The organism is Streptosporangium sp. NPDC087985, assembly GCF_044741965.1.
GTDB lineage: Bacteria > Actinomycetota > Actinomycetes > Streptosporangiales > Streptosporangiaceae > Streptosporangium.
In genome coordinates this window covers 110,364-165,701 of the sequence record NZ_JBIUTQ010000005.1, presented here as the reverse complement: position 1 = coordinate 165,701, position 55,338 = coordinate 110,364, and the positions used below count along the sequence as shown (strand labels likewise).

The window sequence follows — 55,338 nt, the reverse complement described above, 5'->3', positions numbered from 1 at the left end:
CACCTGATCGGCGTCGAGCTGATGTACCTGGGATACACGTTCGGGCGGCACTTCGACGGGCAGGTGCCCTGGTTCGGCCCTACGGGTCGCCTGGAGGACATGGACTTCACGACCGTGGACCCCACCGAGGAACCCAACGAGGACATGTGGGCCACCGCCGATGAGTCCCGCGAGTACGTCGTCGGGCTGTACCGGCGGGCGTGGGTGCACGCGGACGCCACGATCGAGGCGCTGCGGTTGGACGAGACCGGTCACGTGCCGTGGTGGTCCGAGGGGCAGGACAAGCCGACGCTGCACCGGGTCCTGGTCCACCTGATCGCCGAGATCCAGCGGCACGCCGGGCACGCCGACATCGTCCGGGAGCTCATTGACGGGGCCGCCGGGCTGCGGGAGGACAACGACAACCTGGCACCGGGCGACCGGTCATGGTGGGAGGACTATCGGAACCGGCTGGAGCGCGTGGCGCGGGAGGCCGGCCAGAGCTGAATCCACCGTGCTGCACGCCACGGGGATGCCGAGCTCCGTGGCGTGCAGCACGGACCGGCAGTCGATGTCATCCCTGGTTGTGCTTTCGGCGGAGGCATACCGGGTCACCGGCGTTGTACTGATCGGCTTCGGTCTGCGGGTCGCGACCGCGAGCACCTGACGATCGGCGCCTCATAGGCAGTACGCGGCCGAGTTGGTGGTGTGGCGCCGGTAGTCCTGGGGGGTGAGTCCGTAGGCGGTCTGGAAGACGCGGGTGAAGTGTGTGGCGGCGGTGAAGCCCCACTGGGCTGCGATGGCGTAGATCGGCCGGTGACGGTGAGCGGGGTCGGCCAGGTCACGTCGGCAGCGCTCCAGCCGCTGGCTGCGGATCCATCCGGCCACGGTGGTGTCCTGGGTCTGAAAGAGCCGTTGCAGGTAGCGGAGGGAGACGCCGCAGGCGGTGGCGATCATGGCCGGGGAGAGGCATGGGTCGGCCAGGTGCTGCTGGATGAAGGCGTGGATCCGCAGCAGGAGGGCGTGCTGGTGAGTAGTTGGCGGCACGGCCCGGTCGGCGTCGAGCCGGTGGGCGAGCATGACGGTGAGCAGGTCGATCAGGGTTGTCCCGAGACGGAGGAGATCGGGTATCCCGTACTGGTCGGTGCCGGTGGTCAGACGGGTGAGAAACCCCGAAAGCAGTGCGCCGACCCCTTCGCTACCGGAGAAAGGCGTGGCGGTCAGTCGCTCGACCTTGTCGAGCGGGAGGGGCAGCAGCGAGCCGGGGAAAACCACCATGATTCCATGGGCGTCCTCGTCCGCGCCTGTCCGCACATGGTAGGGGCGCGAGGTGTGATACAGCGTCAGATCCAACGGCCTCATCAGGACGGTCCTGCGATCCTGCGTTATCGCGGTACCGCCGCGCGACTGCAGCACAAGTTGGAACAGCTCGGGATCGGACTGGCGGATCATTCGTGATGTCCGGTGTCCCTCGCACGAGGAGACTCTCTGCGAGGAGATGTGGACAGCGCCGAGATTCATCAGGCGGATCTCCCCTCGAAAATCCGCCGGATCATTACAGGTGACCTTTACCGGCGCCACCATCCGGGATATGCAATCGAGCCAGGAATCGAATCGCTCCGCCACGGGAAGATCTTCGGTGCGAATAACTGTCTCCACTGATCTCTACTTTCCTGTCAGGAAGTTGTCGACAGAGCCGACCGACCACATCTGCCTTGGTCATCCGGTATCGCCGCAGAGCGACCTGCCTGAGAACGAGCTCAGCGTGCCGTGCGGCCTGCCACTGTTCACGTAACTCGTCCGCTGACGGGCGGAGAGGGTCCTGGCCGGTGGAACAGTCACCTGGGTACCTTCCGTACAGATCGATGTGCACGTTTATTGAGTAATATCACTCTTCGCTTTCTTGTCAGTTACAGCATCGTTTCGCCCTCAAGCGGTGATTGATAAAAAAGATAAAAAAAGAGTTGCCGGCGAGCCTCTGATGAATCGGGAGCATCGGTCACGGGTACGGAGCCGGTGACCTCACATGGTCCGGTACCGGCGGTTCCTGCCCCGGTGTCACTGCTTGACGGCCCGTCCGAAGGATGATGAAATCCCGCCTCAGCGTCGCGGTGCACCCGGCAAGGAGACCGCCGTGGGCATGGAGGCGCCGAATCATGGGACAGCCATGGAAATCCCCACCGAACCGGACGGCCGCCTCACGGCGTTCGGCAACCAGTTGATCGAAGTCCACATCTGGCTCCGCGAGGAGCTGACCCTGCTCCGGGAGAACGTCGACTCCTACCTCGACGGTCGCGGCGAGCGGCCACGGGAGCTGCGGGCGCACTGCCTGACGTTCTGCTCGGCGCTGAGCCGGCATCACACCGGCGAGGACAACGGGGTGTTCCCCGCCCTGGCCGGGCATTTCCCCGAACTCCGCCCCGTGCTTCAGGAACTGGAGCGCGACCACCACGTGGTGACCGGGATCCTGCGCAGCCTGGAGGAGCTGCTCGCCGGCCTTGAGACGGATCCGGACCCGGCCGAGGCGCGACGCGTGCGAGCCGAGCTGGATGGTCTGGCCGCCCTGCTGGAGTCGCACTTCGTCTACGAGGAGAAGCAGCTCGTCGCGGCTCTCAACTCGCTGAGCGCTCCGAGCCGGGACGGCTCAGAGCCCGCCTCCCCGTCGGCCGTCGCCGACGCCCTATCCGACCCCGACATCCAGGCCGACGGGAGCACCGGCCGATGACCCCCGGCCACGACTGAACGGGTCGTCCCCAAACAGGTGCGGGCCGCCCCTCAAGGCGGCCCGGTGACTGCGGTCCGTGCGTCGACGAGGCGGACCAGCTCCGGGAGGACCGTGCCCAGCGGGGCGTCGACGGCGAGGGCCGCGTAGGTGTCGCCGCGGGTCGGGCCCTGGTTGACGATCGCCACGGGGATGCCGAGTTTCGCGGCGTGCAGCACGAACCGGCGGCCCGACATCACGGTCAACGACGATCCGAGCACCAGGAGCAGGCGGGCTCTCTCCACGAGGGCGTAGCACTCGCGCACGCGCTCCGCCGGGACGGTCTCCCCGAAGAAGACGACGTCGGGCTTCAGCACGCCTCCCTCGCAGGAGCGGCAGCCGACCATCCGGAACCCGTTGACCTCCTCCTCGCCCAGCTCGACGTCACCGTCGGGGTTGATCGCGGTGGCCCGGGCGCCGAACTGGGGATTCGCCCGGGTCAGGCGCTGGTCCAGCTCCTCCCGCGAGCTGGAGTCGCCGCAGCTCAGGCAGATCACCTGATGCAGGCTGCCGTGCAGTTCGACGACCGTCTGGGCGCCGCCCGCCTGGTGCAGGCCGTCGACGTTCTGCGTCACGATGCCGGCCACCAGGCCCCGCCGCTGGAGGTGTGCGACCGCGTGGTGGCCGCTGTTCGGCACCGCCCGGGTCATCGCCCGCCACCCGACGTAGCTCCGGGCCCAGTAGCGCCGCCTGGCCGCCGGGTCGCCGGTGAACGTCTGGTAGGTCATCGGCGTGTGCCGGGTCAGGGACCCGCTCGGCCCCCGGTAGTCCGGGATCCCCGACTCCGTCGATATCCCGGCCCCGCTCAGCACCATGACGCCGCCCGCGGCCAGTAGCTCCGCCAGCGCGCCCGTCCCCTCGCTCACCCCTCTATGCTGCCTCACCCCGCATGCCGTACGGCCTCAGGCCCCCCACCAGGCCGCGCCGCCATCACCTTGGCGTCGCCGATCCGGGGTCCGTGGCCTGCGTCCGGGGCCTGGGCCGGTGGCCTCCTGAGGCCCGGCTCCTGGCGCCGTCATTTTCTTTTGGGTAGCCTCACCTTCAGGTCGAGAGGCGCTGCAACGGGCCCAGGTCCGCCACGCTCGACCCAGACTGTCAACAAGGGCGCCTCCCAACAACGGGAGGTGGTCTGGTGGATACGTTCTTGAACCACGGCGATGAGCACGGGCACGACCCCGTACGGCAGGCACCCGGCGGTTCCGGGGCGCGCCCGGCGGCGGGGGACAGGACGCAGGCCCTGCGAGAGCTGCTGGACCAGCGGGTCGTGGTGCTCGACGGGGCCTGGGGCACGATGCTGCAGGGCGCCGGGCTCACCCCGGCCGACTACCGCGGGGACCGGTTCGCGGACCACCCGCGCGATGTGACCGGCGATCCGGACCTGCTGAACCTGACGCGGCCGGATGTCATCCTCGACGTGCACCGGCAGTATTTCGCGGCGGGCGCGGACATCACCACGACGAACACGTTCACCGCGACGAGCATCGGCCAGGCCGACTACCTGCTGCAGCCGCTGGTGCGGGAGATGAACCTGCGGGGCGCCCAGCTGGCGCGCCAGGCCGCGGGCGAGGCGGGCGGGCGTTTCGTCGCCGGCTCGATCGGCCCGCTGAACGTCACGCTCTCGCTGTCCCCGCGGGTGGAGGACCCCGCCTACCGGGCGGTGTCCTTCGACGAGGTCCGCGCCGCGTACGCCGAGCAGATCCAGGCGCTGGCCGACGGCGGGGTCGACCTGCTGCTGATCGAGACAATCTTCGACACGCTCAACGCGAAGGCCGCGATCGCCGCCGCCCGCGAGGTGGCCCCGCACCTGCCGCTCTGGATCTCGGTGACGATCGTCGACCTGAGCGGGCGCACGCTGTCGGGGCAGACCGTCGAGGCGTTCTGGGACGCGATCGAGCACGCGGATCCGCTGGTGGTGGGTGTGAACTGCTCGCTGGGCGCGGAGGAGATGCGCCCGCACGTCGCCGAGCTGTCGCGGCTCGCCGGCGTCTACACGGCCTGCCACCCCAACGCCGGTCTGCCGAACGCGTTCGGCGGCTACGACCAGACGCCGGACGAGACGGCACAGCTGCTCGGCGAGTTCGCCGCGTCCGGGATGGTCAACATCGTCGGCGGGTGTTGCGGGACCACCCCGGCGCACATCGAGCGGATCGCGGCCGCGGTGTCCGCTCTGCCGCCGCGCCCGATCCCGGCACCGCCGGCACGCACCCGGTTCAGCGGCCTGGAGCCCTTCGCGATCGGCCCGGACACCGGTTTCGTCATGATCGGGGAGCGGACCAACGTCACCGGCTCGGCGCGCTTCCGGCGCCTGGTCGAGGCGGGTGACCACCAGGGCGCCGTCGACGTCGCGCTGGAGCAGGTGCGGGGCGGGGCCAACCTGCTCGACGTCAACATGGACGCCGACCTGCTCGACAGCGAGCGGGCCATGACCACCTTCCTGAACCTGGTCGCGACCGAGCCGGAGGTCGCCCGTATCCCGATCATGATCGACAGCTCGCGGTGGAGCGTGCTGGAGGCGGGGCTCAAGTGCGTCCAGGGCAAGGGGGTCGTCAACTCGATCAGCCTCAAGGAGGGTGAGGAGCAGTTCCTGGAGCAGGCCCGCCGCATCCGGGACTACGGCGCCGGCGTGGTCGTCATGGCCTTCGACGAGCAGGGGCAGGCCGACACCGTCGAGCGCAAGGTGTCGATCTGCGCCCGCGCCTACGACCTGCTCACCCAGCAGGCCGGGTTCCCCGCCGAGGACATCGTGTTCGACCCCAACGTGCTCGCGGTCGCCACCGGCATCGCCGAGCACAACGGCTACGCGAAGGCGTTCATCGACGCGCTGCCGCTGATCAAGCAGCGGTGCCCGGGGGTGCGGACCAGCGGCGGCATCTCCAACCTGTCGTTCTCCTTCCGCGGTAACGACGTCGTGCGTGAGGCGATGCACTCGGCGTTCCTGCTGCACGCCGTACGGGCCGGGCTGGACATGGGGATCGTCAACGCGGGGCAGCTCGCGGTCTACCAGGACATCCCCGCCGACCTGCTCGAACTCGTCGAAGACGTGATCTTCGACCGGCGCGCCGACGCCACCGACCGGCTGGTCGCGTTCGCCGAGACGGTGAGCGGGGCCGGCACCCGCCGTACGGTGGACCTGTCCTGGCGCGAGGCGCCGGTGGAGAAGCGTCTGGCGTACGCGCTGGTGCACGGCATCGTCGACTTCGTCGAGGCCGACACCGAGGAGGCCCGGCAGCAGGCGGCACGCCCTCTCGACGTGATCGAGGGGCCGCTCATGGACGGGATGAAGACCGTGGGCGACCTGTTCGGCTCGGGGAAGATGTTCCTGCCGCAGGTGGTCAAGAGCGCGCGGGTGATGAAGCGCTCGGTCGCCTATCTTGAGCCCTTCATGGAGGCCGAGAAGGAGCAGGCGCGGCTGGAGGGGCGCGCCGACACCGGTCGCGGCCAGGGGAAGGTGGTGCTCGCGACCGTCAAGGGCGATGTGCACGACATCGGCAAGAACATCGTGGGTGTCGTGCTCGGCTGCAACAACTACGAGGTCGTCGACCTCGGCGTGATGGTCCCCGCCTCCGTCATCCTCGACACCGCGGTCGCCGAGGGCGCCGACGCGGTGGGACTGTCGGGGCTGATCACCCCGTCGCTGGACGAGATGGTCACCGTCGCCGCGGAGATGGAGCGCCGCGGGCTGAAGCTGCCCCTGCTGATCGGCGGCGCCACGACGTCGCGCCAGCACACCGCGGTCCGTATCGCCCCCGCCTACGGCGGCACCACGGTCCATGTGCTCGACGCCTCCCGCGTCGTCGGCGTGGTCGCGGACCTGCTCGACGCCGACCGGGCCGAGAGCCTGGCGGTGAGCAACCGGGCCGAGCAGGAGCGGCTGCGTGAGCAGCACGCGACGAGGGAACGGCTCCCGCTGCTGACTCTCGCGAAGGCCCGGGCGAACCGGGAGCAGGTCCCGTTCGACGACCTGCCGGTCCCCGCCTTCACCGGGATCCGTACCGTCTCCCCGGACCTGACCGTTCTCCGCGGGATGATCGACTGGCAGTTCCTCTTCCTGGCCTGGCAGCTGAAGGGCAAGTATCCGGCGATCCTCGACCAGCCGGTGGCGCGCGAGCTCTACGACGACGCGAACGCCCTGCTCGACCAGATCATCGCGGAAGGTCACTTCCAGGCTCAGGGCGCCTACGCCTTCTGGCCCGCCCACTCCGAGGGCGACGACATCCTGATCGACATCCCGGCGGGCGTCCGGACTGACCTCCCGGCCGACGTCCAGGTCGACACCGGGTCGACGGGCGGCATGCTCCGGCTGCCGATGCTGCGCCAGCAGACGACCAAGCCGGCCGGCCGGCCCAACCGGTGCCTGGCGGACTACGTGGCCCCGGCAGGGGATCACCTCGGCGGGTTCGCCGTGGCCATCCACGGCGCCGAAGAGCTCGCGGCCACCTACGAGGCCCGGCATGACGACTACCGCGCGATCATGGTGAAGGCCCTCGCCGACCGCCTCGCCGAGGCGTTCGCCGAGCACATCCACCTGCAGGCGCGGCGCGACTGGTACGAGCCGGACGCCGACCCGGCGATCGAGGACCTGCACGCCGAGCGTTTCCGGGGCATCCGCCCCGCGCTCGGCTACCCCGCGTGCCCGGATCACAGCCAGAAGCAGGACCTGTTCGACCTGCTCGGAGCCAAGGATCTCGGCATGGGCCTGACCGAGTCTTTCGCGATGACCCCCGCCGCCAGCGTCAGCGGGCTGCTCTTCGCCCACCCGGCGTCGCGGTACTTCACCGTGGGGCGTCTCGGCAGGGACCAGATCGAGGACTACGCCCTGCGGCGCGGCCTCGACCTCACCGAGGTCGAGCGCTGGCTCCGTCCCAACCTCGCCTACGACCCCCGGTAGCCCGGCCTGACCGGGGCCGGGCCCCGGTCAGGCCCACCAGGTCGCCTCGGTGATGGTGTCGAATCCGAGCGAGTCGTAGAGCGGCTTGCCAGCTGTCGCCGAGGTCAGGGTGACGGGACCCGCCAGGTGTTCCAGGACGGTGTGCATGAGTGCCCGTCCGACCCCGCGGGATCGATGCTCGGGCAGGGTGGTCACCCAGTAGGCCCCGCGGACCGTACCGTCGGTGACCGTCATGCAGGTCCCGGCGGGTGCCCCGTCCCGTTTGGCGAGGAAGAAGTCGACCTCCGGGCGTTCGAGCAGGCTCTGGGGGAATGCCTCGCCCGGCTGGTAGGGCTGGAAGCCCGGCACGGGGAATCCGTGGACCGCGATCCGTTCCGCGGTCTCCAGTTGGTCGCCCGGTTCCACCCGGCTGACCTCCACGGCCGGTGACGCGAGGGCCGGACCGGGGGGACGGATCATGACGGGGAGCCGCCGGGAGGTCAGGCCGAGATCGCTCATGTCGACCGAGCTGAACGGGTCCTCGATGAGGATCCTGCCGCCGGACCGGCGCCGGGCCAGTTCCGTCAGTTCGGCGAGATCGTCTGGCTCCGGCTCCGGGGAGAGCAGCAGGATCCGCAGGCCGCTGCGCTCGTTCCCGTCCACGCCGAGGAAACCGGGCCGGCGGAACAGCTCGTGTCCGCGGGTCTGGGCGAGAGCGGTCCAGAGAGCGGCGGCGTTCTGGACAGCCAGGTGAAGCGAGGTCATGCGTTCGGCGGGGATGGCGTGTGCTGGTTCGGCGGTCATGAAAACGACTTTATTGAGGCGACCGTACCTTTGGTCAGGGCCAGTCAAACGCCACCGGACTGGGCTACTCCCGGTCGGCCCGCGATGCCTTCGCCCCCGCGCTGACGGGGTTCTTCACCGCCTGAACCGGCTCGCGCCTGGCGTCGGGCCCCGCGTACCGGCGCCAGGCGCGAGTTCCCCCGGCATCTTCTCTACCCTCAGCAGAGAGTTTCGTACCTATTTGCCATCTCTGTCCATATTTTGGTCATGGAGGAATGCCCGGTGCGGCTTTCCCTCCGCGAGCGCCGGTCCGATCGGTGATCCCCTGTCGGGTGCATCGACTGTCAGGCCGGACGCGCCTGCGGAGAGTTCGTCGGTCCGGACACTGGTGCTGGGGATCAGCGAGGGGCCGGCGATTCTGCCCATGACCCGGGCCGTGGTGTTGCAGTGCGCGCCCATGGGCGGAGGGACGCACCCGAGAACGCCGGAGGCGTGTGCGGCCCTGGAGCCCGTGAACGGCGAGCTGTCCAAGATCGAAAAATCATCGGGGGCGATATGCACGCTGAACTACCAGCCGGTGACGGCGTCGTCGGTTGGTGTATGGGACGACCGATTCATCCTGTCGGCACGCACCTATGGAAATGCGTGCCAAGCACGGGATGAGCTGGGGGCCGTGGGGGCCTTCTGACGTCCCACGCGTGTCCCTATGGAGAGACTCACCGCACAGCCGGTGATCCGGCGGCTGCCCGGCCTCTCGCCGGGCACCGGGAGGGGACGTCGTCACGCCGCCCAGGAAGATCGGAGATTAGGCTGGGACGGTGAGCTTCTCGAGAACCCTTGTGCTGTGGGACATCGATCACACGCTGATCAAGATCGGTGGGTTCACCAGGGACATCTACGCCGACGCGTTCCGCGCGGCCACCGGGCGGCGGCTGGAGCGGATCGCTGATCTGGCCGGCCGTACCGAACGGGCGATCAGTACGGAGATCCTCCGGACGCACGGCATCGAGGTGTCGGATGAGCTCCTGGGCTCCTTCGGCGCCGCCATCGCCGAGGCGTTCGTCACCTACGAGGAGGCCATCAGGGAGCGGGGCCGGGCGCTGCCGGGGGCGCGGGAGGCGCTGGAGGTGCTGGCGGGGCGGGACGACGTGGTCCAGTCGGTGCTCACCGGGAACATGGAGCCTCTCGCGATCGGCAAGCTGAAGGCCTTCGGGCTGGACCACCTCGTGGACTTCGAGGTGGCGGCCTACGGCATGGACCACGAGGACCGGGCCGCGCTGGTGGGCCTGGCGCAGGAGCGCGCCGCCCGGAAGTACGGCGGACCCTTCACCCCGCACAGCACCGTGCTGGTCGGGGACACCCCGAACGATGTCCTGGCCGGCCACCTGGGCGGGGCGAGGGTGATCGCGGTCGCTACGGGCTTCAGTGACGTGGCGGTGCTCCGCGAGGCCGGTGCGGAGCTGGTGCTGGAGGACCTCAGCGACACCGAGCGCGTCGTGCGGGCCGTACTCGGCACGCCTGGCCGGTTGTGAGTCAACAGGTCTCAGTTCCCCGCGGTGAGCCTGCCGTCGGTCATCGTCAGCACGCTGTCCACCATCGCGAGCGTGGTCAGGTCGTGCGTGACCATGACCGTGGCCAGACCGTTCTCCCTGGTCAGGTCGGCCAGCAGGGAGATGATCTGCTTGCCGCGCTGGTGGTCGAGCGCGCTGGTGGGCTCGTCGACCAGCAGCACCTCGGGCTGGTTCATCAGGGCACGGGCGATGTTGACGCGCTGCCGTTCGCCACCGGAGAGCTGGTGCGGTCGCTTGTCCTCCTTGCCCGCCAGGTCCATGGCGACCAGCAGCTCCCGGGCCCTGACCGCCGCCTCGCGGGTGGAACGGCCCGACAGGTCGGCCATGACCAGCAGCTGGTCCAGGGTGGTGAGCGAGGCCAGCAGGTTGGACTGCTGGAAGACGATGCCGATGTGGTCGCGGCGGACGCGGGTCCTGGCCGCCTGGCCGGCGTCCGTCACGTCGTGCCCGGCCACCGAGACCATGCCGGAGACGGGGGTGATGAGGGTGGCGGCGACAGCGAGCAGACTGGACTTGCCGGACCCGGACGGGCCGACGACGGCGGTGAACTCGCCGGGGGCGACGGCGAGGTCGACATGGTCGAGTGCGGTCAGCGTGCGGTCACCGTCGGGATAGGTCAGGACGATGTCGGTGAGCTTGAGGGTCATCGGGAGGCTCCCAGCGCGGTGAGCGGGTCGACAGAAGTGATCTTGCGGATGGCCAGCGCGGCTCCGAGGGCGCCGAGCAGGATCATCACGGTGACGGGCACGACGGTGGTGGTGGCGGACAGGACGAACGGGACGGTGCCCTCGGCCAGCGCGCCGACCCCCGCGCCGATCGCGCCGCCGATTCCGGCGCCGAGCAGCAGCACGACGACGGCCTGGGCGAGCGCGTCGCGCAGCAGGTAGGCGGTGCCGGCTCCGAGTGCCTTCAGCACGGCCACGTCGCCGCGCCGCTGGATGGTCCATACCGTGAAGAAGGCGCCGATGACCAGGGCGGAGATGGCGAACAGGAAGGCGCGCATGAGCTGCAGCGAGCCGTTCTCCGAGGAGAAGGAGCCGATGGCGGCAGGGGCGTCCGCAAGGGTGACGGTGGTGGTGTCCAGGCGCTTGTCGGCACTGGAGAAGTCGGGGTCGGCGGGGGTGCGCAGCGCGAGGACCGTCGCCACGATGTCGGTGCCGCCCCGGCGGCCCATCTCCTCCCAGTCGCCGATGCTGATCCACGCGACAGGCGCGTGGCTGTAGGAGGCTGTGCCGCCGGTGCCGGCGACGGTGAAGTCGCGGCCGGAGATCCGCACCCTGGCCCCGGCCTTCAGCCCGCTGCTCTCGGCGAGGCCGGCGGAGAGCACCACCATGCCGGTGTCGACGCCTCCGCCCGATCCCCTGGCCAGCTCGCCGCCGGGCTGGACGCCGAATATCGCGGCCGCGGCGCTGCTCCCGTCGTCGGGGCCGGAGGTGAGCCGTCCCATCGTGATGCCGAGCCTTTCGGCGGAGGAGATGCCGTCGACGCGCTGCCACTCCCGCCAGGTCCTGTCGGTGATGCGGCTGTCGGCGAAGGAGGGCTTGGCGGGAGCGCCGTCCGGGCCCTTGCCGGTGGAGAAGACGATCCGGTCGGCCGGCAACCGGCTGATGGCCGAGATGTTCTCCTGCGCGAGTCCGGCGGTCAGGCCGGAGAGCATGGTGACCAGGAGTGTGATGAGAAGGACGACGGCGCCCATGAGGGCAAACCGTCCTCTGGCGAAACGCAGGTCTCTGAGCGCCACGAACACGGCGCATCCCCCCGTTGGACATGGGCTGATCTGGACGTTTTCCAGCCTGCGCCAACGGGGCCTGCCCGCACATCGTGAGGAAGCTCCGCCCAGGTTCGCTCCTTCGGTCGGCCCGGAATCCATCTTTTGAACGATGCACCGGAGATGGGCCATCACCTACTCTGGGTGAGAGATGATGAACTTTCCGTTTCCGCCCGCGCTCAGGCTCCTCAGGTGGGCCGTCCACGGCATCTTCGCGGTCCTGCTGGCGATCGCCGTCGCCGGGGTCGCGCACGAGGACCGTCCGGCCATCGCGGTCTGCGGCGGCCTGCTCGGAGTGCTGTACGCGGCGGGGATCGTCGTCGAGGGGCGGCTGCCGCATTTCGGCGGCCCCACCCACCTGCTGCTGGGCCGCGTCTGGCTGGTGGTGGTGACGCTGAGCTGGGCGGGGCTGGCGCTGGCCTCGCCGCAGTTCGTCTGGCTGGCTTTTCCGTTGTTCTTCGCCTACCTGCACCTGCTGCCGCTGCCGGTCGCGCTGCCCGGCGTCGTCGTGCTCACCGCCGCGGCCATCGCCGCGTCCAGCTGGCACGCGGGCGGTCTGACCGCCCCGCAGGCGATCGGGCCGACCATCGGCGCCGCGGCGGCGACCCTCATGGCGCTGGTCTACAAGGCCCTCTACGCCGAGAGCGAGCAGCGCCGCCTGCTCATCGACGATCTGGTCGCCACCCGTGGCAAGCTGGTACGGGTGGAGAGCGAGTCGGCCCGCCTGGCCGAGCGCGAGCGCCTGGCCAGGGAGATCCACGACACCCTCGCCCAGGGCATGTCCAGCATCATCCTGCTGCTGCGCGCTGCCCGCCGCGACCTCGCCGACCAGCCGGATGAGGCCGTGCTGCGCATCGCCGAGGCCGAGCACGCCGCCCAGGAGAACCTGGAGGAGGCGCGCAATTTCGTCCGTGCGCTGGCCCCGCCCGCGCTGCAGCACTTCTCGCTGACCGCCGCGCTGCGAAGGATCAGCGACTCGGCTGTCGCCGGCACCGCCACCCGGGTGCGGTTCGAGGTGTCGGGCACCCCGGTGCCGCTGTCGACCGACTACGACCTCGCGCTGCTGCGTATCGCCCAGGGCGCGCTGGGCAACGTCAGCCGCCACTCGGAGGCCGAGCACGCCGGGTTGACCCTCACCTACCTGGAAGACATGATCGTGCTGGACATCTACGACGATGGCCGCGGCTTCGACCCGGCACAGACCCCCACCCCCACGGTGGGAACCGGGTACGGCCTGCGCGCCATGCGCGACCGGGCGATCGCGCTGGGCGGGAACCTCACCGTCGAATCGGCTCCCGGGGAGGGAACGGCAGTCGCCGCCATGCTCCCCCTGCCGGTCGCCGAGGAGGCCGGGCGATGACAGCGCCGATCAGGATCCTGCTGGTGGACGACCACCCCGTGGTGCGCTCGGGGATCCGTGCGATGCTCGCCGGGCAATCCGGCTTCGAGCTGGTCGGAGAGGCGGCCACCGGTGAGGAGGGTGTCGAGGCGGCGCGCAGGCTCACCCCCGACGTTGTCCTGATGGACCTCCGGCTCGGCGCGGGCATCCACGGCAGCGAGGCGACCAGGCAGATCGTCGCGCTCGGCGGCCCCCGAGTGCTGGTGCTGACCACTTTCGACACCGACGCCGACATCCTGGCCGCCATCGAGGCCGGTGCCACCGGCTACCTGCTCAAGGACGCCCCGTCCGACGACCTGCACGCCGCCATCCGCTCGGCCGCCACCGGCGCCAGCGCGCTGGCGCCCAGCGTCGCCTCCCGGCTACTCGGCCGGGTGCGCAACCCGGACGCCACCCTCAGCCCGCGGGAACTCGAAGTCCTCGGCCACGTCGCCGCCGGCCTGTCCAATCGGCAGATCAGCAAGCGGATATTCCTCAGCGAGACCACCGTCAAGACCCACCTCGTGCACATCTACGCCAAGCTCGGAGTCGACTCCCGGACCGCCGCCGTCGCCGCCGCCACGAGAAAGGGGCTCATCCGCCCCCCGTGATCTCCCCCTCCGATCATCCGCCGGCACGGGCTGGAAGACGCCCGCCCCACCGGCTGGGCGGTTTTGAAATGTTGATCAATGCCTCAGGCGCGACATACGCTCTGTGTATGGTGCAGAGCAACGCGGAAGATGTGGACGGCTACCTCGCCGAGGTGCCCGACGAGCGCAGGGAGGCCCTGACCGGCCTGCGTGAGCTGTGCCGTACGGAGCTCAAGGGCTTCACGGAGGTTATGGCGTACGGGATGCCCTCGTACCAGCGAGACGGCATCGTTGAGATCGCCTTCGCAAGCCAGAAGCAGTACATCTCCTTCTATCTCGTGCGCAGTGATGTCCGCGCGGCCTTCGAAGAGCGCCTGGCCGGGCAGGACATGGGCAAGGGCTGCCTGCGCTTCCGTAAGCCGGAGAAGGTGGATTTCGACCTCGTGCGGGATCTGCTGGCGGCCACCGCGGCCGGGCCGGGAAAGATCTGCTGACGGCGGAGATCCGCCGTATACGGTCCGCGCCGTTACCGCCGTCGCCGTTACCGCCACGGAGGCGGTCCTTACGTACGGGCCGGGCCCGCGCCGGACAGCGGCGCGGGCCCGGTGGATCAAACCCCGGTCAGCAGGTCTCGGGGCGTAGGGCGAAGTCGGCGGTCACCGTCTTGCCTCCCGTGAGGGTCGCTTTCTGGGTCTGCGGTATCCAACCCTCCCGGGCCGCGATCACCTGGAGCGGGTTGGCGCCCTGCGGCGCCCAGATCGCGTACCGGCCGCTCGGGTCGGTCTTCAGCGTGACCGTCCAGTCCTTCTTGCCGTTGACCTGGACGGTCGCCCCGCGCAAGGCGGCGCTGTGACCCTGGCAGTCGACCCCGGTGACGACCCCCGCCAGCTTGCCCCAGTTGCTGGGCGCCTGCACGGTCATCGTCACGTCGATCGGTGCCACCGGGTACGGGGTGTTGGACTTGACGCCCAGCTGGGCGGTGTAGGCGCCGGGCTGGGACACACCCACCGCCGAGGTGGCGTCGAGCTTGACGGTCACCGTGACGCTCTGCCCGGGCTGCAGTGTCGCCGTGGTCGGCGACGCGGACAGCCACGGTACGTCGGTGACGGTGGCGCACTGGTCGAAGCCGGGCAGCAATTCGCTTTCCGTCGTCGGGGCGAACCCGCCGGTCGACCCACCGACCTTCACGAATCCGCACGCCGCCCCGGCCCGGTAGCGGGCGTGGTTGGCGTTGGGCAGTGCCGACCAGGAGTTGGCCGCCGGGTCGTACGCCCAGCCCTGGTTGGTCACCGTGGTGGAGTTGTTGATGACACCGGTGGAGAGCAGCAGCAGCCCGTTGGCGGTGTCCGCGCCGGCGCCCCAGAAGTCGACCGGCAGGTCGGCCATCTGGGTCCAGGAGTTGCTGCCCGGACTGTAGGCGTAGGTGCTCTTCAGCGTCGTCGGTCCGTTACCGCCGGCACAGTACACCGTGCCGTTGATCCCGCCGCAGCCCTGCCAGGCCACCGCGACCGGGTACGGCGCGACCGTGGTGAACGTGTCGCTGCCCGGGTTGTACCGGACGACCACGTTGGACTTGGCGCAGTTGCCGTCCGTGCAGCCGCCGACCAGGTAGATCTGGCCGTCGGCCACGGCCACGCCGGGCGCGGCACGCGGTGCGGGGTTGACCGCGGCCCGGGTCTGCCACGCGTTGGTCGCCGGGTCGTAGACATGGACCTTGCTCGACGGGTTACCGGCCGAGTCCCAGCCGCCGAAGACGTACAGCTTCCCGTCGACAAAGGCCGCCGCCGGCTTCTCCAGGGCCGCGGGCAGATCGGCGATCCGTGTCCAGGTGTTCGCCGCCGGGTCGTACACATAGCTGTTGGCGAGGTTGGCGGTGGCGGAGGAACCGCCGACCGAGTACACCTTGCCGTCGAACGCCGCCGCGGCGTTGTCCATGACCGCCGTCGGGTAGTTGGCCGTGTTGATCCACGGCGGCGCGTACGGCGACGGCTCGAACGGGTCACCGGGCTGGCCTTCGCCCCGCCAGGCAGGAGAGGCGCCACCCTTGATCATGTTGCGCTGGAGCGGTGCCCCACGTGGCCCGAGGACCTCGAATCCGCCGCGCCGCTCGGACAGCTCCACCGTGGCCGGTGCGTTGCCGTCGTTGCGGATCGTCGTCTTCACCGTCTTGCTCTGGTCCAGCGTCAGGCTGCTGTTCACCGAGGGCGGAGTGATGGTCAGCCGGCCCGCCTTGAGGCTGAAGTTCGCCCGGGTGGCCCGGTCGGCCGCCACGTTCACCGTGGAGGTGACGGACCCGTAGCCGGCGCTCGCCCCGGTGAACGGGTGGTTCCCGGTCAGGGAGGAGAACAGCCAGTAGAACCCGTCGCCGAGATTGCCGTCGTCGGGCGTCGGTACCGTGGTGGCCTGCTCGGCCGGCTTGTCGACACTGGTCACGGTCGCGTTGTTGAGCCCGGTGCCGGTGTTGCTGTCGAGCGCCTGGCCGACGAGGAGACCGCCGGGGATCGGGTCGCACGACCGGTTGACGAGGGAGACGTTGTCCACCTCCCACCACCAGGCCCAGGTGGCCTGATGACGGAACCGGATCCGTACGTCGGACTTACCGCCGGCGCTCGGGATCGGCAGCTCCTCCAGGACCGGCCCGCGTCGGCTGGCGGTGGTCCAGTTCGACACGATGGTCCAGGTGGTGCCGCCGTCGAGGCTCACCTCGACGTTGGCGAACCCGTTGAGGGCCCGGTAGTCGCTGTTGAACCGCAGCACGGGCTCGGGTACGGCCGACAGATCCAGGGCCGGGGTGATCAGGTCGCTGTCGACGGGCTTGCCCGATCCGGCCGCGTCAGTGTCCACGATCGCGTACTTGCCGGTGCCGCCGGTGAGGTTGCCCCGGCTCTTCGGGTCGGTGAACGTCCAGCCGCCGTTGGCGGTGCGGTTCACCACGTTCCAGCCCTCCGGGACCGTCCCGGACTCGAACTCCTCCGTGAACAGCGGAGTGCTGTAGTTCAACCGGTATCCGGCGGCGAGACAGGTGTTCTCCACGGCCAGGCCGACGTCCTTCACCTGGTCGCCGTCACCGACCTGGAGCTGCGCGGTGGACTGCTGGTACGACGGGTACATCGCCTTCACGGTGAGGCCGTACTCACCGCTCGGCAGGTCGATGCTGTACGCGCCGGTGGTCGGGTCGGTGAACACCGGCCCGCCGGGCATGCCGGCCACGTCGATCCGCGCGTACAGCGGCCAGCCGTGTCCGGAGCCGTCCTTCACCACGCCGGAGACCCGGTGCTTGGACACGGCGGCGAGCGTGAAGTTGGCCGTCACCGCGCCGCCGTCGGGCACGGTCACCGTCGCGGACTTCGACACGTACCCGAAGGCCGAGGCGGTCAGCTCGTGCTCGCCGGCCGGCAGGGTCAGCTTGTACCCGCCCTGCGAGTCGGTGGTGCTGCCGCTGCCCCCGACCCGTACCGAGGCGCCGGCGATCGGCGCGCCCGACTGCGAAGTGATCTTGCCGGTCACCTCACCACGCGGACCGGCTACGCAGTTCGGGAACTTCATCGCGCCGATCCGGGTCTGCCAGTTGGCGGAGCTGGTCGTGCTCAGGTATTCGGAGGTGAACCAGAACGTACAGCCGTCGGTCGGGTCCACCGACATCGAGGTGTAGTCGCCCCAGCGGGCCGCCGAGTGGGTCTGTGCCCCGGTGCCGGCGATCAGCGTCCGCTCGCTCTGCCCTAGCTGGCCCAGCGGGTCGCCGGCGAGCCTGCCCGCCATCCGGATCGACGGGAACGAGGTGCTTCCCGAGGCCGAGTACCCGAGCGCGATGTTGCCGGAGACGTCCATCGCCCCGCTGGCCATCCAGCGGTGGTCGGCGTCCGGCGCGTACGTGCCCTGCTGGTGAATGGCCCAGTTGCTGGGGTTGGTGCTCCGCAACTCGTACCAGCGCACGCCCGCGTGGTCGGTGCCGTCGGCGTCAACCGTGTGGTTGAGCACGATCGAGGCGTGGTCGCCGAAGTTGCGGTACGCGGCCCGGTACATCAGCCGGTCGGAGATCGCATCCAACTTGGCAGAGGTGCCCTGCTGCGGGACGCAGCCGCGGGCGTAGTTGCACATGTTCGAGTCGAACGGTGCGGTCTCCAGGTACCGGTTCGGTGCCAGGTTGTTGCCGAACGTGGAGTTCGCCGGGTTGCTCCAGTCGACCTTGAAGTCCCACATCAGCAACCGGTCGGTGGGCGAGACACCCCAGGCGTCGTCGTCGAACATCACGAACGGGTTCGGCGCCCCGGTGGGCGGGGCCAGGCCCTCCGCGTCGGAGGGCAGGATACCGCCGAAGTCCGGTCCGAGGTGGAAGTACACCATCCGGGCCGGCTGACCGGCGAGCATCTTCTCCCGCTCGAACGCCACCGCACCGGCGCCGACGAACGACGGGGCGAACTCGTTGGCGGTCATGTAGTAGGCGTCCGGCCAGATCCCGTACTTCGGATAGTCGTTCATCCGGGTCTGGTGGTAGAAGAAGTCGTACCGGTAGTACGCCCCGGTCGGGTCCGGGGTCTGCGAGATCGCCATGCACTGGTGGTAGCCGGCGGATCCGCCGGGCACGGCGAACTGGGTGACCATCCACCGGTCGGCGGCCTCGTCGTAGAGCACGACCGGGTCACCGTCGTTCCTGGTCTCGCACGGCCCGCCGAAGCCGGCGAACAGCGCGTTGCCCGGCAGCGGACCGAGCAGCAGGCTGCCGCTCTTGTTGTAGACCGCGTACGAGAGGTTCACCATCTGTACGTAGTGGTTGGGGCCCACATCGCCGTTGATGTCCGGTGGCAGCACTCCGTCGACGTTGCCGACGCCCTCGAAGTTGGCGACGAACTCGGGTACCTGATTGGCGGTCAGCTCTCGTTGCACCACATCGCTGCCGGTCTTGGCCTCCGGGGCCGCCAGCTCACGCGGCAGCTGCCGATTCACGTGCTCCTCGGGCTTGGCCCCCTGGTCCCGGGTGGTCTTCGGGTGGAGATCGCGCAGCTTACGAGAGACGTCGTTCTTGACGGCCTTCCGTACCTCCGCCTTGGCGGGTGCGGCGGGCGCGGGTGCGGCGGACTCCAGGGCTGAGGACTGGGCGACGGCCGGCAAGCCGGTAAGAGCTAAGAGCAGGGTGGCGAAGCAGGCCACCAATGGCCCTGCTCGTAACATTTTTCGTCGTGCTTGTCGCATGGAAGGGGGAACCTCCTTGTGGGCGGCGGACAAGGGGTGGGTCGGCCGCCGGAAGATGCGGGATGAGGGGAATGCCGCTTGGCTTGCGGGGCAAGGGGATGTCTCGGCCCGCAGGGAGGAGTGGGACGAGGACGCCGCTTGGTTGACGGCGATCCGCGGCCATCGTCACCCGCCTCTGATCTCACTTCAAGATCAGAAGGTGGGCGGTGGTGGGGCAAAATCGGCTCAAAGCGAGTCATTTTGCCCTGACTGGTGCCGAGCGAGGGAGCAAAGGTGGATATTGACTACGATTGGTGCTGTTGATTTCCTTAGCCCATGAGTGTTAGCCCGGTGGAGGATTTCGACGAACAACCGGTTATCTTGTGTGTGTCATCCAGTCGTAGCAAGCGGGTGCAGATGGCCCGGTTGATGAGCGACTGCGGAACCTTGTTGATGTTTCCCGACCTGGAATCAGTCCGTAGGGTGCTGTTCAGCGAAACGGAGGTAGCCGCTCCCGCCCCGGTGGAGAAAGTAGTGGCGCTGGGCCGTCTGGTCGTCGACCCTGACCGGCAACAGGTCAGCTGGGCCGGTAAGACCCTTCCGCTGACCCGCATCGAACGGGAGACGCTCGCCGCACTCGCCAGCCCGCCACTGCGGGTCTGGAGCTACCAGCAGCTCTACCAACAGGCCTGGGGCGCCGACTATCTGGGCGACGCGTCCGCGGTCCGCTCGACGGTCAAGCGGCTGCGCGCCAAGCTCCGCGACGCCAACGCGACCGTCGTCGTGGAGTCGATGCGGGGGGTGGGATTCTCCTTGGTCGACACCTGATGGTGAGACATTCGCGGCGGCGGCGCGGATGCGTCCTCCTTTGTGGAAAATCCGCGCCGTCACCGCGAGTGGAGCGAATTCTCGCGGTGACGCGTTTCGAGACGCCTTCGTTATCAAAGTTAGGTGGAATTTCCTTAAGTAATCGCTGTAGACACCGATTTCCGGAGCCACGGTGTGTATGGGAGAACGGGGAAGCCCGGCCTGCGTGTTCTGCGCCATCGACTGTGGTGATGCCGCTGTCGCAAGCGGAACCGCCGGCTCTGGCACGATCTCTTGATTTCGAGGGTCTCGTTTACAGCCCCTCGCCGACCTGGTCGACGGAGCCGAGGCGCCGGTTCATCGCGATCGCGGACGCGTTGCGCGGGTGGTGGACCGTCGCGAGCCACCGGTAGCCCGACGACCTGACGGAGCGGATCGCCAGCAGTTTCGTCGCGCTCCGGGCGGATGTCGCCCGAGGAAGATGACCTTGCGTTGGTTCTCCACGCAGAGAAGACAGCGACATCCGGCTGTGATCGGCAGGACAACGCCTAACCCTCCCGGGTATTTGACGCACGCCACGTACGCTCTCCCGGCCAGATCTTCCCGTCGCCGCCGTAGCCGACCGGGCCGGGCACAGGATGTCGGGTCCGGCGGGGCGGGCCCCGCCTAGCGTGGTGATCGGAAAAGGGAAGGAGGGGCGGGAATGCTGGAGCGGCTGAACCAGGCCATGGAGCACATCGAGCAGCACCTCGATCAGCGGATCGAGGTGGCCGAGCTCGCGCGGATCGCCGTCACGTCGGAGTACCACTTCCGGCGGCTGTTCTCCGCGCTGGCCGGCATCCCGCTGTCGGAGTACATCCGCCGCAGGCGGCTCACCGTCGCGGGCGCCCAGGTGCTCGCCGGGGAGAAGACGCTGCTCGAGGTCGCGGTCCGTTACGGCTACAGCTCGGGCGAGGCGTTCGCGCGGGCGTTCCGCGCCGTGCACGGCGTCGGCCCCGGCGAGGCCAGGCGGACCGGTGCGGCTCTGTACTCCCAGCCCCGGATGTCCTTCCGCCTCGTCATCGAAGGGAGCAGCAGCATGCGGTATCGGGTCGTGGAGAAGGAAGAGTTCCGGTTGGTGGGAAAGAAGGCGCGCGTCCCCCTCGTCCACGAGGGGATGAACCCCGCGATCGTCGCCTTCGTCCGGAGCATCGATCAGGAGACCCTGCGGCGCATGGAGGAGTTGTCCGACCAGGAGCCGCAAGGGATCGTCAACGTCAGCGACAATCTCGCCGGCAGCCGTGCGGAGGGCACCGAACTTGACTACTACCACGCCGTGGTGACCGGCGCCGTCGCGCCCGAGGACATGGACACCCTCACCGTCCCGGCGGGGACGTGGGCGGTTTTCGAGAGTTCGGGCGCGTTCCCGCAGGCGTTGCAGTACCTGTGGCGGGACGTGTTCACCCAGTGGTTTCCCTCCAACCCCTACCGGAGCAGGCCGGGTCCCGAGATCTCGCGCACGCGGCTGTCGCAGGACGCGACTGAAGCGGACGCCGAGCTGTGGATCCCCGTGGAGCGGACCGCGGACTGATTAGCGGCGTCGCGCTGGCGGCCCGGGACCGGTTTGGGCTCGGACCGCCAGTGCGCGCTGGAGAATTAGACGACATCGATCCCGCTGGTGAACGGTCAGGCGCGGGTCCACTTCTGGTTGGATGCGCCGGTGCAGTCCCAGAGTTGGAGTCGTGCACCGTTGGCAGTGTTGCGGTCCGCTATGTCCACGCATCGGTTGGAGGTCGTGTTAACCAGGTCGCCGGCTGCGGTGAGCGTGAAGCGCTGGGCGCCGGTGCCGTTGCACGTGTAGAGCTGGATCGGCGTGCCGTTGGCGGTGCCGGCCGCTGCGGCGTCCATGCACTTGCCCATCGCGCGGATCGTGCCGTCGCTGTTGATGGACCATTGCTGGGCGGCGGTGCCGTTGCAGTCGTACATCTGCAGCCGGGCGGCGTCGACGGGGTTGGCGCCGGGGATGTCGATGCAGCGACCGTTCAGGTTCGACTTCAGCGCGTTGCCGGTCCCGGATCCGTCGTTGGTCCATGCGGAGACGCGGATGTAGTCGATCAGCATCGTCTGCGGGAACGTGGTGCTGGAGTTCGGGTTGCCCGGCCAGTTACCGCCGACCGCCAAGTTCAGGATCATGAAGAACGGGTGATCGAAAACCCACTGGTTGCCGCGGATGTTGGCCGGCGTGACGCGGAAGTACTCTGAGCCGTCCAAGTACCAGACGATGAGGTTGGGAGACCAGTCGATCCGGTAGCTGTGGAAGGTGTCGCTGAGTGGTGCGCCGATCGTGCGACTGCCGCCGACGCCGCTGCCGCCGGAGTAGCCGGGGCCGTGCACGGTGCCGTAGACGGTGTTCGGCGTGCTGCCGACGTTCTCCATGATGTCGATCTCGCCGGTGTTCGGCCAGTTGCCGCCGCCGAGCATCCAGAACGCCGGCCAGATGCCCTGACCCTTGGGGATCTTGATGCTGGCCTCGAAGCGGCCGTACGCCTGGCTGAACCTGTCCGCGGTCAGGATGCGGCCGGAGGTGTACTGGCAGGTGCCGTAGTGGCATTGGAAGTTGGACGGGTTTTCCTGGCGGGCGGTGATGGCGAGGTGGCCCTGCCCGTCGTGGTACACGTTGCGGGTCGAGTTGGTGTAGTACTGCAGCTCGTTGTTGCCCCAGCCGCTGCCACCGGTGTCGAATTTCCATTTGGAACCGTCGATGGACGTTCCTGCGGCGCCGTTGAACTCGTCAGACCAGGTGACAGGGCCGATGGCGGCTTCGGCCCGATCATTGCTTGTGGCGGTGACCAGGCCGCTGGTCAGGGTGACGACCAGGGCTGCGGCCATGAGGAGGAGCCGGGGTTTGCGCATGGAGACCTCCGGTCTGTGGTCCTTGCCAGGCAAGGGCTTCCGGCCCACGTCGTCACCGTGTGCGGAGGCGCACGCCGACGTGTCCAGTGCTGCCGGAAGTACTTTTACTACCTAAATTAAGAGGATGTAACACCCGCGTCATAACTGTTGTCAATAGGAAGGTTTACTTATTATTTGGGCAAGTCATCACCTCGGAACGGGCACGCTGTCGATCCAGGCTCAGTCCTCTCGGCAAGTTGCTCAGCCTCGCGCCCGCCGTCGAGCATGCCGATCTGGTCGTCCAAGGCGAGTAACGCCGGCGGAGCTTTTCCGAGTCGCGGTGTGGTAACTTCAACACTTGCGCAGATGATGAACTGTCGGCGTGTCCTGATCTTTTAGATGCCCCCTGCCGTCCATCCACGCCGTTGGCACCGACGTGATGGCACAGGCCGGTCCCTGAAGGGTCGGCGGAGGGTCGCACCGAAGTCGGCTGACCGAGCGGGTCGTGGCCCGGTGGACACCCGCGCGGTGTGGGAAGGGGCGTTGGGAAATGCGGACGATGCACCGCCGTGGTGCGGGATGAGTCGGACGTATGTGGCCAGGAGCAGAGATGCCCGGCCGCCGACGCGGCCGAGAAGGCCGGGAACGGCCCAAGAGTGGCCGGGGCTGACCGGTCTGACCGCTGTTCTGGTCCTGACCGGAGTCACGGCGGTCGGCGCGGTGATCGAGGGGCTGGCAGGTGGCGGCTCCGGGCTGGTTCTGGATATCAGCGTGGTTGTGGGCGCGGTCATGGCCACAGTGGCGATCAGCTCCGGGCTCGTGTGGTTGCTGATTCCGATGCCGCCTCTGGTGTTCGTGGTCATGACGGTCGTCGCGAGTGTGATCGGCGGCGGTGACGCGACCGGGTCGGTCACTCGATTGGTGGCTGACGTAAGTGTGCGGGTGGTCAAAGGGTTCCCGGCGATGGTGGCGGCGTCGCTTCTGGTCATCGCCATCGTCGTGGTTCGAATGCTGATGAATCGTAGGCGCCGAGGCCGTATGCGTTTGGGGCGTACCTGAGCTGGGAGGATCCGTGGACTACGACCACGACTCGACAGAGCCGCGGCCTCGGCCTCGGCCTGGAGCGCACTGGACGGCTCCGGGAGCCGGAGCTGCCGGGCGGGGGACCCGTGTGCCAGTCGCCGATGCGCCCTCGCGGATGCGGCGGACTCGGCCGTCTCGCGGTCGCCAGGTGGCCGGACGAGTTGTCTATGGGCTGGCCTGTGCCGTTTCGACGGTGATGCTGGCGGTCAGTGGGGCCGCCTACTTCGTCTACAGCGACATCAAGAGCATCGGGTCCTCGAACGCGATCGAGGAGAGTGCCCCCAAGTCGAAGCAGGGCGCGGTCAACATCCTGTTGATCGGTCTGGACAGCAGGAGGGATCAGAACGGCGACATGCTGCCCAACTCGATCCTGAAGCAGCTGCACGCGGGGAGCCGGCGGGGGATCGAAAACGGGGTGGGAGGTTACAACACCAACACGCTGATCCTCCTGCATGTGCCCGGCGACGGTAGGAAGGCGACGGCGTTGTCGATTCCTCGAGACGACTACGTGGATTACGTGGACGCGATTGGGCCGCAACAGCGCGGAAAGATCAAGGAGGCCTACGGGGTGACCAAGGCCTTCAAAGAACAGGCGTTGGTGAACTCCGGCATCCGCGACCGCAGGACCCTGGAACGCCGAGGGCGGGAGGCGGCCCGTAAGGCCACAATTTCGACGGTGCGCGCGCTTCTCGGCGTACCGATCGATCATTTCGCCGAGGTGAACCTGGCCGGTTTCTATGATCTGGCCACCGCGCTGGGCGGGGTGGAGGTCTGCTTGAAGAAGCCGGTGCAGGACCGCTACTCCGGCGCGAACTTCCCCGCGGGCAGGCAGCACCTCAAAGGTGCCCAGGCACTGGCGTTCGTACGGCAGCGCCACGGACTGCCCAACGGCGACCTGGACCGGACGCGTCGCCAGCAGGCGTTCCTGGCCTCGGTGACACACAAGCTCAATCACGAGGGGGTCTTCAGTGATCTGGGCAAGATGCGGAGTCTGTTGGAGGTCGCCAAGAAGGACGTCGTGATGGACAAAGGCTGGGACGTGCTGAGCTTCGCGCAGCAGGCGGGCAATCTGACCAGCGGAAACGTGACCTTCCATACCCTTCCGATCAAGGGCTACGCGATGATCAACGGGCAGTCGGTCAACCTCATAGACCCGGCCGCCATCAAGACCATCGTGCGGGACGCGATCGGGCCGAAGAAGCAGGAATCCGAAAAGGCCGGCGCGTCGGCCGGCGGGTCGAGAGGTGCGCCGAGTGCCTCGCCCGCGACTGTGGACGTGATGAACGGAACCGGCCAGGCGGGCCTGGCGGCCAAGGTCGCCGCCTCCCTGTCCGGCGCGGGCTACGTCACCGGCGCCATCGGCAACACCACGTCGCGGGCGACGACGGCCGTGCGGTACGGAGCTGGAGCCGGCGCCGACGCCAAGAAGATCGCTGGCGTGTTCGGCGTTACCGCGACCCCCGACCCCGTGGTGAGCTCCGGTCACGTGGAGATCGATCTTGGTCAGGACGCGAGGGTTGTGCCCCAGGTGCCGAGCCGCACGTCCACCCAGGCGGCCACCCGGACGCCCACGCCACAGCCCAGCACGGTGGTCAATGGTGGTGGCATCCCCTGCGTCGACTGACGGTCGGGCGGCACCGGGCACATGCTGCGGCACTGATGCGCCGATCTCCACCACCAGCCCGGCTCACCGCCTGCTGATCGTCGTCCGAACGGGCATGCTCGCCGCGAAGAGAGCTACGGCCATTCGACGCGGATGAGGTAGACCTCGCGCTGCTGTTCCAGGACGACATGCGCGGACATGTGAAATGCGACGTCCGATATCAGCTGAAATTGCTAGTCCGAATCATGCCAGCCCTCGTCACGCGACCGTTCGTAACGTATTTCGCGACCAGTCCATCCGCTTTTCGGATGGAAATTACAACGAGGGAAGACAGGCCGTCTGGTCGAGCCACAGGAGATCGCCGACGTGGTCGCCCTGCTCGCCTCACCCCGCTCGGCCAGTACGACCGGCGCCGACTTCGCCGTCGACGGCGGGTTCCTCAAGCAGATCTGACCACCGATCGACGCGCCGGCCCACATCATCCGGACTCATCGGACGATGTGGGCCTTCAAAGTCGGAGCGGGTGACGGGAAACTGACCCGCGCCGTCAGCTCGAGAATCGTATGGATCATGTCTGGTAGCGGGGCTGACCTGGACTTCCGTCGTGTCCCTGTCATCGCCGTTTCCCCCTTAAGGCGATGCCTCTACGTTACGAGGGGAAGCCCGCCTATCAGCTGGTGATTGGGTCCTCAAGGACGTGCATGAGTACCCGGTTCTGGGCGCCTTCGGGGTCGGGGCTGGACAGGTCGGCCATGGTTACGAGCGCTTTCCACAGTGCCCACCCGCGTGCTCGTCGCCAGGTGTCACCGGGAAGGCCAACGGCCTCCCGGAAGACCTTCCGCTCGTCACCGACGAAGTAGGTCCAGGCCATGACGAGGTCACAGGCGGGGTCGCCGATGCCACAGGTCCCGAAGTCGATGACCGCGGACAGCTGTCCGCCGGTGGTGAGCAGATTGCCGACGGCGACGTCACCGTGGAACCACGTCGGTGGGAACGGCCAGGCCGAGGCCAGCGCGCTCGCCCAGATGGCCTGGCAGGCAGCGACATCGACGAGGTGCCCCAGCTTGTCGAGGGCGTACTCGACGTCATCGCTGTAGACGCTCGGGTGGCAGCCTCGGAAGCAGGAATGACGGCCGCAGGCCGGTCCCTGCTCCGTGGGGATGCCCCGGAGCGCGGTCAGAAAGCTTCCGAGGTCGCGCGCCAACTCCGTCCGATCGACGTCCGTGGCGCTCTCGAGGGTGTCTCCGGGGATCCAGCGACGTACCGACCAGGGGAACGGGTAGCCGGCGGCCGGGCGTCCCGTCGCAACCGGTGCCGGTACGGGCAATGGCAGATGCTCGGCCAGGATGGGCAGACAACGGTCTTCCTTCTCGATGCCGGCTACGTAGCCTTTGGCGCTGGGCAGGCGTACGGCCAACTGATCACCGAGCCTGAAGGTCCGGTTGTCCCAGCCTTGGCGGGCCACGGGCTTGACCGGGAGGTCGCTCCACTCGGGGAACTGTTCGGAGACCAAGGTCCGGACGAGATCAGCGGTGATGTCGATCACGGGTCCAATTCTGCGTGCTCCTGTGAGAGTTATCCACCACGGCGAGAACCGATCCCGTACGACCGGCTGAGACATCCGATGGGCGGGGTGCTCAAGTCGATCCGGAGTGACCGCTGCCGCGAACGGCGGGTTCACGCTCCCACTTGTGAAAAGCGGGACTGATGGACGATCATGAACGCCGTGACGAAAAAGATCCTTTCCAGTGTCGCCGGAATCGTTCTCGGGGCCGCCGCCCTCGTCGGCAGCACCGCCTCCCCCGCGGCTGCAGTGGGCAGCTGCTCCAAGACCGCGAGCACCGACCACTCCGTGAGCGTCAAGTGCAACAGCGGGCTTGAGACCTACTTCCGGGTCTACGGCTACTTCTGCTCCACCTCGTCCTGCTCCTACGTGGGGGGTACCCTGGTCGGCCTGGGCGGCACGAGCAAGGTGACCAGCAGTGGCTACTACAGCGGCCAGTGGTACGTGAAGGGCTGCTACGTGACCAACGGCTGCTGAGTCGCCCAGGCCCGGACCTCTCCTCGAGGTCCGGGCCCCCGCGTACCGGTGGTCTGTTAAACCCGGATGTAGAGGTTGAGGGCATGTCCGGCTCCGACGGTGGCGAGTAGAGGCTGGAGCTCAGAGGGCGCGCTCGTCCCCGTGGGCTGATCGCACGCTAATGACAGGCCGACGAGCGGGACCATTCAAGCTCAGGCGGGCGATTTGTCGGCCAGGACGCGTTCCAGGGTGCGTTGGCCCATCCGGCTCATGGCCGGGTTGGTTTCGAGGTAGTACCAGACGAGTCCCATCGCCTGTACGAAGGCCCACGCTCTGCCTCGCTCCCATTCGAGGTCGTCGCACTCGAGGTCCAGGCGGAGCATCTGCCGCGGCCCGGCATCGAGCAGATGCCAGGCACTCACGAGATCTAGAGCAGGGTCAGCCGGTCCGAAGCCGCCGACGTCGAGAATCCCGGCCAGCCGACCAGCGGACACGAGCACGTTGCCGGGAATGAGATCACCGTGGGTCATCACGTCGGCTGCTTTGCGCGGCAGGCTTCGAAGGTTTTTCCACACCTGGCGAAGCCGGCGAACGTCCAGGAGTTGTTCGCTGTGTTTGAAACAGGTTTCCATCCACGCGTCGTGGGATTGAAGGTCGCCTCCCCGGCCTTTGCCGGCAAACGTGCGGCCACGCGTGTCGAGTGCGCGCATCTCATTGATGAGATCGGCCAGGTCATGGGCGAATGCGACCGAGTCGCCCGGGTCCTCGTCGGTGGCCACGACGCCGGGCAGCCAAGTCTGCACCGACCATGGAAGCGGGTATCCCGCGCCGGGTTCACCGAGCGCGACCGGCTCGGGCGTGGGAAACCGCGTGCGACCTGCCAGCTCGCGGGCTGCTTCCGCTTCGGACTCCAACCAGCGCCGCGTCGAGTCGACGTCCCCGGCCTGTAGAGGGAACCGAGCTGTGAAGCGGTCGCCGATGCGGAAGATGGTGTTGACCGTCCCATGGGCGGCGATGCCCGTGATGGGCAGGCTCCGCCACTCAGGGAACTGCTCGTCCACCAATGCGCGCACTGTCTCCGGTGACACCGTCAGCTGGTTGGCGTGCATCTTCACGCCGGGAGCATCCCGCGTCTCAGCCTTCTCCTGCAACGTGTTTTCGACCCCGTAAGGCGACTTCGGGCTGTGCTGCCAAGATCGAACAGGCTCGGAAGCGATCAGGACCCGGGTTGGGATCGTGTCCCTGTGGGGAGCGGCGTAGCCCGGCACGGCTACGTCTCCTCGGGCAGCGCCCGCTTGCCCGCTCCCATGAATGCCGACTACAACGCGGCCAAGGGTGCCATGCGCTTGGACCGGACGGGCGGTCGCATTCGAACTTTCTTCAGTCGCAAGGCCCGTCATGTTTTCCAGGGCATCCGTCAAGGATGTGGCGGGACAGAACTGTCAATTCGTGCAGGCCGCCGCGGCCTTCACCGAGCATCAGCATCACCAGCGTGAGGCGTTTAGTTGGCGCCGGTGGAGCTATGAGGCTCCACCGGCGCCGAGCTGTGATGCGCCCATCTACCAGCTAAGCGGTCGCCGCTCCCGTTGAAAGCGCGACAGGTACGGCATCCGCCGTCAGCTGATGGTGTGTCGGTAGGTGTGGGAGTAGGAGTCCCCGGCCTTAGGCGTCACGACGAGGGTGAACGTGGTCTGGCTTCTGCCGTCCGAGGGCACTCCGGCGGCGTCGACACCCACCTGCACCGTACAGGTGACTTCGTTCGTCTGCCCGGCGCGAAGGTGCACGTTATCGCACCCCTTCACGTGGCCGTACTGAGGCGTGACATTCGCGACAGCGCCGGCGAACTCGGTGCTGACCCATACGGTGAATGTCGCGGTATGAGGCTTGCCACGCTGAAGGGCGTCGGACAGCCCGTCGGAGTCGCCGAACTCGATGCCGAATCCGGTTCCGCTGACCGCCACGCTGGTTGGGCTGTTCGAGGCGCTGCTGTCGACGACCAGGTTGCCGGTGAAGCTCGTGCTGGCGGTCGGCTCGAACGCCACGGACACGCTGCAGGTTGCGGCGGAGGCCAACTGCCGGCCCTTGCACGTGTCGTCCGAGACGACGAAGCCCGAGGGCGCCTCGACCGAGTTGATCGTGATCGCGGACTGGCTGGTGTTGGTGAACTGCACCGTCTTGGAGTCGCTTCGCTCCCCGGTCCGCTGCTGTCCGAAGCCGAGTTCCGTGGAGTCGGCGGTCAGGGTGGGGACCGTATCCAGGACCAGGACAGGCTGGCCCTGGTACACCAGACGCCAGTCGGTGCGTGCGAATTCGGCCGGGTCGATGGTCTTGCGCTCCAGGACCCAGTCGATGATCTCGTCCCTCACCTCGGTCAGGGGGTTGAAGACGATCGGAGCGGTGGCGATGTGGGGCGCGTCGCCGCCGCCGTTCTGACGGTAGTTGTTGGTCGCCACCACGAACTCCTGAGCGGGGTCCAGGGGTTTCCCGGCGTAGGAGAGGTTGACGATCCGCTGCCCGGCGGGCTTCGAGATTTCGATGTCGTAGGACAGGCCCCGAACGACGTCGTAGTTGTAGGCAGGGCCGTTACCGGTCACGGTCCCCGGCTTGTAGGGGCCGGGCGTCGACACCTGCTTCATGAACTTCGCCGACCACTCCAGGAAGTCCTTCATCTGGGCGCCGTTCATCTTCACGCCGATCAGCGTGTTGTCGTAGACGTAGGCTCCCGCCATGTCACGGATTGTGACGTTCCCCTTGGGGATGACGGCCTTGGCGTCGAAAGGCGCGGCCAGAGACAGGACCGGGAGGTTCGCTTCGGGCGTGCCCGCCAGCCCCTTCTTCACGACCTCAGCCTGGACGTAGTTGATGAAGTCGAGCGCGGGCACGTCCTTGTAGTGGGCCTCCCGCATCGGCATCGTCTCAAGGGATTGCCCGATGACGCTGTTGACGTGGTCGATCACCTTCTGATGCGCCGCGCTCGCCAAGGCGACGATCTTCGGGTCGTCGGCCACGGTGCTCGACTGCAGCAGCTTGGACGACTTCGAGGCCACGCTCCACTGACCATTGACCTTCGTGAGATTGATGTCGATCTGACCGAGAACCTTGCCCCAGGAGCCCGCCTGGGTGAGGAGCACCTGCTTGCCCGTGGCCTTGTTGGTGACCAACTGCTGCGGGATCTCGCTGTGAGAATGCCCGGCGATGATCACATCGATACCGGGGACCTCCTGGGCGAGCAGCGTGGAGGCATTCTCGGGGAACGGGATCTGGTTGCCGTACGACGAACCCGTGCTGGTGCCGGAGTGGACCGAGGCGACGAGGATGTCCACGCCCTGATCGCGGATGATCGGGACGTACTTCTTCGCCTCTTCGACGATCCCGTTGAACCGGAGCCGCCCTTCGACGCTGGACTTGTCCCAGATGGCGGAGCCAGGTGTGGTCAGACCGAGGATGCCGACGCGGATCGGATCGTGCCCCTCGATCGACATCGTCTTGATGACGTAGGGGGTGAAAGCCGGCTCGCCGGTGTTCCAATCGTGGACGTTGGCGCCGAGCACCGGGAAGCTGACCTGCTTCTCGAACGCTCGCAGCGTCTCGATCCCGTAGTTGAACTCGTGGTTGCCCAGGGTCATGACGTCGTAGCCGATCGCGTTCATCGCCTGGGCCATCGGGTGAACCGTGCCCTTGGTGATCGGATCGGTCCTGGCGTAGTAGGTGCCCAGCGGCGTGCCCTGGAGCGTGTCGCCGTTGTCGAGCAGCAGCGTGTGGTCTCGCCCCTTCTCGGCCCTGACCTTTTCGATGAGGCTGGAGACCCTGGTCAGGCCACGCCCCGTGTCCACTTTATCCGCGTAGTAGTCCCAGTTGAAGAGGTGGGTATGTAGGTCGGTCGTGTTCATGACCGTGACTGAGACGCTGTCGTCGGCGGCCGGCTCGGCATGTGCGGCCGACAGTCCTACCGCGAGGAAGCCCGCTATCGCGAGGGTGACGATGCCTGCTCGTCCGCGAGAGCCAATCGAGATTCTTGGCACGCTGGACAGTCCTTCCTTTTCGGTTGACCCAAACTGCTCGCCAGCATAGGACCTATCTCGAACTCCGCGGTGAACATGAAATTACGCACAGCCCTCGGCGACCTGACCGCTTTAACGGCCCGGTCAAGGATTTTTATTTGACTTGTCGGAGTTACAAAATCGGACAGCGTGAAATAGTTTTCTGGAGATGCTCACTTGCTTGCCTCCTGCGTTTCGGTGCGAGCCGGCCGCTCAAGGATTCGGAAGGCAGGGTGGCGAGGGGCGATCTGGCGGAATTTCGCCAGCGGTGCCGTCGGCTCAAGCCCGAGATGCGGTCTCGCGCCGGGCGCGACGGCGAGGTAGCGACGCAGAATCTCAGCGCGACGCTCGGGTGGGACTTCCTCCAGCATGACCGGAATCTCGCGACCTTGACGCCAGAGAGCAGCCTTGCCGCCCGCGGTTTGGACGTTCCGTACCCAGTTCGCGTCCGGCCCGAGCATCGACACGAGGAACTCGGCACCTCGGTGCTCCGTGACCGCGACCGCGACCGAAGTGACGTTCCCGCTGCGGCGCCCTACCACCTTGAGAACGGCGGCATGGCGCGGTGACAGCAACCGGGACCTGTACACCAGGACGTCGAGACGGTTCACGAGCCGCATGAACGCGTTGGGCCGCCCGCCTCGATACATCGAGCGCTTGAGCGCCGCGACCCCGCGTATGACGGCGCGGCCGATGTTCCGAGGCCCCATACGCCTGGCGGTCATCGCGCCCTTCTCCACAACAGCACGACTGCTGCGAGACCGGGGACGCAAGGAAGGACCTGAAGCCAGCCCAGCAGCGGCGCAAGACCGACTTCACCGTTGTTGTCCTGGACAGTCACAGCCGCGATCGCGAGGCAGACCGCAGTCGCGAACATGCCGGTTGCCAACCAGCGGGCCCAGCCTTTGCCGGTGCGGACCGCCCAGACGGTGCCGAGCCAGCCGAGGAGTCCCAGCACCCCTACCGTGGACAGGATCACCGTGTACGCGGTGACGGCGGCGTTGATCTCCCCCGGCCCGTAAGCCGGGTAACCCTCCCGGACGTGGCCTGCCAGGACAGTCGTAGTGGCCTGGTCGATGAACGGGGAGAGGGTAGCGATCACCGTGAGCACGGCGCCGGCGTACATCACTGCGAGGGCTACCTGGTTGCCCGGTTTGCTTGCCAGCTTTGTCATGGCATGAGTCCTTCCATGCGAGACGGGTTGGTAACGGACGTGGAGGTATCAGGGCGCCGTCAGGCCCCGCGAGTGCCCGCAACAGCCGGGTCGAGATTGTCCGCTTGCCACACGTCGCTTTAGAGACAGTCACTATCAGTTGCAAGTGACCCTAGATCGCCTCTTATGGATAGTCAATGCCATCTGAGAGTGACTATCTGTAGCGTGTGACCTCCTGGTACTCTTGTTGCATGACCGGGCTTCGTGAGCGCTGGCGGCTCAAAGCCATGCGCACCATCCAGGAACGCGCTCTCGATCTGTTCGACGAGCGAGGGTTCGGCGCCGTCACGATCGAGGAGATCGCAGCCGCGGCCGAGGTCTCGCCGTCATCGGTGTACCGCTACTTCGGCACCAAGGAAGGACTCATCGTCGCTGATGAGTTCGACAACATGAGCCGAGAGATGCTCGAAGAAATCCTGGATCCCGGGGATCCGGTCGGCAGCTTGCTCCGGGCTGTCCGCGCGTACGAATCCGCACCGGAACCGGCACTCCGCTCCGAGGACGTGGAACGAGACTCGCGGGCCGCGAGAAGCCCGTGGCGCAGGGTCCGTTACTTCTTCACCGAACCATCGGTGCGTATGGCTGCCTGCGCCGCGCTCGACCGAGCAGGCCAACGGATCGCTCCGCTGATCGCGGCGACCGGAGAGCTGAGCGAAACGCAGGCGCGCGTGACCGCGAACGCCCTCGTTTTCGGCTACTTCGCCGCACTCGAGCAGTGGTACCTCGACGGCGGCGACCGTCCTATCGCCGACTACGTCGAGGAAGGCATGCGGCCGTTACGCAGGATCTGGTCGCCGTCCGACCGCGCACATCTCGCATGACAACTGCACGCACTCCGTGGAGATCCTGGGCGACGCGGCGTCAGGCGGTGCGCGCGACGGCGGGGATGCGACCGTGCGTGGCGAAACAGGTGGCCGGATCGATCAGGAATCGAGAAGCGCGGGTCACGGAGCCGCACCTAGCCTGGTCGTCATGGACATCACCATTCACACGAGCTTCCTCCCGCATGACGACCCGGACGCCTCCCTGGCTTTCTACCGCGACACCCTCGGCTTCGAGGTCCGCAGCGACGTCGGACAGGGCAAGATGCGCTGGATCACGGTCGGCCCCGTCGGCCAGCCCGGCACGTCCATTCTCCTGGCGCCGCCGGCCGCCGACCCTGGGGTCACCGAGGACGAGCGCCGCACCATCGCCGAGATGATGGCCAAGGGCACCTACGGCTGGATCCTGCTGGCCACCCGGGACCTCGATGGCACCTTCGAGAAGGTGCAGGCCGGCGACACCGAGGTCGTCCAGGAGCCGACCGAGCAGCCGTACGGCATCCGCGACTGCGCCTTCCGCGATCCCGCGGGCAACCTGGTCCGCATCCAGGAGCTTCGCTGAGCCGTTCGGTAATCGATGATGAAAGGAGTTCTCTCATGTGTCATCCCTCGTGGGGGCGCGCACGCGCCGAGGCGCAGCGCCTGAGCGACCTCGCGCGGCTGCGCCGCGTCCGCGACCGGATCGACCGGGAGTACGCGCAGCCACTGAACGTCGAGGCGCTCGCCCGCGGCGTGCACATGTCAGCCGGGCACCTCAGCCGCCAGTTCCGGCTGGCCTACGGCGAGTCGCCGTACTCGTACCTGATGACGCGGCGCATCGAGCGCGCGATGGCACTGCTGCGTGGTGGCGACCTCAGTGTCACCGAGGTCTGCTTCGCGGTCGGCTGCTCGTCGCTGGGCACCTTCAGCACCCGCTTCACCGAACTGGTCGGCATGCCGCCCAGCGCCTACCAGCGCCGGGCGGCGGGCGCTGCGTCGGGGATGCCGTCGTGTGTGACGAAACAGGTGACCAGACCGGTCAGGAATCGAGAAGCGCCGGTCGCCGAGCGGCAACCAGCGTGATGACGGGCGCGCCGCCACGTGGACTTGAGGAGAGGCTGCGGGACACTCGCGCGAGACTGGAGAGCGACGTCGATCTCTGGGTCGCGACGTCGGGCTCCTCGGGCGGCGTCCACCTCATCCCGCTCTCGTACCTCTGGGACGGGACCGCGTTCCTCATCTCGACGCCGCGTGCCTCGGTCACCGGCCGCAACCTGCTGGCGGACGGCCGGGTGCGACTCGGCCTCGGGCCGACGCGCGACGTCGTCGTCGTCGAGGGCACCGCCGAGCCGGTGGGCCTCGCCGACCTCGCCCCGGAGACGGGTGACGCGTTCGCGACCAAGACCGGTTTCGACCCGCGCGAGCTCGACGAGCCCTACCAGTACTTCCTGATCCGGCCGCGACGCATCCAGGCCTGGCGGGAGGCGAACGAGCTGCGGGGACGCGACCTCATGCGCGACGGCCGCTGGCTCGGCTGACCGCCACACGGGAACACACCCGCCCCACCCGGCGAGGCGCGGACAAGACGATCACCGGCGTGATCGACAGGCTGATTGAGAAGCGGGACGACAATGAGGACGGCTCAGCCGGGGTACTCGCCCCCGTCGGCTAATTGCACGGAAGATCAGGAACGCTCTAGGCGCGATCAGGGCCCGGGTCGGGAAACCATCCTGACCTGGGTCTTCATGATGAGAGCGGGTGACGGGAATCGAACCCGCGCTGTGTGCTTCCCCGCGGTGCGGTGGTCTCAGAGTTTGTACAGCTTGTTGAATGGTGTCGTGATTCGTTCCTGCCGCGATCCGAAATCGATGACCACGGCGACCTCGTCTTCCACACCGATGACGACGCCAAGGCCGTACCGATCGTGGGTCACCTGGTCGTTCACGCTGAAACGCTCGGCAGGCGGGGCGGGGGGCGGGGGTTTGAAGGGACTGGTGGACAGGTGACGGCGGGGCCCGCCGTTAGCTGGCTTCATCTCCTCCAGTATGTGCCGCCTTTGAGAACGCTCGCGACACAAGCTCGCCAAAATGATCAAGGCCCGGGCGAGGATTCGACTCGTCACCCTGTCTAATTGCACGCCAATTGCACGACGATCAGTCCGTGCCCTGGCCCTGGTCTGCTCGGCTTGTCCCGGGTCGATGGCGACGGGATGATCAGCTTCTACCTCAGCCCCCTACGGTCTTCAGCAGTTGGTCGTCGTGGCCAACTGGGTGTCCTCGCATTTGATTCGGGGGGAGGTCCGGTGGCTGTCCTCGGTCGCGCTGGCCCAGTCCTCGGCCTCGGCTAGCGCAACGTCCTGTCACTCTGACGAGAGCACGTCGAGAAGCGCGCGTGGCAAGATCGGGATAACGTGGCGCCCTCTGGAGGAGATCGACAATGTCGATGGACCCAGGCACCACCTTCAACCATCGCGCTGGCGTGGAAACGTTCTGCGAGAAGGAGGACGCGTGACAGTGGCACGAGTACTGGTGGTCGGTCTCGATCCCGCCAAGATCCAGGGCTGGGACCCGGACCCGGTCCAGGCGGCGATAGCACGCGGTCAGGCCCGTTTCGACGATCATGGTATCGAGGCCGACTGGTGCCTGGTGGCACTCGACGAGAACCCGGAAGGAGCGATCGTGGAGGCGCTGACCCGCAAAGACTACGTCTGCGTGGTGATCGGGGGCGGCCTCCGCAAGCACGAGCCGTTGCTCGAATTTTTCGAGAAGGTGATCAACCTGGTCCGGCAGCACGCGCCCGACGCAGCCATCGCCTTCAACAGCAGCCCCGAGGACTGCGCCGACGCAGCTCTGCGGTGGCTGCGCTAGCCCAGCAGGGCAGGTGCCTTGGCCAAGGCTTTCAAGGCTGGCCGACGAACGCGCTGGACGAACCCGCACGTGCGATGGCGGGCTCAGTGCCCTCTCGGCACGAGTAATTTCCTCGTTGAACCTGGCTCTTGGCCTGAAGCGCGTATCGCAACCTCGGTCGGCATTCCGCAAGCCATCGTTCCGGCGCTCCAGGAACACATCGCCACCTACGTCCAGGACGAGCCCGGCGCGCTGATGTTCCCCGGCGCGAAGGGCGGCCCTCTCCGGCGTAGCGGTTTCAACACGCGCACGCGGTGGGTCGACGTCGTCAAGGAGATGGGTCTCCCAGGTCTGCGCCTGTCGAGTCGGTCCGGGGCGCGGTTTTGGTGTTGCCACCAGCCCGTTTCCCCGGACCGCTCGCCGAACCCGCCGTACCGATCTCTCGGTAACGGGCTCTCCACGGTGTCTGCCGTCAGGCGGGGTTCGTGGTGGGCCATGGGATGAGATCTTGTTGCCCCGGTAGGTGTAACGGGAGACCGTCACCTTCTCGATCCGGAAGCACTCGATCCCGCCCGCTGCGATGCGCCACCGCCCGGCAGCGGCCGCGCTGACCACGGCGAGCGCCGCTCCCGCCCACATCACCGCGGAGATCGACACGCTGTCCACGACCCGGCCGCCGGCGAACGAGCCGAGCGCGATGGAGACGTTGAAGGCGCCGACAAAGAGCGCCGTGCCCATTTCGCCGCCGCCTGACCGCATGATCCAGAGCTGCAGGGTCACCCCCACGCCGCCGTAGCCCAAGCCCCACACCATGAGCACGATCAAGTCCAGAATGGTCCTTCCGCGGAGCTCCCCGAATCATCGACGCAACCGGGCTTCCGCTGACGGTTCTTGTCGTCAGTCGTGTTTGCGTGCTGTGAGGAGGAGGTATTCCCATTCCATCACCGCTTTTTCCTCACCTTGTAGATGGCCGCGGGCCAGTTCGGTGAGAGCGTGGTCCAGGGCGGAGACCCGGTCGGGGTCCCCGGCTATCCCTCGGTAGACGGCGATGGTCGGGCCGTAGTTGGCCTTGAAGTAGTCAAGGAACGCGCTGGGGTAAGCGAACCGGTCGATCGTGACCGTCTGCCGGCGCGCGATGACATCGGTGACCGCGTCCCCAAGCAGTGCACGGACGTGGCCCTCGCTGCCCCATAGCGGAGGGGGTTGCGCGCCGGGGGGAGGTGGGGACGCATACGGTTTCATCGCCGCGAGCATCTGACCGATGAACCCCTCCGGCGTCCAGTTGAGCAGGCCGATCGTGCCGCCCGGGCGGCAGACCCGGATCAGCTCGTTGGCGCCGGCCTGGTGGTTGGGAGAGAACATGACCCCGATACAGGACAAGACCGTGTCGAACTCGCCGTCGGCGTACGGCAGGGCCTCTGCGTCGGCCTGCCGCCACTCGACCTCTGCGCCGCGCTGCGCGGCCAAGGCCCGTCCGGCCTCCAGCAGTTCCGGGGTCAGGTCGCTGGCCACCACGCTCGCCCCGGCCAGCGCTGCGGGAATGGCGGCATTCCCGGACCCGGCGGCCACGTCCAACACCCGGTCCCCGCGTCCCACCCCGCAGGCCTCGACCAGGATCGCGCCCAGATTGGGGATGATCTCGGCGGCGACTGCGGGATAGTCACCCAGCGCCCACATGCCGCGATGCTTGGCCTTCAGGGCACGGTCGGCCTCTAGCGGGTCGCTCTGTAGGGTCATCGTACTGCTCCCTCATCGTGATCTGCGGTGGACTGGGATCGACGGTAAGGAAGGACGGATTCGCTATCTAGTACACGATCTGTACCGGCATCCGGCCGAGACCCGGTCGGCCATCGCTGGCGTTCATGGCGGCTGAATCTAGACTGCGGGCATGGGCTCCTCGTATCACCAGTTCTGTCCGGTCGCCAAGGCCGTTGAACTGCTCGACGAACGCTGGACGCTGCTCGTCATCCGGGAACTGGTGTGCGGGACCGAGCGTTTCAACGAGCTGCGTCGCGGTCTGCCGCGTATGTCCCCCACGCTGCTGTCCCGACGGCTGCACCAGCTCACACATGCCGGCATCGTGGAGAGGCACGCCAAGGACAACGATGTGCGATACGTTCTGACCCAGGCTGGCCACGAGCTGCGACCAGTGGTCGAGGCACTCGCCGCCTGGGGCATCCGCTGGATCGGAGAGCTGGGCGACGAGGACCTGGACCCGAAGCTGCTGCTGTGGGATATGCACCGCAACGTCGACCAGACCGCCGTTCCGGACGGGCGGACGGTCATCGAGTTTCGGTTCCCGGATGTGCCACCCAACAGTCGCCGCTGGTGGCTCGTGATCACATGTGACGAGGTAGACGTCTGCGACAAAGACCCTGGCCACGCCGTGACCGTGACGGTGACCGCCGGTGTGCGCAGCATGGTCGAGGTCTGGCGCGGCAACCTGAGCTGGTCGGATGCGCTGCGCCTCCACGCGGTCGAGGTGCAGGGTCCCGAAGCGCTACGCCGCGCCGTGCCCCGGTGGTTCACACTCCCCGAATGGGCCTCCGTGCCCCGGCCTGCCTAGTACGCGGGCGTCCGGCCTGTCAGGCCGCTTTCCTATCGTTAGGCTTCTGCCACGAGAGCCCTCGTCAGGGTCACACCATCGGCCCGTCCGCAGCAACCAAATCAGGCGGGATGGGAGCCGGAGGCCACGCACGGTCGAGTCCTGCAGGGCTGTGGGGTGCCGAAGCCGGAACGGCAGACTGAGCAGCAGTAGAAACGATCAGGGCCCGGGTCGGGAAACCATCCTGACCTGGGTCTTCATGATGAGAGCGGGTGACGGGAATCGAACCCGCGCTGTCAGCTTGGGAATCATCTACTGACCTTGCCGCCCTGAGCTGTGAAACCGGGGGTGCAGGTCAGGGCGGGTCGAGTCCCCGTGAGCCCCCCTGAGTCACCGTGGTTCCCCGCCTGTTCTGGCACGCATCTGGCACGCGATCAAGCTTCGGATCATGCGCGGACGCGCACGCTTCCCCGCCGGAGGCTGTCTTTTGTCGGTCCTGCCGTTAGGAGGTCGGGCGGTGCCATGGGTGGTCCTTGTAGCGGAGGACGTCGATCAGGTGCCGGCTGTACCCGCTGGCCTCCACAACCTCGTCGATCTTCTCTGTGCGGGAGTGGTGGGGTAGGAGCTGCTGCACGAGACTCGCGATCTCGGCGCGGATTTCTCGAAGTTCAAGAGCGATATACCGCTCTTCTTCGCCGAGTCTGCGGAGTTCGGCGTAGCGACCGTCTGGGGGTGGGGTGCTCTCGGCCATGTCGCCACTGTAGGCGGCGTATGCCGATGGCAATTGATGAGGGCGCGAGCCGGCGGCGGGCCGGTGGTCGGCGAGTGGGTTAGGTACGGCGGCGCGGCGCGCCGCCGCTTGATACCCATAAGGTCGCGGTCATGGACGCGGACCCGGCTGTCAAGCCCGGACAGAAGACCGTTGCGGTCAAGATCCTCGCTCCGGTCCAGCCCGTGCCCCCGGCCCCGATGCCGGGTCTGCCCTTCACGCCGGTCGAGTTCGACCAGGTCACCGTCACGCCGTACGTCAACGGCACCGGACGCCTCGCCTACTCGATCAAGGTCCGCGCGATGCGCGCTCCTCGCACCGGTACGGCTCCCGCCAAGAACACCGTCACCCCCGCAAAGGACGTCGCCTGATGGCACGCCGCAGAACCCACCGCATCAGCACCATCAGTCTGAACACCGGTCGCGGTGCCCGCGCGACCAATCACCCCTATCCGGCCCGTACGCCGGTCCTGGCGCTCGATTTCGGGGCCGTCTCGGTCCTGGTCACCACCTCGGCCGGCGACCTGGTGACCGCCGCCGACGTCGAGTTCGCCCGCCAGCTCGCCCACGAGGCCCATCAGTTCGCCCGGTCGGTCGAACGTTCCTTCCACGGCCTGGCCGACGGCAAGGGCATCGCGGCCTGACATGCAGCGGGGCCGCTGGAACTGGTACTTCCGGCGGCCCCTCATCTCCCCGGATGCATATCAAGAGAGGGCTCAAGCCTAATGTTCAAAAAACTGCCCGGCGACGAGGCCCGTAACCTCGTCTCCACCATGCGGCCCGGTGGCTGCCGGTCCAAGGCTCACAAGCCCGAACACCTCGGCTACGCGGGCCGTCGCGTCCTGGTCTCCCGAAAGTGGTCCGGCAAGACCCTCCGCGAACACAAACAGGATCGGCGGGCCTGGGTGATGGAAGCCCTCGGCCTCACCAACGAGCAGCCCGTCGACCGGTACGCCTGGCGGCCGGTGCTGGCCGGTGATCCCGACCTATTATCCCGTGCTCGTCACCTGCTCAACCAGATCGTCGAACGCCAGCGATGGCGCATGGCCATGCAGCAGGTAGAGGCGAGAGCGACGGGACAACGCCTACCGGCTGCGCTTCCAGCGGCATGGCGAGATGCGCACGCATCCCGAGATCTTCATCAGCCGCGCCGATGTCGAACGGGCGCTGTGGAAGATGGGTATGGGGGGCGGGCCGACTGCTCGCATGACCGGTGTTTCCGCGCCCTGGTGCTCCTGGCAACCTTCGCCAGTCTGCGATGGGGTGAGGTGAGTGCGCTACGCCGTACGGACGTCGACCTCGACGCGGGAACGGTGCGTACCCGGGCGGCCTATGTCGAGCGCTCGGCCGGCGGTCTGGTCCTCAGTCCGCCCAAGTCCAAGGCGGGCCAGCGCGTGGTCGGCATTCCCAAGAGCATTGTTTCGGCACTGTGCGAGCACATCGCCACCTATGTTCAGGACGAACCGGGCGCGTTGCTGTTTCCTGGGGCGAAGGGCGGCCCACTCCGGCGTAGCGGCTTCAACATGCGCACGCGGTGGGTCAACGTGGTCGGGGAGATGGGTCTCCCGGGTCTCCACTTCCATGATCTTCGGCACACGGGCAACATGCTCGCCGCCGAGTCCGGCGCGGGGCTCAAGGACCTGATGGCCCGGATGGGGCATGACAACGTGCGCGCCGCGATGATCTATCAGCACGCCGTACGGGGTGCCGACCGAGCGATCATGGACGCGATCGATCGGAAACTCGAAGAACATGAAGATCATGAGGATGGCGGCTCGACCGGAGCGGTGGTGCCTGCGGGATGACCAAGGTATCGAGAGCCGACCGCTCCTCTGGCTGGGTCATGAACGCAGCCAACGCCCATCCTTGTAGTCGGCAGGAATCTCGTCCCCCCATGGGTCGATCCCACGTTGCTCCAGCTCCTCGAACCAGCGATCACGCTGGGAAGCGGGCAGGCGGCTTCCGCACCAGGGACAGAAGGCGATGAGGGCGGCCGAAGTCCCGCCGTCGTGGATGATCAGGCCGTACTCCTGGAACCTGGCGTCGAACCCTACGAGAGCGTCCGGACAGTCGAAGGGATCCTCATGATCGTCGCAGTGCCACATCACCTGACTGGTCATCAACTCACAGCAGTGCTCGCTCATGAGGTAAGACTCTCGTGGAGAAGATCGGCGCGGTACTCGATTAAATCCTGAGGCGGTCCGTCATCAGGAGACGGGACTCCGGCAGAGGGTTGATGCGCTGGGTGACTGTCCTGGACGAGAGCCAATGGCCCGCTAATGGCCCGTGAAGATCAACCATCCCAGAAAACAATCAAGGCCCGAGTCGGGAATCCATCCCTGACCTGGGCCTTTGAAATGGAGCGGGTGACGGGAATCGAACCCGCGCTGTCAGCTTGGGAATCATCTACTGACCTTGCCGCCCTGAGCTGGGAAACCGGGGTGCAGGTCAAGGCTGGTCGAGTGACCGTGAGTCCCCGTAATTCACCGCTGATCGCCGTTCGTTCTGGCACAGATCTGGCACGTGACCCGGGTTCGGAAGTGTAAGACCGATCTTCCTGCGGCGCTCTACTGGCCTGCTCCCTGGGCTCCGCGCGACGCTGCCCTCGTCGCTTCCTAGGGGACAGGCGCCGAGTTCTGCTCCTGCCGGGCGAATGGTGGTTCGACGATAAGACTGGCAGTGGGGACTACGCCACCGCGAACGACATCGACCTGATCGGCACCCGAGCGGCGCCCAGATCACCGTCGCCGTGCTCACTCGCCGACCGCCCCGATGCCACCGCGAATCCGCGCCTGATGACCGAAGTTGCCGACCTAGGGGGCCAGCGGCTTCGATGAAACCCGTGTCCCGTCTATTCTCTGCGCCCGCATGCCGACATCGGCCGGTCCGTCGAGCGCTGGCCACCATCTTGGTGATCATGTTCCTCGGTCCGCTCGCGCTGACGGGCTGCACCCGATCGGACGAGCCGCCGTCGCTGCCGCCCGTCGGCGTCTACGAGCACGACGCAGCGGGCGAGAACTCGCAGGCCGAGCCGGCCCCGACCGACGGTACGGCAGGAGCTCTCACTCGGCCGTTGAGGGAGGCCGGTTGGTTCTGTGCGCAGGTCCGAGCCAATGCGGACGGCCGCGCCCTGTGGTGCCGGATCGGTCAGCGCGACGAGGCGGACACGGTCTATCCGCAGGTGGCGCAGTTCCTGCTCGACCGCGACGACCGGCTCGCCTGGGCGTGGTTCTGGTCCACCCAGGCGAAACATGAGGACGATCAGGTTGGCGCGGCCGCGGCACAGGCGCTGACCGCGAGCTGGCCTGACACCGGTGATCGCGTGCGGCAGGAGATCGACGACTTCCATCGCGATCTCCAGGCCCGTACGACGCGGCGGAGCGACGATATCCGCCGGGCGGGGTGGCGAGACACGCACGCGGACTACAGCTACGACAGGCTCAACGGACTGGTCGTCACCGCCCGGGACACCTCCGTGCGGCGCTGGCCGTTCGGCTCCGAGCACTACGCGACCACGATGAGCTCCGCTGTTGAGGATCTTCTGGCCGGTGGTTACAACTGCTTCTATCCACCCCAGCAGGACTGCAACCGCCCCCAGTCGAACGGCTACTTCCGTGTCCACCTCCGTGGTGATCAGATCGTCTCGGCCCAGTTCGGCATCGGCAGCCTGATCGAGTCGGGGCGGCAACGACACCTGCTCAGCCAGGAGTTCCCGCACGGCCTCACCTTTCTCACCGAGGCGGTCCGCCGTCCGGTCACGGAGCGTATCGAACAGTCCCGGCGATCCGGCACCGGCTTCGCCGGCATCGTGGCCGGAACGGTCGTGATCATCGACGCGCGTCGGGGCGCTGTCAACGAAGATGATCTGGTGGCGTACTTCGACATCCAGATCGGCGCACCGCTGGCCGCGACCTGGTGAAGACCGTGGAGATGATCAAGGCCTGCCTCAGGGTGATGGTTTTCTGGGAGTCGTGTTACTACGTTTTCGAGCTCGCAGCGCTTGATCACGCCTTCTTCGAGGCCGCTACCTGAGGAATCATCTCTCCTGGAGATCGTGTGTGCCCACGAGCTGCGGAACGCGGGAGGGGGGACTCGAACCAAATGCACATGCCTTCACGATGACCAAGAAGTTCCTCCTGGGCCAGGGGTGACCCAACGATGGCCACCCCACAGCCGCATGCGGATATGTGCATCCGGCGCACCACAACCATCAGCGTCTTCCTGGTCGCCGCAATCGCGGCGGTCGTCTCCTATCGGCACATGTACAACCTCGAGTGCGCACATGGTGAGACTTCCTGGACAGCCGCACTCCTGCCTCTCTCGGTAGACGGCATGATCGTCACGTCATCGATGTCGCTCTTGCAGGCAAGTCGAAATGGGTCACGGGGAGTCTGGCTCTCCTGGACCCTGCTGGCCGTGTGGCGCGAAAGCTCTGCTGGACGGCCGCAGCCCCACAGCCTTCGGCTGTCGTCGTCTGAGGCGGGTCTGTGTCCCCCGTTACCAAGGTCGACCAGGTTCGCCCGCAACACGCTGATTCGATTAACGGATCGGTGTCTGCCGAAACATGCGCTTCACACTGTGGACCTCGGGCCATAGGTTCGCAATATTCCCGCTGGCGGAAGATCGTTCGGGAACTCCGCAGGACTGTCGCATGAATGGCGTCAAGAACATTTGAGGAGGCCTCATGCCTATCGCCGTGTGCCAAAGGTGGCATGTCGGGTGACCGCGATCACGGTGAGCGGGCTGTCGAAATCGTTCGGCGGTGTCGTAGCGGTGGATGGCGTCTCGTTCACGGTCCCGAGCGGCGAGGTCGTTGCTCTGGCCGGGGAAAACGGCGCTGGAAAGTCCACGATCAAGAATATCATCGGCGGAACTCTGCGGCCTGACTCCGGTCTCGTCGATTTCGGTGACGCGGGAAACGTGGCCACGGTGCATCAGGAGACCAGCCTTTTTCCGGACTTGACGGTCGCCGAGAACATTCTCATTAGCCATCTCAGGTCGTCCCGTGTGGGCACGGTCCGGCCCGCGGCCTTGCGGCGCATCGCTTCCCCCCTGCTGCAGCGGGTCGGTGCCGGATTCGGGCCTGATGCCCTCGTGCGCGAACTCTCCGCTGGGCAGCGTCAGCTGGTGGAGATCGCCAAGGCCCTAGCCACCGAGCCCCGGGCCATCGTGTTCGACGAACCGACCGCCTCGCTCAATCTCGACGAACGCGAGATGATCATGCGAATTGTCGAGCAGCTGCGTGACGACGGGGTGGCCGTCCTCTACATCACCCACTATCTCGAGGAGATCTTCAGGCTCAGTCAGCGGATCGTGGTCATGCGGGACGGGCGGCTGGTGGCCGACCGGCCTACCGGCGATCTCGACCGCTCCACGCTCGAGGCGCTCATGGTGGGGCGCGAGCTCGCCCAGGGATACCCCGAGACCGCGAAGCCGCGGCAGGAGATCGCGCTGTCGGTTCGTGACCTGGGCGACGGTGCTCGGGTCGAGGGGGTCTCGTTCGACGTCGCCGAGGGCGAGATCTTCGGTCTGGCCGGGCTGATGGGGTCGGGCCGTACCGAGGTGGCCCGGGCGATCTTCGGGCTCGCGGGCAAGATCGGGCGGATCGAGGTGGCCGGACGGCTGCTGCGGCGCGGCGACGTCCGCGCTTCGATCGCCGCGGGAATCGCCTTCGTCACCGAGGACCGGCGGAACGAGGGCCTGTTCCTGGAACGGCCGATCCGCGAGAGCCTCTCGATCGTCGGCCTCGGCTCGGTATGCCGGCCGTTCGGACGGCTCGACCATGCAGCCGAACGCCGTCTCACCAAGGACCTTGCGACTGCGGTGGCTCTGACGGCCCGCAGCGGGCTGGAGGCGGACGGCGGATCACTGAGCGGCGGCAACCAGCAGAAGGTCGTGCTGGCCAAATGGCTCAGCGGACAACCCCGACTGATCATCCTGGACGACCCCACTCGCGGCATCGACGTCGGCGCCAAGGCCGAGATTTACCGGCTCCTGGCCGATCTCGCGCGCGCTGGAACGGCTGTCCTGCTGATCAGTTCCGAGATGGAGGAAGTGCTCGGACTGGCTCATCGCGTCGGCGTCATGCACGACGGCCAGCTGGCCGGAATCCTCGACCGGCGGAGCGCGACCCAGGAGGCCGTCATCCGCCTGGCGACGGGAGGCACTCGATGAGATCCGCCTACCAATGGTGTGCACGTGCTCTGCGCCGGCAGCCGCTTCTCCTTGTGTGGCTGGTCCTCGTGCTCGCCCTGTCCGGCCTCTACGACGAGTTCGGCACAGTGGCGAACTTCCGCAACATCGCCATCCAGGCGAGCCCCTTGATCATCGCCGCCGTCGGGGCGACCTTCGTGATCATGACCGGGGGGATCGACCTGTCCGTCGGGTCGATGCTGTTCCTGGCGGCCGCGATCGAGTCCAGCCGGGCGCTCGCCTCGGCGCCCGCCGGCGTGGTGTTCGCCGCCATCGCCGCGACCGGGCTGCTGATGGGCCTGGTCAACGGGATGGCGATCGCGCTGACCAGGGTTCCCGCCCTCATCGTCACCCTCGCCTCGATGCAGGTCTTCCGGGGAGCTGGCGGCCACATCACCGGTCAGCAGAACATCGATCTCCCCGCGCACCTGCGGGGCATCGGCACCGGCAGCCTCCTCGGCGTTCCCGCTCCGGTCCTGCTCGCCGCCGTGACGGCGTTGGGCGGAGTGCTGGTGTTCGGCCGGACCGTGTTCGGCCGGTACCTCCAGGCAGTCGGCTCCAACCGGGCTGCGGCCCTCAACGCCGGGCTGCCCGTCCGGGCGGTGACGATCGGCGCATACGCGCTCGCGGGCGTGCTGGCGGCGCTCGCCTCGCTCACCCAGACCGCGCGGCTGGGAGCCGTCCAGCCGTCCATCGGTGATGGCTACGAGCTCACCGTGATCACAGCGGTGGTGCTCGGCGGAACCAGTCTGTTCGGCGGACGGGGCAGCATCACCGGCACCGTCCTGGGCGCCCTCGTCCTCACCACCGCCCAGACCGGGCTGGTGTTCTCCGGGGCCTCGCCCTACGTCTTCGACATCGTCCGCGGCGGCGTCCTGCTCGTCGCGGTCATCGCCGCCGCAATCCGGTGGCGGACCCTGGCTCAAGCCTTGCGGCCGGCCGCTGCGTCATAAGGAAGGACACCCCCCAATGCAAGTCCCCACCCTCATCCGATACACGGCCGCCCTCGCGGCGTCGGCTCTGGTGCTCGCCGGTTGTGGTTCGCCTCAGAAGGAGTCCGGCTCGGACGGCTCCGGCGAGAAGGTCACGATCGGCGTGAGTTTCGATCTGCTCAACAGCATCCGCCAAGCCGAGAAATCGGCGATCGAGAAGGCGGCCACCGAGGCCGGATACGAGGTCGTCTTCAACGTCGCCGACAAGGACCCGCAGAAGCAGGCCTCCCAGATCCAGGACCTGATCCAGACACGCAAGGTCAACGCGCTGATCGTGATCGCCCAGGATGGCCAGCAGATCGCCTCCTCCGTCAGCCTGGCCAAGGCCCGCAACGTCCCGTTCATCGCCATCGATCGGGCCGTTGCCGACCAGCAGAACATCACGTTCCAGATCACCGGCGACCCGGTCGCCGACGGCAAGCTGGCTGCCTCCGAGTTCGTCGACGCGGGCAAGACCAAGCCGCTGAAGGTACTGGAGCTGGTGGGCGCGCTCACCGACCAGAACGCGATCGGCCGCAGGGACGGGTTCAATGAGGCCCTGAAGGGCGACCCCAACGTCACCGTCGTCAGCCAGGTCCCCACCAACTGGGATCCGGCCCAGGCCCTCGACGGCACCTCCAACGCGCTCCAGAAGAACCCTGACATCAACGCGATCTTCGTTCCGTCGGACTTCCTGCTGCCGTCCGTTCAGTCCGCGCTGGAGGCGGCCGGGCGCCTGGCCCCGATCGAGGATCCTAAGCACGTGTTCCTGGTGACCATCGACGGCGACCAGAACGGCTGCAAGGCCATGAAGGACAAGATCCTCGACGCCGATATCGCCACTCCGGTCGACGACTTCGGCAAGCAGGCCACCTCGGCGATCACCACCACGCTGGGAGGCCAGAGCGTCAGCCCCAAATCGGTCCAGACGAAGGGCCTCAGCCTCGACCAGGCCAACTTCGCCGCGACCAGCTCGCAGGTGTGGGGCTGTGTCGTCGCCTGAATCCGTCTGCGGCGAGGGCGCCGCCAAGGCGTCCTCCGCCGCGTCCTCCGCCGCGTCCTCCGCCGCGCCCCCCGCCCGGTCCACCAAGCCCGCGTCGTGGCTGCGCGATCCGGCCTGCCGTCCCGGCTGGCTCACCGACCTGTCGATGCTGCCCGCGCTGGTCGTCCTCGTCGCGGTCTTGAGTGTCCTCACCGACGGGATGCTGACCCCCTCCAACATCATCAATGTGTGCAGCCAGTCTGCGGTCGTCGCGATCGCGGCGATCGGCGCGACGTTCGTCATCCTGACGGGCGGCATCGACCTGTCCACCGGCAGCGTGATCGGCGCCAGCGGGGTCTCCGCGGCCTGGATGATCACCAGCACCGGCAGCGTCCCGGCGGGCGTCGCGGCGGGCCTGCTCACCGGGACCGTGATCGGCCTGGTCATCGGGACTGTCGTGGTCAAGATGCCCGTCGTCCCGTTCGCTGTGACCCTCGCCGCGCTCTACGTTGTGAGCGGAGCCACCACGCTCCTCAGCCACGGCAGGACGATCGCTCCGGTCCCCGCCGGATTCATCGAGTTCAGCATCGACGGCCCCGGCGGCGTCCCGTACTCGGTGTGGCTGGCCGTCGTGCTGTACGCCGTCGCGCAGACCGTCCTGACACGCACCGCGTGGGGGCGGCGCGTCCTGCACGTCGGGGCCAACGTCGAGGTCGCGCGGATCAGCGGCGTCCATGTCGCCCGGACCAAGGCGAGCGTCTACGCGGTGGCGGGGCTGTTCTCGGCGATCGCCGGAATCGTCCTGACGTCCGGGCTCGCGGGGGCGGGCGCCAGCATGGGCGGCCCGCTGCTGCTGAACATCGTGGGCGCCGTCGTCCTTGGTGGCACCAGCCTGTTCGGCGGACGCGGCAGCCTGCTGCGCACAGCTGTCGGAGTACTCTTCCTCGGATTTCTCTCCAACGGAATGAGCCTGCTCGGGCTGGCCTCTTTCGACCAGCAGATTGTCACCGGAGCCGTCATCTTCATCGCTGCGTCCGCCGACGGACTCGGCCGGTGGCTGAGACGTAGATCCTGAAACTTCAGCGGCAATTCGTTCAACGGATCGGCGAGTCCCGAAAATCGCGATCGACGCGTCTGGGAAGCGCCGATACGTTCATTTCCAACCGATTAATGGCGCGCTACGGGCCAATGAAAAAAGCGTCCGCAATTTGCGCGCCAGAGCGGAAAGGAATTCCATGCCGCGCCCCCACGCCACCCCACCCAACCTCTTCCGCCGCGCGCTGGCCTGGCTGCTGGCCGCACTGATCTCCCTGCTGCTGGCGCCGCTCATGGCGGTGTCCGGCGCGTCGCCGGCCGCCGCCGACCCGGTCCTGGACCCCAGCCAGTTCAAGGGCGTGCACTGGTCGCGCCTGGGTGACAACTTCACCTTCGACCGGCTCGTCCTGCAGGGCCTGTCGGCCAGCGACGACTATAACGCCACCCGGAGCAAGGCCGACGCCATGTTCGCCGCGTTCCAGAGCGCCCTGGGCGCCAACACCGTCCGGCTGCCGATCAATCCCGCCACCACTGCCTGGAACACATACAACGGCGTCATCGACGCCGCGACGGCCAGGGGCTTCAAGGTCATCCTCAGCTACTGGGTGGAGGACGGCAGCAACAAGGTCGTCAACAGCTACCTGAACACCTGGAACCAGATGTGGGACACCCTCACCGCCAGGTATCGGGGCAATCCCCTGATCTACTTCGACCCGATCAACGAGCCCATCGGCTTCACCACTCCCCAGTGGCTGGACTTCGCGGCTAACTGGATCGCCCGCCAGACCGCGAACGGCTTCCCCAGGGAGCGAATGTTCATCGAGGGCGCCCAGGCTGACGGCGGCGGCTGGGGAACCGACCTGCGGCCGCTGTGCAACGATTCCCGCTTCAACGGCGTCTACCTCGCGATGCACCGGTATGCCTTCCCCTACCCGGCGCGGACCTACACCGAGTGGGTCAACGACATCAAGACCTACATGGGCAACTGCTCGTCCCGCACTGTCATCGAGGAGTTCGGCGCCGACGCCGACAACGGCATCGACTACTCCGCCACCCCCAGCGCGACGACCCCCAAGGAGGTCGCCTTCCTGCGAGCCATCACCGACGTCATCCGCGAGTACCGCCTGGGCGCGATCTGGTGCCACGGCATCGGCGGCCGGACCACCAGCCCCGACCACGACTCGCTGAACATCCTGCGGCTCTACAGCGCGTTCGCCGGTGGCGCCCAGAACCTGCCGCTGTGGATGCCTAACCACACAGCCGTCGACCGGCTGAAATACGCCTGGGGCGGATCCGGCTCCAGCACGAGCCAGCTGCGCACTCCCTGGTACAACAAGTGCCTCGACATCCCGGGCATCTCGCACAACAACGACGTACAGCTTCAGGTGTGGGACTGTTGGAACGGCGACAACCAGCGGTGGACCAGGACTGCCGGCAACACGCTCACGGTCTACAACGGAACGAAATGCCTGGACGCCTACGGCTTCGGCAAGACCAACGGCACCAAGGTGGTCATCCATGACTGCCTGGGCAACGCTAACCAGAAGTGGCTGTTCTTCTCTGACGGGACGATCCGCGGTGTCGACTCCAAACTCTGCTTGGACGCCGACCTGTACAGCACCACGAACGTCCAGCTGTGGTCGTGCGGTAATGGGACCAACCAGAAGTGGCAGCAGGTCCTCTGACGAGGAGTGATGCCCGGGCCGGTCGCGGACTTCGCGACCGGCCCTTCGCGTTCAGTACGCGGCTTTGAAGTTCTGGCGCTGGCGTCCCAGGCCGTCGATTTCCAGCTCGACGACGTCGCCGGCGCGCAGATAGGGCAGGCCGGGGCTGCCGAGCGCGACGCCCGCGGGGGTGCCGGTGTTGATGACGTCGCCGGGGTTGAGGACCATGAACTGGCTGAGGTACCAGACCAGGTATGCCACATCGAAGATCATGTCGGCGGTGGTGCCGTCCTGGCGCAACCGTCCGTTGACCCGCAGCCGCAGGTCCAGCTTCTGCGGGTCGGGGACCTCGTCGGCGGTGAGGATCCACGGGCCGAGCGGATTGAAGGTCTCGCAGTTCTTGCCTTTGTCCCACTGGCCGCCCCGCTCCAACTGGAACTCGCGCTCGCTGACGTCGTTGCTGATCGTGTAACCGGCGACGCACGCCAGGGCCGACTCGGGGCCGTCCAGGTAGCGGGCCTTCGCCCCGATGACGACGGCGAGCTCCACCTCCCAGTCGGTCTTGCGCGAGCCGCGCGGGATCAGCACGTCGTCGTCCGGGCCGACCACGGTGTCGGGGGCCTTGAGAAAGACGATCGGCTCGGCAGGCGGAGCCGCCCCGGTCTCCTCGGCATGGTCCCGGTAGTTCAGCCCGATGCAGACAATCTTTCCCACGCCCGCCAGCGGCGGCCCGAACCGCTCCAGGCGGGTGACGACCGGCAGCGAGTCCAGGCCGAGCCCAGACTCCGGCCGCGTCAGCACATCCGGCGTCATGTCCCCGGCGACCGGAGTGAGGTCGCGCCAGCGTCCGTCGGCGCCGCACACGATTGGTTTTTCCGCGCCGGGACTGCCGTGCCGTGCGAATTTCATGCTCTTGCCTTTCTCGGGCCGGGATGGTTTCGCCACACTAGCTGCAGAAATTCGTTCCCCGTCGACTTTTATTCGGCGGCACCATTCGGACTCTGCCTCTGGCCTGCGACTATTTGCAGGACGGATGGCGCCGTTTCGTTACTCGCGCTTCATCCGGAACTACTGTCCGATCTAGGGTGGTGTGCATGACCACCTCTGAATCCCTATCGAGCCTATTTAAGATTGACTTGCTCAGTGCGCTGGACCGTGCATGACCGCACAACCGCCCCCCGACATCGCCGTCCCTTTGGTTCCGCTAGAGGGCGTGGATGACGTAGGGCTCGTCCGCAAGCACCTCAGCGCCGGGACGCCCGTCCGGGTCGACGGGGGCATCGTCGCCGCGATCGACGACGTCCCGGCGGGCCACAAGGTCGCGGTGCGCGCCATCGCCGAGGGCGCGCTCGTGCGCAAGTACGGCGAGGCCATCGGCATCGCGCTGCGCGACATCGCGCCCGGCTCCCACGTGCACCTGCACAACCTCGGGGTCGGGCCGCAGAGCCTCGGTCTGGCCACGGCACCTGCCGAGCCACCCATCTGGACTTCTCCGGCCGCACCGACCCGCGACCACTTCCTCGGCTACCGCAGACCCGATGGCCGGGCCGCGACCCGCAACTACCTCGCGGTCCTTCCGACGGTGAACTGCTCCTCGACGGTCGCTCGGATGATCGCGCAGGCCGCCAACGCTCAGATCAATGTGGAGGGTCTGGACGGCGTCATCGCCCTCCCTCACGACCAGGGCTGCGGCATGGCCGAAGGCACCGCGGGAGACGACATCCTGCGCCGCACCTTGCGCGGCTACGCCGGGCACGCAAACCTCGCTGGCGCGGTGATGGTCAGCCTGGGCTGCGAGATCAACCAGCCGGAGCACGTCCTGAGCGACGGCCCGGCCGTCGAGACGCTCTCCATCCAGGACCTCGGCGGGACGGCCGCCACCGTCAACGCCGCGCTGGCCGCCCTCCAGGCGATGGCGTCGCGCCTGGCCGGCCTGCGGCGCGAACCCATCCCGGTCAGTGAACTGACCCTGGGGCTGCAGTGCGGCGGCAGCGACGCCTACTCGGGCCTAACCGCCAACCCGACCCTGGGCGTCGCGGCCGACCTGCTGGTGGCCGCGGGCGGCAAGGTCATCCTCGGTGAGACCCCCGAGATCTACGGTGCCGAGCACGTGCTGCGCGCGCGGGCCGCCACACCAGCGGTCGGCCAGCGGATCGACGACCTCATCGCCTGGTGGCAGGCCTACACGGCGAGCAACAACGCGGAACTGGACAACAACCCGTCCAAGGGTAACCGCGACGGCGGCATCACGACCATCTGGGAGAAGTCGCTGGGCGCCGTGCTGAAGGGCGGCACGAGCCCGCTCAACGCCGTCGTCGCCTACGCCGATCCGGTCACCGCCGCGGGACTGACGTTCATGGACACCCCGGGATACGACCCGGTCTCGGCGACAGGCATGGTCGCCGGCGGCGCCAACCTGCTGGCGTTCACCACCGGGCGGGGATCGGTCTTCGGGTCGCGCCCCACCCCCTGCCTCAAGATCAGCACCACCACCCGGCTGTTCGAGCATATGCGCGCCGACATGGACTTCGACGCCGGCCCGGCGATGTCCCGGGACGATCAGGTCCGCCATGGAATCCTGCTGTTCGAGGCGCTGGTGGACATGGCGTCGGGCACCCCGAGCAAGTCCGAGGCGATCGGATTCGGAACCGAGGAGATCGTGCCGTGGCGGATGGGGGCCGTCATATGACGTCAGTGTTCTGGGATGGCCGTGCCACGCTGGGCGAGGGGCCGCTGTGGGACGCGCGGACCGGCACCCTCTACTGGGTGGACATCGTCGAGGGAACGGTCTTCGCCCAAGCCGTCGACGCCGCGCAGCCGGCCCGGATCGACGTCCAGGCCCAGATCGGCTGCCTCGGCCTCACCGACGATCCGCACGTGCTCATCGCCGGCATGCGCACCGGGTGGCATCTCCTGGATCTGCGGACCGGGGGCCGCACCTTCCTAGCCGACCCCGAGGCGGACCGTCCGGCCTGCCGTTTCAACGACGGATCGGTCGACCCCGCCGGGCGGTTCTGGACCGGGTCGCTGGAGGATGGCGAGACCCGACCGGAGGGCCGGCTCTATCGGCTGGACGGCGACGGCACCCACACGACGGTCGATGAGGGCTTCTACTGCTCCAACGGCATCGACTGGTCGCCGGACGGCCGGTGGATGTACTTCGTGGACTCCCGAGCTGACCTCATCTACCGGTACGCCTTCGACGCGGAGACCGGGGAGACCACCGCCCGCCAAATCTTCGCCGACACCTCCTCACTGCCCGGCATTCCCGACGGCCTGCGCGTGGACTCCCGAGGCGACGTCTGGTGCGCCTTCTGGGACGGAGCACACGTGACCCGCTTCACGTCCGACGGCGCCGCGGTCGAGCGGGTGCCGGTCCCGGTCCTGCGCCCGACGAGTGTCGCCTTCGGCGGGCCTGGGCTCCAGACGATGTACATCACCTCGGCCTACCTCGGCCTCACCCCCTCCCAGCTGGAGGAGTGGCCGCTGTCGGGCGCGGTGCTGGAGCGCGACGCCCAGACGCCCGGACGACCCACCACCCCCTTCCGCCTTACCCGAGAGGCCACCGCATGAGATTCAGCGACAAGGTCGCCGTCGTCACTGGCGCCGACTCCGGCATCGGCCGCGCGACAGCGGTCCGGCTGCTGAGCGAGGGCGCCACCGTCGTGGCGGTCGACATCAATCACACCCAGCCTTGGGCGGAGGCGGGAGACAAGCGGCTCCACCAGCTCGCCCTGGACGTCGCCGAACCGGACGCCGCCGAGCGGCTGGAGGAGTACCTGCGCGGGGAGTTCGAACGGGTCGACGTGCTGGCCAACGTCGCCGGGATCCTGCACATCGCCCCCTTCCTCCAGGTCACCCGGGCCCACTGGGACCGCGTCCTCGCAGTGAACCTGACCGGAGTGTTCTTCCTCAGCCAGGCCGTCGCCCGCATCATGGTCGACAACGCCACGCCCGGCCGCATCGTCAACGTATCTTCCGTCCACGCGGTGGTTTCCGAACCGAACGCCGCGCCCTACACCGCGACCAAGGGCGGCCTGGAGGCCATGACCCGCACGATGGCCTCGGAACTGGCCCCCCACGGCATCACCGTTAACTGCGTGCGGCCGGGCGCCACCCGCACGGCGATGAGCGAGTCGATCTACACCCCCGAGATCGTCAGCTCCCTGAAGGCGAAGATCCCTCTAGGAAAGATCGCGCCGCCCGAATGGGTGGCGTCCGCCATCGCCTACCTCGCCTCCGAGGAGGCGTGCTACACCACCGGCGCCTGCCTGGACGTCGACGGCGGATACGCCATGGACGGCTCGCTGCCTGGGACGGCGTACTCATGAGCGCCGTCGCCGTGGTGACCGGCGCCGCCTCCGGCATCGGCCGCGCCACAGCCCTGCGCCTGGCCCGCGAGGGCTACGAGATCGCGATGATGGACCTCGACGACACCTGCCTCGCCGAGACCGCCGCCCTGATCGGGGAAGCTGGCGGCCTGGCCCGCCCCTTCACTGTCGACCTGTGCGATCCGCTGGCCGTCGGGGCGGTCACCAGGGAGATCGCGGTCACCGTCGGCGCCCCGGAGGTACTGGTGAACGTCGCCGGGATCGGGCTGGCCGCGACAGTCCTGGAGACGAGCGACGCGGACTGGAACCGCGTCATGGCGGTCAACCTGACCGGGCCGTTCCTCACCATCCGGGCGATCCTTCCGCTGATGCTCGACCGCGGCAGCGGCGTCATCGTCAACATCGCCTCTGTGGGCGGCCAGGTCGGGCTCGCCAGCCGGGCCGCCTACTGCGCGTCCAAGGCCGGGCTGGTCGGCCTCACGCGCGCGGTCGCCGTCGACCACGCCCGCGAGGGGATCCGCTGCGTGGCGGTCTGCCCCGGGACCGTGGAGACCGAATGGATCAGCAAGATCCTCTCCAACGCCCCCGATCCGGCGGCGGCCCGCGCGGCGATGGCGGCACGGCAGCTGGACGGGCGCATGGGATCGCCCGAGGAGGTCGCGGCCATGATCGCCTTCCTCGCCGGACCCGAGGGCAGGTTC

Annotated in this window: 53 protein-coding genes and 1 riboswitch (2 of these 54 running past the window's edge); of the genes, 35 read left to right on the top strand and 18 right to left on the bottom strand. The window is 67.6% G+C overall.

The annotated features are described in order from the left end of the window. A protein-coding gene (locus ACIN94_RS13875; protein WP_400704573.1) for a DinB family protein crosses the window boundary here: on the top strand, positions 1-486 show its 3' portion. The gene continues 147 nt to the left of window position 1, outside the view; 486 of the gene's 633 nt are visible here — the last part of the coding sequence; the start codon falls outside the window, past its left edge; its stop codon occupies positions 484-486. 171 nt (positions 487-657) lie between these two features. Here ACIN94_RS13875 and ACIN94_RS13870 read toward each other — a convergent pair whose 3' ends face one another. Then, complete coding sequence (locus ACIN94_RS13870) at positions 658-1,605, bottom strand: helix-turn-helix domain-containing protein (protein ID WP_400704570.1); 948 nt, start codon at positions 1,603-1,605, stop codon at positions 658-660. A gap of 541 nt (positions 1,606-2,146) precedes the next feature. On the opposite strand from ACIN94_RS13870, the gene ACIN94_RS13865 reads away from it, so the two are divergent. After that, the gene (locus ACIN94_RS13865; protein ID WP_400704568.1) at positions 2,147-2,704 is read left to right on the top strand and encodes a hemerythrin domain-containing protein; all 558 of its coding nucleotides are present in this window, start codon (positions 2,147-2,149) and stop codon (positions 2,702-2,704) included. Between the two features lie 50 nt (positions 2,705-2,754). Here the strand turns inward: ACIN94_RS13865 and ACIN94_RS13860 are convergent, their stop codons facing one another. After that, complete coding sequence (locus tag ACIN94_RS13860; protein ID WP_400704565.1) at positions 2,755-3,606, bottom strand: NAD-dependent protein deacetylase; 852 nt, start codon at positions 3,604-3,606, stop codon at positions 2,755-2,757. 176 nt (positions 3,607-3,782) lie between these two features. Then, a riboswitch (S-adenosyl-L-homocysteine riboswitch) is annotated at positions 3,783-3,857 on the top strand. A 15-nt stretch (positions 3,858-3,872) separates the two neighbouring features. Here ACIN94_RS13860 and metH point away from each other — a divergent pair. Beyond that, on the top strand, positions 3,873-7,628 hold the full coding sequence (metH, locus tag ACIN94_RS13855) for a methionine synthase (RefSeq protein ID WP_400704562.1): 3,756 nt from the start codon (positions 3,873-3,875) through the stop codon (positions 7,626-7,628). Positions 7,629-7,655: 27 nt separating this feature from the next. Here the strand turns inward: metH and ACIN94_RS13850 are convergent, their stop codons facing one another. Then, positions 7,656-8,411, bottom strand: a complete 756-nt coding sequence (locus ACIN94_RS13850; RefSeq protein WP_400704559.1) for a GNAT family N-acetyltransferase — start codon at positions 8,409-8,411, stop codon at positions 7,656-7,658. On the opposite strand from ACIN94_RS13850, the gene ACIN94_RS13845 reads away from it, so the two are divergent. Further along, a complete protein-coding gene (locus ACIN94_RS13845; protein ID WP_400704556.1) occupies positions 8,371-9,078 on the top strand; it encodes an SSI family serine proteinase inhibitor in 708 nt (235 codons plus the stop codon). The genes ACIN94_RS13850 and ACIN94_RS13845 overlap by 41 nt on opposite strands. Positions 9,079-9,208: 130 nt before the next feature. Further along, positions 9,209-9,922 (top strand): HAD family hydrolase, encoded by a 714-nt coding sequence (locus ACIN94_RS13840; protein WP_400704553.1) that lies wholly within the window; start codon positions 9,209-9,211, stop codon positions 9,920-9,922. Between the two features lie 11 nt (positions 9,923-9,933). On the opposite strand, the gene ACIN94_RS13835 is transcribed toward ACIN94_RS13840, so the two are convergent. After that, positions 9,934-10,608 (bottom strand): ABC transporter ATP-binding protein, encoded by a 675-nt coding sequence (locus ACIN94_RS13835; protein WP_400704550.1) that lies wholly within the window; start codon positions 10,606-10,608, stop codon positions 9,934-9,936. After that, on the bottom strand, positions 10,605-11,708 hold the full coding sequence (locus tag ACIN94_RS13830) for an FtsX-like permease family protein (protein WP_400704547.1): 1,104 nt from the start codon (positions 11,706-11,708) through the stop codon (positions 10,605-10,607). Before ACIN94_RS13830 ends, ACIN94_RS13835 begins: the two co-directional genes overlap by 4 nt. Positions 11,709-11,883: 175 nt before the next feature. Here ACIN94_RS13830 and ACIN94_RS13825 point away from each other — a divergent pair, with 175 nt between their 5' ends. The 3 genes from ACIN94_RS13825 to ACIN94_RS13815 all read left to right on the top strand — a co-directional run bounded on the left by ACIN94_RS13825 (position 11,884) and on the right by ACIN94_RS13815 (position 14,191). After that, positions 11,884-13,089, top strand: coding sequence for a sensor histidine kinase (locus ACIN94_RS13825; RefSeq protein ID WP_400704544.1), 1,206 nt, complete (start codon positions 11,884-11,886; stop codon positions 13,087-13,089). Further along, positions 13,086-13,718: a response regulator gene (locus ACIN94_RS13820; protein WP_400704541.1), complete on the top strand. Its 633-nt coding sequence runs from the start codon at positions 13,086-13,088 to the stop codon at positions 13,716-13,718. The genes ACIN94_RS13825 and ACIN94_RS13820 overlap by 4 nt, the downstream gene beginning before the upstream one ends. Before the next feature lie 107 nt (positions 13,719-13,825). Continuing rightward, positions 13,826-14,191, top strand: coding sequence for an iron chaperone (locus ACIN94_RS13815; RefSeq protein WP_400704538.1), 366 nt, complete (start codon positions 13,826-13,828; stop codon positions 14,189-14,191). Between the two features lie 127 nt (positions 14,192-14,318). On the opposite strand, the gene ACIN94_RS13810 is transcribed toward ACIN94_RS13815, so the two are convergent. Beyond that, a complete protein-coding gene (locus ACIN94_RS13810) occupies positions 14,319-18,845 on the bottom strand; it encodes a carboxypeptidase regulatory-like domain-containing protein (RefSeq protein WP_400704535.1) in 4,527 nt (1,508 codons plus the stop codon). A 408-nt stretch (positions 18,846-19,253) separates the two neighbouring features. Between ACIN94_RS13810 and ACIN94_RS13805 the strand changes: the two genes are divergently transcribed. Further along, positions 19,254-19,694 (top strand): winged helix-turn-helix domain-containing protein, encoded by a 441-nt coding sequence (locus ACIN94_RS13805; RefSeq protein ID WP_400704532.1) that lies wholly within the window; start codon positions 19,254-19,256, stop codon positions 19,692-19,694. A gap of 292 nt (positions 19,695-19,986) precedes the next feature. Here the strand turns inward: ACIN94_RS13805 and ACIN94_RS13800 are convergent, their stop codons facing one another. Continuing rightward, positions 19,987-20,196 carry a hypothetical protein gene (locus ACIN94_RS13800; protein ID WP_400704529.1) on the bottom strand — a complete coding sequence of 70 codons (210 nt, stop codon included), beginning with the start codon at positions 20,194-20,196 and terminating at the stop codon, positions 19,987-19,989. A gap of 180 nt (positions 20,197-20,376) precedes the next feature. Between ACIN94_RS13800 and ACIN94_RS13795 the strand changes: the two genes are divergently transcribed. Then, on the top strand, positions 20,377-21,243 hold the full coding sequence (locus ACIN94_RS13795; RefSeq protein ID WP_400704526.1) for a GyrI-like domain-containing protein: 867 nt from the start codon (positions 20,377-20,379) through the stop codon (positions 21,241-21,243). 95 nt (positions 21,244-21,338) lie between these two features. Here the strand turns inward: ACIN94_RS13795 and ACIN94_RS13790 are convergent, their stop codons facing one another. Then, entirely contained in the window at positions 21,339-22,565 is a 1,227-nt protein-coding gene (locus tag ACIN94_RS13790) for a ricin-type beta-trefoil lectin domain protein (RefSeq protein ID WP_400704523.1), read from the bottom strand. 492 nt (positions 22,566-23,057) lie between these two features. On the opposite strand from ACIN94_RS13790, the gene ACIN94_RS13785 reads away from it, so the two are divergent. From ACIN94_RS13785 to ACIN94_RS13775, 3 genes are all read left to right on the top strand, one after another. Beyond that, positions 23,058-23,603, top strand: coding sequence for a DUF6542 domain-containing protein (locus tag ACIN94_RS13785; protein WP_400704520.1), 546 nt, complete (start codon positions 23,058-23,060; stop codon positions 23,601-23,603). Positions 23,604-23,775: 172 nt separating this feature from the next. Then, the gene (locus ACIN94_RS13780; RefSeq protein WP_400704517.1) at positions 23,776-25,251 is read left to right on the top strand and encodes an LCP family protein; all 1,476 of its coding nucleotides are present in this window, start codon (positions 23,776-23,778) and stop codon (positions 25,249-25,251) included. 258 nt (positions 25,252-25,509) lie between these two features. Then, positions 25,510-25,683: an SDR family oxidoreductase gene (locus ACIN94_RS13775; protein ID WP_400705082.1), complete on the top strand. Its 174-nt coding sequence runs from the start codon at positions 25,510-25,512 to the stop codon at positions 25,681-25,683. A 217-nt stretch (positions 25,684-25,900) separates the two neighbouring features. On the opposite strand, the gene ACIN94_RS13770 is transcribed toward ACIN94_RS13775, so the two are convergent. Further along, positions 25,901-26,776: an aminoglycoside phosphotransferase family protein gene (locus ACIN94_RS13770; protein ID WP_400704514.1), complete on the bottom strand. Its 876-nt coding sequence runs from the start codon at positions 26,774-26,776 to the stop codon at positions 25,901-25,903. Between the two features lie 180 nt (positions 26,777-26,956). Between ACIN94_RS13770 and ACIN94_RS13765 the strand changes: the two genes are divergently transcribed. Next, positions 26,957-27,271 carry a hypothetical protein gene (locus tag ACIN94_RS13765; RefSeq protein WP_400704511.1) on the top strand — a complete coding sequence of 105 codons (315 nt, stop codon included), beginning with the start codon at positions 26,957-26,959 and terminating at the stop codon, positions 27,269-27,271. Between the two features lie 191 nt (positions 27,272-27,462). On the opposite strand, the gene ACIN94_RS13760 is transcribed toward ACIN94_RS13765, so the two are convergent. From ACIN94_RS13760 to ACIN94_RS13745, 4 genes are all read right to left on the bottom strand, one after another. After that, a complete protein-coding gene (locus tag ACIN94_RS13760; protein ID WP_400704508.1) occupies positions 27,463-28,518 on the bottom strand; it encodes an aminoglycoside phosphotransferase family protein in 1,056 nt (351 codons plus the stop codon). A 348-nt stretch (positions 28,519-28,866) separates the two neighbouring features. Then, positions 28,867-31,272 (bottom strand): 5'-nucleotidase C-terminal domain-containing protein, encoded by a 2,406-nt coding sequence (locus ACIN94_RS13755; RefSeq protein ID WP_400704505.1) that lies wholly within the window; start codon positions 31,270-31,272, stop codon positions 28,867-28,869. Between the two features lie 191 nt (positions 31,273-31,463). Beyond that, positions 31,464-32,015, bottom strand: coding sequence for a nitroreductase/quinone reductase family protein (locus ACIN94_RS13750; RefSeq protein WP_400704502.1), 552 nt, complete (start codon positions 32,013-32,015; stop codon positions 31,464-31,466). After that, positions 32,012-32,464, bottom strand: a complete 453-nt coding sequence (locus tag ACIN94_RS13745) for a hypothetical protein (protein WP_400704499.1) — start codon at positions 32,462-32,464, stop codon at positions 32,012-32,014. The genes ACIN94_RS13750 and ACIN94_RS13745 overlap by 4 nt, the downstream gene beginning before the upstream one ends. A 230-nt stretch (positions 32,465-32,694) precedes the next feature. Between ACIN94_RS13745 and ACIN94_RS13740 the strand changes: the two genes are divergently transcribed. From ACIN94_RS13740 to ACIN94_RS13725, 4 genes are all read left to right on the top strand, one after another. After that, on the top strand, positions 32,695-33,324 hold the full coding sequence (locus tag ACIN94_RS13740; protein WP_400704496.1) for a TetR/AcrR family transcriptional regulator: 630 nt from the start codon (positions 32,695-32,697) through the stop codon (positions 33,322-33,324). A 151-nt stretch (positions 33,325-33,475) separates the two neighbouring features. After that, the gene (locus tag ACIN94_RS13735) at positions 33,476-33,886 is read left to right on the top strand and encodes a VOC family protein (protein ID WP_400704493.1); all 411 of its coding nucleotides are present in this window, start codon (positions 33,476-33,478) and stop codon (positions 33,884-33,886) included. A 35-nt stretch (positions 33,887-33,921) separates the two neighbouring features. Beyond that, positions 33,922-34,386, top strand: a complete 465-nt coding sequence (locus tag ACIN94_RS13730) for a helix-turn-helix transcriptional regulator (RefSeq protein ID WP_400704490.1) — start codon at positions 33,922-33,924, stop codon at positions 34,384-34,386. Then, on the top strand, positions 34,386-34,841 hold the full coding sequence (locus ACIN94_RS13725; protein ID WP_400704487.1) for a pyridoxamine 5'-phosphate oxidase family protein: 456 nt from the start codon (positions 34,386-34,388) through the stop codon (positions 34,839-34,841). Before ACIN94_RS13730 ends, ACIN94_RS13725 begins: the two co-directional genes overlap by 1 nt. Positions 34,842-35,110: 269 nt before the next feature. Here the strand turns inward: ACIN94_RS13725 and ACIN94_RS13720 are convergent, their stop codons facing one another. Then, positions 35,111-35,248, bottom strand: coding sequence for a hypothetical protein (locus ACIN94_RS13720; protein WP_355594769.1), 138 nt, complete (start codon positions 35,246-35,248; stop codon positions 35,111-35,113). Between the two features lie 562 nt (positions 35,249-35,810). Here ACIN94_RS13720 and ACIN94_RS13715 point away from each other — a divergent pair. Then, positions 35,811-36,170, top strand: a complete 360-nt coding sequence (locus ACIN94_RS13715; protein WP_400704482.1) for a hypothetical protein — start codon at positions 35,811-35,813, stop codon at positions 36,168-36,170. A 559-nt stretch (positions 36,171-36,729) separates the two neighbouring features. Further along, the gene (locus ACIN94_RS13710; RefSeq protein WP_400704479.1) at positions 36,730-36,945 is read left to right on the top strand and encodes a hypothetical protein; all 216 of its coding nucleotides are present in this window, start codon (positions 36,730-36,732) and stop codon (positions 36,943-36,945) included. Between the two features lie 101 nt (positions 36,946-37,046). Here the strand turns inward: ACIN94_RS13710 and ACIN94_RS13705 are convergent, their stop codons facing one another. Beyond that, a complete protein-coding gene (locus tag ACIN94_RS13705; protein ID WP_400704476.1) occupies positions 37,047-37,886 on the bottom strand; it encodes a class I SAM-dependent methyltransferase in 840 nt (279 codons plus the stop codon). Positions 37,887-38,037: 151 nt separating this feature from the next. On the opposite strand from ACIN94_RS13705, the gene ACIN94_RS13700 reads away from it, so the two are divergent. After that, on the top strand, positions 38,038-38,715 hold the full coding sequence (locus ACIN94_RS13700) for a winged helix-turn-helix transcriptional regulator (RefSeq protein ID WP_400704473.1): 678 nt from the start codon (positions 38,038-38,040) through the stop codon (positions 38,713-38,715). 481 nt (positions 38,716-39,196) lie between these two features. On the opposite strand, the gene ACIN94_RS13695 is transcribed toward ACIN94_RS13700, so the two are convergent. After that, complete coding sequence (locus ACIN94_RS13695) at positions 39,197-39,445, bottom strand: hypothetical protein (protein WP_400704470.1); 249 nt, start codon at positions 39,443-39,445, stop codon at positions 39,197-39,199. Positions 39,446-39,576: 131 nt separating this feature from the next. Between ACIN94_RS13695 and ACIN94_RS13690 the strand changes: the two genes are divergently transcribed. From ACIN94_RS13690 to ACIN94_RS13680, 3 genes are all read left to right on the top strand, one after another. Continuing rightward, positions 39,577-39,834 carry a hypothetical protein gene (locus ACIN94_RS13690; RefSeq protein WP_400704467.1) on the top strand — a complete coding sequence of 86 codons (258 nt, stop codon included), beginning with the start codon at positions 39,577-39,579 and terminating at the stop codon, positions 39,832-39,834. Next, a complete protein-coding gene (locus ACIN94_RS13685; RefSeq protein WP_400704464.1) occupies positions 39,834-40,106 on the top strand; it encodes a hypothetical protein in 273 nt (90 codons plus the stop codon). The genes ACIN94_RS13690 and ACIN94_RS13685 overlap by 1 nt, the downstream gene beginning before the upstream one ends. 81 nt (positions 40,107-40,187) lie before the next feature. Beyond that, positions 40,188-41,267, top strand: a complete 1,080-nt coding sequence (locus tag ACIN94_RS13680; RefSeq protein ID WP_400704461.1) for a replication initiator — start codon at positions 40,188-40,190, stop codon at positions 41,265-41,267. Between the two features lie 36 nt (positions 41,268-41,303). Here ACIN94_RS13680 and ACIN94_RS13675 read toward each other — a convergent pair whose 3' ends face one another. After that, complete coding sequence (locus ACIN94_RS13675) at positions 41,304-41,606, bottom strand: DUF6980 family protein (RefSeq protein WP_400704458.1); 303 nt, start codon at positions 41,604-41,606, stop codon at positions 41,304-41,306. A gap of 773 nt (positions 41,607-42,379) precedes the next feature. Between ACIN94_RS13675 and ACIN94_RS13670 the strand changes: the two genes are divergently transcribed. The 7 genes from ACIN94_RS13670 to ACIN94_RS13640 all read left to right on the top strand — a co-directional run bounded on the left by ACIN94_RS13670 (position 42,380) and on the right by ACIN94_RS13640 (position 50,327). Then, positions 42,380-43,381: a hypothetical protein gene (locus tag ACIN94_RS13670; RefSeq protein WP_400704455.1), complete on the top strand. Its 1,002-nt coding sequence runs from the start codon at positions 42,380-42,382 to the stop codon at positions 43,379-43,381. 239 nt (positions 43,382-43,620) lie between these two features. Beyond that, positions 43,621-44,058 carry a DUF2637 domain-containing protein gene (locus ACIN94_RS13665; RefSeq protein ID WP_400704452.1) on the top strand — a complete coding sequence of 146 codons (438 nt, stop codon included), beginning with the start codon at positions 43,621-43,623 and terminating at the stop codon, positions 44,056-44,058. Positions 44,059-44,181: 123 nt separating this feature from the next. Beyond that, the gene (locus ACIN94_RS13660) at positions 44,182-45,636 is read left to right on the top strand and encodes a sugar ABC transporter ATP-binding protein (RefSeq protein WP_400704449.1); all 1,455 of its coding nucleotides are present in this window, start codon (positions 44,182-44,184) and stop codon (positions 45,634-45,636) included. After that, a complete protein-coding gene (locus tag ACIN94_RS13655) occupies positions 45,633-46,607 on the top strand; it encodes an ABC transporter permease (protein ID WP_400704446.1) in 975 nt (324 codons plus the stop codon). Before ACIN94_RS13660 ends, ACIN94_RS13655 begins: the two co-directional genes overlap by 4 nt. A gap of 16 nt (positions 46,608-46,623) precedes the next feature. Continuing rightward, positions 46,624-47,628, top strand: a complete 1,005-nt coding sequence (locus tag ACIN94_RS13650) for a sugar ABC transporter substrate-binding protein (protein ID WP_400704443.1) — start codon at positions 46,624-46,626, stop codon at positions 47,626-47,628. Then, a complete protein-coding gene (locus ACIN94_RS13645) occupies positions 47,615-48,682 on the top strand; it encodes an ABC transporter permease (protein WP_400704440.1) in 1,068 nt (355 codons plus the stop codon). Before ACIN94_RS13650 ends, ACIN94_RS13645 begins: the two co-directional genes overlap by 14 nt. 160 nt (positions 48,683-48,842) lie before the next feature. Then, positions 48,843-50,327, top strand: coding sequence for a ricin-type beta-trefoil lectin domain protein (locus ACIN94_RS13640; RefSeq protein ID WP_400704437.1), 1,485 nt, complete (start codon positions 48,843-48,845; stop codon positions 50,325-50,327). A 51-nt stretch (positions 50,328-50,378) separates the two neighbouring features. Here ACIN94_RS13640 and ACIN94_RS13635 read toward each other — a convergent pair whose 3' ends face one another. Further along, complete coding sequence (locus ACIN94_RS13635) at positions 50,379-51,215, bottom strand: fumarylacetoacetate hydrolase family protein (protein ID WP_400704434.1); 837 nt, start codon at positions 51,213-51,215, stop codon at positions 50,379-50,381. Positions 51,216-51,519: 304 nt separating this feature from the next. On the opposite strand from ACIN94_RS13635, the gene ACIN94_RS13630 reads away from it, so the two are divergent. The 4 genes in view from ACIN94_RS13630 to ACIN94_RS13615 are tightly spaced (each overlapping or abutting the next) and all read left to right on the top strand, a layout consistent with a single transcriptional unit that may run on beyond the window. Next, positions 51,520-52,995 (top strand): UxaA family hydrolase, encoded by a 1,476-nt coding sequence (locus tag ACIN94_RS13630; protein WP_400704431.1) that lies wholly within the window; start codon positions 51,520-51,522, stop codon positions 52,993-52,995. Further along, entirely contained in the window at positions 52,992-53,879 is an 888-nt protein-coding gene (locus ACIN94_RS13625) for an SMP-30/gluconolactonase/LRE family protein (RefSeq protein ID WP_400704428.1), read from the top strand. The genes ACIN94_RS13630 and ACIN94_RS13625 overlap by 4 nt, the downstream gene beginning before the upstream one ends. Further along, the gene (locus ACIN94_RS13620; protein WP_400704425.1) at positions 53,876-54,637 is read left to right on the top strand and encodes an SDR family NAD(P)-dependent oxidoreductase; all 762 of its coding nucleotides are present in this window, start codon (positions 53,876-53,878) and stop codon (positions 54,635-54,637) included. The genes ACIN94_RS13625 and ACIN94_RS13620 overlap by 4 nt, the downstream gene beginning before the upstream one ends. Further along, a protein-coding gene (locus ACIN94_RS13615) for an SDR family NAD(P)-dependent oxidoreductase (protein ID WP_400704422.1) crosses the window boundary here: on the top strand, positions 54,634-55,338 show its 5' portion. Its footprint extends 48 nt past the window's final position; only the first 705 of its 753 coding nucleotides appear in the window; the start codon lies at positions 54,634-54,636; its stop codon lies beyond the right edge, outside the window. The genes ACIN94_RS13620 and ACIN94_RS13615 overlap by 4 nt, the downstream gene beginning before the upstream one ends.

What these genes read in the sequence shown, in the direction of transcription:
- ACIN94_RS13850 (WP_400704559.1), bottom strand. Translation starts at nt 8,411, where the DNA reads ATGACCGCCGAACCAGCACACGCCATCCCCGCCGAACGCATGACCTCG.
- ACIN94_RS13735 (WP_400704493.1), top strand. Translation starts at nt 33,476, where the DNA reads ATGGACATCACCATTCACACGAGCTTCCTCCCGCATGACGACCCGGAC.
- ACIN94_RS13665 (WP_400704452.1), top strand. Translation starts at nt 43,621, where the DNA reads ATGGCCACCCCACAGCCGCATGCGGATATGTGCATCCGGCGCACCACA.
- ACIN94_RS13680 (WP_400704461.1), top strand. Translation starts at nt 40,188, where the DNA reads ATGTTCAAAAAACTGCCCGGCGACGAGGCCCGTAACCTCGTCTCCACC.
- ACIN94_RS13675 (WP_400704458.1), bottom strand. Translation starts at nt 41,606, where the DNA reads ATGAGCGAGCACTGCTGTGAGTTGATGACCAGTCAGGTGATGTGGCAC.
- ACIN94_RS13655 (WP_400704446.1), top strand. Translation starts at nt 45,633, where the DNA reads ATGAGATCCGCCTACCAATGGTGTGCACGTGCTCTGCGCCGGCAGCCG.
- ACIN94_RS13650 (WP_400704443.1), top strand. Translation starts at nt 46,624, where the DNA reads ATGCAAGTCCCCACCCTCATCCGATACACGGCCGCCCTCGCGGCGTCG.
- ACIN94_RS13725 (WP_400704487.1), top strand. Translation starts at nt 34,386, where the DNA reads ATGACGGGCGCGCCGCCACGTGGACTTGAGGAGAGGCTGCGGGACACT.
- ACIN94_RS13625 (WP_400704428.1), top strand. Translation starts at nt 52,992, where the DNA reads ATGACGTCAGTGTTCTGGGATGGCCGTGCCACGCTGGGCGAGGGGCCG.
- ACIN94_RS13750 (WP_400704502.1), bottom strand. Translation starts at nt 32,015, where the DNA reads ATGACCGCCAGGCGTATGGGGCCTCGGAACATCGGCCGCGCCGTCATA.
- ACIN94_RS13835 (WP_400704550.1), bottom strand. Translation starts at nt 10,608, where the DNA reads ATGACCCTCAAGCTCACCGACATCGTCCTGACCTATCCCGACGGTGAC.
- ACIN94_RS13670 (WP_400704455.1), top strand. Translation starts at nt 42,380, where the DNA reads ATGTTCCTCGGTCCGCTCGCGCTGACGGGCTGCACCCGATCGGACGAG.
- ACIN94_RS13685 (WP_400704464.1), top strand. Translation starts at nt 39,834, where the DNA reads ATGGCACGCCGCAGAACCCACCGCATCAGCACCATCAGTCTGAACACC.
- ACIN94_RS13730 (WP_400704490.1), top strand. Translation starts at nt 33,922, where the DNA reads ATGTGTCATCCCTCGTGGGGGCGCGCACGCGCCGAGGCGCAGCGCCTG.
- ACIN94_RS13825 (WP_400704544.1), top strand. Translation starts at nt 11,884, where the DNA reads ATGAACTTTCCGTTTCCGCCCGCGCTCAGGCTCCTCAGGTGGGCCGTC.
- ACIN94_RS13695 (WP_400704470.1), bottom strand. Translation starts at nt 39,445, where the DNA reads ATGGCCGAGAGCACCCCACCCCCAGACGGTCGCTACGCCGAACTCCGC.
- ACIN94_RS13865 (WP_400704568.1), top strand. Translation starts at nt 2,147, where the DNA reads ATGGAAATCCCCACCGAACCGGACGGCCGCCTCACGGCGTTCGGCAAC.
- ACIN94_RS13690 (WP_400704467.1), top strand. Translation starts at nt 39,577, where the DNA reads ATGGACGCGGACCCGGCTGTCAAGCCCGGACAGAAGACCGTTGCGGTC.
- ACIN94_RS13745 (WP_400704499.1), bottom strand. Translation starts at nt 32,464, where the DNA reads ATGACAAAGCTGGCAAGCAAACCGGGCAACCAGGTAGCCCTCGCAGTG.
- ACIN94_RS13815 (WP_400704538.1), top strand. Translation starts at nt 13,826, where the DNA reads ATGGTGCAGAGCAACGCGGAAGATGTGGACGGCTACCTCGCCGAGGTG.
- ACIN94_RS13790 (WP_400704523.1), bottom strand. Translation starts at nt 22,565, where the DNA reads ATGCGCAAACCCCGGCTCCTCCTCATGGCCGCAGCCCTGGTCGTCACC.
- ACIN94_RS13710 (WP_400704479.1), top strand. Translation starts at nt 36,730, where the DNA reads ATGCGCCACCGCCCGGCAGCGGCCGCGCTGACCACGGCGAGCGCCGCT.
- ACIN94_RS13740 (WP_400704496.1), top strand. Translation starts at nt 32,695, where the DNA reads ATGACCGGGCTTCGTGAGCGCTGGCGGCTCAAAGCCATGCGCACCATC.
- ACIN94_RS13800 (WP_400704529.1), bottom strand. Translation starts at nt 20,196, where the DNA reads ATGTCGCTGTCTTCTCTGCGTGGAGAACCAACGCAAGGTCATCTTCCT.
- ACIN94_RS13820 (WP_400704541.1), top strand. Translation starts at nt 13,086, where the DNA reads ATGACAGCGCCGATCAGGATCCTGCTGGTGGACGACCACCCCGTGGTG.
- ACIN94_RS13795 (WP_400704526.1), top strand. Translation starts at nt 20,377, where the DNA reads ATGCTGGAGCGGCTGAACCAGGCCATGGAGCACATCGAGCAGCACCTC.
- ACIN94_RS13845 (WP_400704556.1), top strand. Translation starts at nt 8,371, where the DNA reads ATGCGTTCGGCGGGGATGGCGTGTGCTGGTTCGGCGGTCATGAAAACG.
- ACIN94_RS13640 (WP_400704437.1), top strand. Translation starts at nt 48,843, where the DNA reads ATGCCGCGCCCCCACGCCACCCCACCCAACCTCTTCCGCCGCGCGCTG.
- ACIN94_RS13705 (WP_400704476.1), bottom strand. Translation starts at nt 37,886, where the DNA reads ATGACCCTACAGAGCGACCCGCTAGAGGCCGACCGTGCCCTGAAGGCC.
- ACIN94_RS13700 (WP_400704473.1), top strand. Translation starts at nt 38,038, where the DNA reads ATGGGCTCCTCGTATCACCAGTTCTGTCCGGTCGCCAAGGCCGTTGAA.
- ACIN94_RS13620 (WP_400704425.1), top strand. Translation starts at nt 53,876, where the DNA reads ATGAGATTCAGCGACAAGGTCGCCGTCGTCACTGGCGCCGACTCCGGC.
- ACIN94_RS13635 (WP_400704434.1), bottom strand. Translation starts at nt 51,215, where the DNA reads ATGAAATTCGCACGGCACGGCAGTCCCGGCGCGGAAAAACCAATCGTG.